The sequence below is a fragment of the Kaistella flava (ex Peng et al. 2021) genome, from assembly GCF_015191005.1.
Lineage (GTDB): Bacteria > Bacteroidota > Bacteroidia > Flavobacteriales > Weeksellaceae > Kaistella > Kaistella flava.
Genome location: NZ_CP040442.1, coordinates 1 through 57,671, shown reverse-complemented (window position 1 = coordinate 57,671; position 57,671 = coordinate 1). Strand labels below are relative to the sequence as shown.

Below are 57,671 nucleotides of genomic sequence, written 5' to 3'. Positions count from 1 at the left end.
ACCGAGAATCTCTACCCAGATTTCTCTAACCGGAAGATTTCTAGTCCTAATTCCGTTTGACAAAAGCGTCTCGATTTCTAAAAAAATCACCAACTCTGAGGAGAAGGAAAGACTTAAAACTTTAATTGAAAGCATTAAGCCTGAAGGTTTTGGTGTGATCATTAGAACGGTAGCTGAAGGAAAAAAAGTGGCTGAACTTCACAATGACATGAATCAACTGATTCAGAAATGGGAAACGGCTTTTAAAAATCTTCAGAAAAATAAAGTTCCAAGCAAAGTATTGAGTGAAGAAGATAAAGCTTCCTCGATCTTACGAGATAACTTTAATGCAGATTTCGTTTCTATTATTTGTGACGATGAGCAAATGGTTGATGACATGCGTAATTATATCGAAGTCATCGCACCGGAAAGAAAAAATATTGTTCAGTTCTACGATAAACCAATTCCTTTGATGGAATATTATAACGTAGAAAAACAGATGAAACAGAGTTTTGGGAAACACGTTAATATCCCAAGTTCGAAAGGTGCCTATTTGGTTATTGAACATACGGAAGCACTTCACGTGGTAGATGTCAACTCCGGGAATAATCTTTCCTCAGGAGCAGGTTCATCTAACAAGGAACATGCGTTGACTGTGAATAAAATGGCTGCTACTGAAATCGCTCGTCAACTCCGTTTGAGAGATATGGGCGGAATTATAGTCGTTGATTTTATTGACATGATCAATGCCGATCACCGACGTGATTTGTATGAACATTTCAAGAACGAAATGAGCAGAGATAAGGCAAGACACAAAATTTTACCTCCAAGTAAATTCGGCTTAATTCAATTGACCCGTCAAAGAACAAAACCGGAAAAAGTAATCAAAACCAAGGAAGACAATCCTAATATCGACGGAGAAATCCTGGCACCAATCGTAGTGGTTGAGCGTATGGAAGAAGTCATCCGTAATTTGATTCAAACCGAAAAAGGAAAATTGTTTTTACATGTACATCCTTTCGTAGAAGCTTATTTAACCAAAGGTTTACTAAGCATCCAAGTGAAATGGTACTTGAAATACAAAAAATGGGTAACGATTATCCCAAGAGATTCTTTTAAATATTTAGAATACAAAATGGTCAATTCCAAGAAAGAAGAATTGATGAGTTATTCAAATTAAGAAAGACAAACAATCGTATTATAACTTACAACTTCCGAATATTTTCGGAAGTTTTTTTGTGTATTGTTGAAACCACAAAAGTCACAAAAGCTATATTCTATGAATTAAGTTTATACGTCTTTATGCTGATTAGAAAGTTCACAAAAAATTCTGCGTGGTAATTTTAAAAGTCAAACTTAATCATTCTTAATTTCTTGGTATTGAAAATAGAATCATGTCATTTTCTGATCTTTCATCTATTTCAAATGGATAAAAGAAAAATTTGTAGTAATATATTCTATTAATAACTCTTTCATATATAATTGATTTTTAAAACCTTACGATTAAACTTTAGAAAATAGTTAGTTTAAATAATAGTACTATATTTGAAATCATAACTTTACTAAACTTCATCTAATGAAAATAAAAATTACGCTTTTAATAGTCCTGATTTCTTCGATCGGCATTTTCGGACAAAACTTCGACAAACTACTTTATTCCAAAAAAGATAAACCAACGGTCCTTATTAATGAAAATATTATTGCCAATTGGGAGGTGGTTAATACACTTCCGAAGGAAGCGATCAAGGAGATGATCGTAATGAAATCTATGCAAAAGGACCAATACGCGGCTACCTTTCCGAATTTAAGTCAATACGGTTTGATTCTTTGCAAAGTAGATTCTGACAATATCGAAACGAAAACTCAGCACGAAATCAAAACATTTTTGGGCGCAGATTTAACAACGAAAATCTACGTCGATGGTTTTTTATTAATGAACGATAACTATCTCATCGCTACAAAAAGCATTAAGGAAATTGAATTTATTAATCCAAACGAGCAAGATTTAAATGAAGATAAGATTATCAACATCTGGACTTTAACTAAAGATACAAGATTGGGTTCTTTGGACCTTCGTAAAACTGAACTGCAAAAGAATAAATAATAAAATTACTTTTCAATCAATGTAAAAATGCGTTATCACTATTTGCTCTTTACCCTATTAACTTTATTACTGAACTCATGTGATAAGGAAAAAACAAGCGAGAAAATAATGATGAAAACAGACAATGAAAAATTAGTAAACCAATATTTTACCCACTTTAATAATCATGAGTGGTCAAAAATGGCAAATATGTATTCGGAAACTGCTGAGTTCAAAGATCCCTCCTTGGGACGTGGAATCTTTAAACAAACCAGACAACAGACCATCGATAAATACACGGAACTCAACAAAACATTTCCCGACTTACATGATAAAGTGATTCAAATTTATCCTTCTGGCGATCAACATATAATAGTTGAATTTGTTTCAAGTGGAACTGCTCCTGATGACACGAAATTCGAACTGGCAATCTGCACCATTTTCACCATTGAAAAAGGATTAATAACTAAAGACTTTACGTATTACGACAACTTTGAGGAGGAGGCTGCTAAATAGTTACTTACTTTTAAAATATTTTTGATAAAACGCATTGTTCATCACCACTGCTTTTGCGATTTCCCAAAATTATTTTTAATAGATTTGATTAAGTAAAAATCTCACTTTCATCCTTCTATTAAAAATAGACAACAATGAAAACCATCTATTCCTATTTCCTGCTGGCACTGTTTCTCATCAGTTGTAAAACCGCCGCTCCACCGCAAGATCAAATTCCAGCACACGAAACTTTAAATATCAATTCGGTAATTCTGGGCGAAACGCGTAATATTAATATTTGGACACCAACAGATTACGCCAAAAATCCTAATTCTTTACCCGTTCTTTATATGCCCGATGGCGGCTTGAAAGAAGATTTTCCTCATATCGCAAACACACTTGCTGAACTCATTGCTGCTAAAAAAATCCCACCTACGATTTTGGTCGGAATTGAAAATACTCAACGCAGAAGAGATTTAACGGGACCAACTCAAGTTGCCAAAGACAAAGAAATCGCACCTGTAGTTGGCGGCTCTGCAAACTTCCGGGAATTTATCAAAACAGAACTGATTCCAGCAATCAATCAAAAATACAGAACGACTTCTGAGAAAGGAATTATCGGCGAATCTCTGGCCGGACTTTTCGTGACCGAAACCTTATTGTTAGAACCGAATTTATTTGATTATTATATCGCCTTCGACCCATCCATCTGGTGGAATGATTCCTATATCGAAAAACATGCTCCAGACTATTTGACGAAATTCCCAACCACTGAAAAACAATTTTGGTTTGCAGGTTCTGCCGATACTTCAAAAGAATCCAGAGCATTTGCAAAAGCATTCGAAGCAGCAAATTTGCTAAATCTGAAATGGTATTTTTCTGATGAGCCAAAGGAAAATCACGGCACAATTTTTCGTGCAAAGAAAGAGAAAGCGCTAATTTGGACAATGAATAAGAGGTAGCTATTGATTAAGTTAAAATGTTTTTCCCACATCAGAAATGGAAGTGATACGACTATTCCAATTTAAAAATTAATTATCAAATGGAAATCACCGTTTTAAATTATATAAAAGTCAATAATCTTCCCAGTGGTTCCGGTATGGCAAAATATGGCGGTGGCTATTATGCTATTGGCGATGATTCCCCGTATTTATTTTTCTTAAACAAAAAATTCCAAGTCATTTCTAAAACGCTTATTTCAAATAATAAAGATTTCAATGGCGAAAGAATTATTAAAGCGGAAAAGGCAGATTTTGAGTCCGTGGAATTGATTAACGGAACTGAAATGGTTACGTTTGGTTCCGGCGGAAAATCGCCGCAAAGAGATGTTCTGGTACGCATCTTATTGCACCAACCGCTGGAAATTGAGAATTATGATATCACTCCATTTTATAATCATTTAAGAAATCTGCCCGAGTTCAAAAATTCTGAACTCAATATTGAAGCAACCGCTTTTTACGACAATCAACTTTATCTTTTTAACCGCAAAAAAAGTTTAATTATAAAATTTAACTACACTCATTATTTAAGTTTTATTAAAGGAGAAGCTGAGCTGCCAACGCTGGAAATAAAGGAATTTTTCTTGCCAAAAATCGATGGTATTGAATCGGGATTTTCCGGTGCCACAATTCTACAAAAGGATTCTAAAATTATTTTCACAGCGTCGGTTGAAGATTCCATTAACGCTTATGAGGACGGCGAAATATTAGGCAGTTTTATTGGAATGATTGACATTTCAAATAATACCATTTCTAAAACTTATCAATATTGCGCAATCCCCAATAATGACGAAAAGTTTAAAGTAGAATCCGTAACCATCGACGAAGAAATCGAAGTTGGAAAAACCAAACTTATTTTGATAACCGATGATGACGAGGGAAGTTCAACGATTATCGATTGTGTGATTTCGTGGTAATTGCAGTTTAATTAAAATGATGTTAACTACTGTAGTTAGTACAAACTTACTTGTACTTAAATAAAGACAAATTACAAACTAAAAATAATTACGCTTCGTAACCTATTTCTATTATACCTTTGTATTCTATTGGAGATGAAGACTCTAATGAAAATTCCCTAAAGAATCTGAAATTTATAAAGCTCAATTTTGAGTTAAAACAATAATATGATTAAATTCTATTTAATTGTCGCACTTCTTTTTCTGGTTCCTAAATTGGGGTTTAGTCAAGACCTGATGGATTATACGACGGTAAAAACAAATTCAGGAGAAGTAACGATTCCCGGAAATTGGACGCAATTAAATACACTTCGCAAATCCGGTCAAACCTATTTAGAAAACGACGAAGGAATTATCATTGCAGTTGCAGAAAACCAAAAGAAGACCTATCCTTTTTATAAAGCAAATCAGTCAGATATTGAAAACTTAAAAGCATTCTATAAATGGGATTCAGATTTCAGGAAAAAAAGCAACTTTCAAACTCAAAAAATTAAAGAGAGTGCAGACTCAGAATTTATCATTTGGAAATATAAAGATAAACTGGATAATGTATTTCTCATCGGTTCCTCAGAAAACAACTTCTTAAGTCTTTTGATTTACACCAATCACTGGACCCAAAGTGAAAAAATACAGTTCCTGGAAAATCTCTATCAGTTAAATAAATAACTGCAAACTGAAAAATAAGAGAAGTTTTCAAGAATGAATTGATGCGCTGACCGTTTTGTTTAAACAAGAAATATCTTCAAACAGAATTGGATCTATAAGCAGGTTGGTAACAACTGTAAAACGACACTGGATTAATTTTAACATCGCGAGATCATGTTAAATCTATTAAATAAAAAAGTGACCTCCCGTTTTGCTTCAGTCGACAGCACTACAGCTAACCAACTCGCAGCAAACCAACTTTTAGAAGCCGCAAAAGCTGATCAGCAAAAACTATATACCCAACTCGAAACCACTGATGAAGGACTCACCAATCAACAGGTCCTAAAAAAACGGTCGGTGTATGGAATCAACGAAATCGCACACGAAAAAGCACCCTCCTGGTACATTCAGTTACTTGGTGCATTTATAAATCCCTTTAACGGAGTTTTATTTTTAATTGGTGCAGTTTCCTTTTTCATGGATGTCATTTATGCCGCTCCCGGCGACAAAGATTACAAAGAAGTGATTGTGGTCGTGCTCATGATTCTGACCAGTGTTTTGTTAAGATTCTCGCAAGAGTTTAGAAGCAACAAAGCGGCAGAACAGTTGAAAAGCATGGTGAAAACGACCGCTTCCGTTCTGCGAAAAGACACCGGTAAAATTGATGTTGATATTAAAGAATTAGTGCCGGGAGATCTCATTTCTGTATCTGCCGGTGATATGATTCCGGCCGATATCAGAATACTTCATTCCAAAGATTTATTCGTAGGACAGTCGATCTTAACCGGTGAAGCCATGCCTGTTGAGAAACATGATACTTCTTTGGCGGACAATTCTGAAAAATCTTCACTCGATTTAGAAAATATTTGTTTCCTCGGCACCAATGTAGTGAGTGGAACTGCTCGTGCGATTGTAGTAACCACAGGAAACCAAACCTACTTCGGCTCAATGTCTAAATCTCTGGTTGGCAAAAGAGCTGAAACAAGTTTTGAAAAAGGTGTCAACAGTGTCAGCTGGTTGCTAATTAAGTTTATGTTTGTGATGGTTCCGCTGGTCTTTTTGATTAATGGAATAATGAAGGGAAACTGGCTCGAAGCGTTCATGTTCGGGATTACCATTGCCGTAGGATTGACGCCCGAAATGTTGCCCATGATTGTTACCACCAATTTAGCGAAAGGCGCTGTAAGCATGAGCAAAAGAAAAGTAGTCGTTAAGAGATTAAATGCTATTCAGAATATCGGCGCAATGGACGTTTTGTGCACCGACAAAACCGGTACTTTGACCCTTGATAAAATAGTCCTGCAAAGACATCTCAATATTCATGGCATTGAAGACGACGAAGTTTTTAAATGGGCTTACCTGAATAGTTTTTATCAAACCGGCTTAAAAAACCTGATGGATTTGGCCGTGCTCGATTATTATCAAAACCACGAACATGTGCACGCTGATTTAAAGCTGGAAGAATTTAAAAAAATAGATGAAATCCCTTTTGATTTTAACCGCAGAAGGATGTCTGTTATTTTGGAAGAAAAAAACGGCAACCATTTTTTGATCTGCAAAGGCGCCGTAGAAGAAATGCTGTCGGTCTGCACTCGGGCGATTGATCCTGGCGCTGATGACCAAAGTCAATTTTTCACCGATGCCATTATTCCTTTAGACGAAAACCTCAAAAACAAAATCATCGAAATCACCGATAAGCTGAATGAAGACGGACTTCGGGTTTTGGTTATTGGCGTAAAAGAAAGTGATGCGCGGCCACTCACCTATTCCATTGCTGATGAATGTGATTTAGTATTAACCGGTTTCATCGGTTTTCTCGATCCTGCAAAACCATCCGCAAGCCAGGCCGTTCTCGAATTGCAAAAATTAGGTATCACCGTAAAAGTGCTCACCGGCGATAACGGAATTGTGACCAAAAAGATTTGCCGCGAAGTTGGTATTCCGGTCACCAATGTGCTGCTCGGCAATGAGTTGGAAAAAATGACCGATGAAGATTTTAACAGTAAAATCGACACCATTTCCATACTCGCAAAATTAAGTCCGCTCCAAAAATCCAGAGTCGTAAAACTGCTACAAACCAAAGGACATACGGTCGGATTTATGGGCGACGGCATCAATGACGCCTCCGCTTTGCGCGACGCAGATGTTGGGATTTCAGTTGATACAGGCGTAGATATCGCTAAAGAAAGTGCCGATATTATCCTGCTCGAAAAAGATCTAATGGTTCTTCAAGATGGCGTTATCTATGGTCGAAGAACGCACGGCAATATCATCAAGTATATAAAAATGACCGCCAGCAGCAACTTCGGAAACATGTTCAGCGTTTTGGGAGCGTCGGCTCTATTACCTTTTTTACCAATGCTTCCAATACAGATCTTGATCAATAATCTTTTGTACGATTTCTCTCAAATATCAATTCCCTGGGACAGAATGGATCCCGATTACATTCAAACTCCACACAAATGGGACGCCAGCGGCATCAGCAAATTTATGATCACCATCGGCCCGATCAGCTCCATTTTCGACTATGCGACTTTCGCTTTGATGTGGTTTATATTCAAAGCCAATTCGCCGGAGCACCAGAGTTTATTCCAGACCGGATGGTTTGTAGAAAGTCTGATCTCCCAAACTTTAATTGTTCACATGATCCGCACACGTAAGATCCCATTTATTCAAAGTTGGGCTTCCGCACCCGTCGTCGCACTCACTTCCGCAATTATGGCCGTCGGCATCCTCATTCCCTTCTCCCCTTTTGCCACCGCTTTCAAAATGGTGCCGCTACCATTCAGTTATTTCCCGTGGTTACTCGCTATTCTTTTCAGCTATTGCCTTTTGACTCAATTCGTAAAAACCTGGTTTATCAAAAAATATGATCAGTGGTTATAAATTAACGAAATCATGATTATGCGGATTTCATGATAGCGCGGATTTCAATTCCGTGCTAATTTTCTCACATTCTCGAAACTGACCAAACTTACTTTAATTTTTATTTGGGCGCCTATTTCCGTCCTCCGTTCCCGCTATTTTTTTTGCCAGCGCTTTTGGCCGTGCAAAAAAATGAGCTCCACTCAGGCCGGGGCGCAGATTATCGCAGAGATTGAGATTTAGATGGAAATTCACAAATAGAAAAGCTATCGTAAAATAATTATTGTTGCGTATATTTGAGAGTTGTCTGCAATTGCAAAAAAAACCATACTTAAATTTAATAAATGAAAAAATTTAATATATTAATAATTCTTTTTTTTATTTCGTTATTTCTAAATTCCTGTGCGCAAACCACAAAACTTACTAATGGAACTAAAGTTCTTTCAAAAAAGTTTAAAAACACCAGTAAATTCGATGCTTCGACATTAAAAAATATTGATATTGACTATTTCTACGAAAAAGTAGATTTTTATATGGCTGATAAAAATTTTAATAAAATCAGAGAAATTGGAAGCGATACAAATCGTAAAATTCAGTTTTACAAAAATGGACGAGTTAGATTTTTTAGTTTAGGAATTGAAGGCGCAAATCCAAAAAATGCGGGACGACGAGGAATTATTTTTACAAGAGATAATTCATTAGTAATTAATTCGCAAACTGCTAATCAAGATGGAAATTTGTCTGTTGGAACATACAAAGTAAAAGTTTTAGGAGAAAAAATTTATTTATTAGATATTTCTTCAACATTATTTTTTAAACCAAGTCAATATATGTGTTATGAATATGTAAAAACTTATAAAATTCCCGAAGATTGGAAAAAATATTCTGCAGACTGGTAAGCAACTGCCGATAACAGCGGTTTTGCAATAGTGCGGAATTTTCGCAAGTTTAAATTCTAAAATGCCACCTGAATGTTTATACGTTAATAATTTTGCACAATATTGTGAAGACAAAAATATTGTTGTGAAACCTTACATAGAAATGACAGTAGAAAATTGTGAGCCAAAAAAAGGGTTGAATTATTACACAAAATTTAATGATGAAAAATTCATTATCAAAGGTGAATTAATATATTACATAAACACAAATAAGAATTGTGCTAACGAACAATTTGAAATTAAAATTCATAGATAAAAGCAATTCTACTAACAAGTATTTCTATTAGCGGATCTGAAGTTCCTATCATCAAGATTTTTGCTAATTGTTCAATTTGTTATATTTACAAAGACTTGTTATAAAAAGTCCCAACCGTTGTATTCACTTTCCGAAAAAACATGCATGAAAAAATATTTGCAAATTTTAACAATTTCAATTTTGTTTATTGTAATATCGTGTGTTTCAAAATCAAAAATTGAACCCGGAAATTATAACGAAAAAATTGACGGAATTTCTATAAATTATACGATTTCAGGTAAGGGCCCAATAATGATCGTTGGACATCCAAATTCTGGAAAAATTGGATATGAATTAACATTAAAACCACTCGAAGATAAGTTTACAATGGTTTATTACGATTCTCGTGGAACCGGTAAATCTGATGCACCCAAAAAAATTGATGATTATAATAATGATAAATTGACAAATGAGATTGATCTATTACGCAGAAAACTTGGCGTCAGTCAAATTTGGCTTTTTGGTCATTCAGACCAAAGTGCAGTAGCATTACAATACGCAGTTGAACATCCTCAAAATGTTTTAGGTTTAATTTTAACAGGTACAAGTTTTATTGGAGATATGGATGAAACAATTAAACGTAGAAAAGATACAGAAAATAAAAGAAAAAATGAATCTGCATGGTTTCTACAAGTTGTCGAAGATTGGGAATACATGTATGTAAATGACACTGACAAAGACAAAAACGGCAGAGATCTATCTGACGCTCCCTTTAAATGGTGGACGTACGATCAAGAAACTTTTGAAAAAGTAAAACCAATAATAAAAAGAATTGCGGAAGAAGGAAGAAGAAAACCGATTGCAGGAAAATCTTATTATGAAACCCAAACACAACGACAAAAGTATTTGGATATTCAGAAAAAATTTAAAACGCTACAAACAAAATCTTTAATTATAAATGGAAAATTTGACACCAATAATCCTCCAAAATTTGCAGAAGAATTACAAAGAAATTTACCAAATTCAAAATTAATACTAATCGATAAAGCTGGTCATTTCCCATGGGTTGAACAACCTGAAAAGACTTTTGAAGAAATTAACAGATGGCTAAATAATTGAAACGAAGAAGAAACAATAGACAACATTTCTATGATTCAAGTTTAACTTTTAACCAAAGAACTTCATACCTCCTTTCATTATTTTCACAAAGATTTCTAACAACTCTAAAAAGCAATTTCAATTATCAGTAAGTTTTAATTTTCTAAAAAGATAATTATGAATTCAAAAATCGATTTAAAATCATATTTCCAACGTATTGGCTATAAAGGGGAACAGACCACAACACTGGAAACTCTTCAGCAATTGCATCGACTTCATACCCAAGCGATTCCTTTTGAAAACATCAATTCTTTCATGGGCATTCCGGTAAAGCTCGATATACAATCGCTGCAGCAAAAATTAATCGGTGAGCGTCGTGGTGGTTATTGTTATGAGCAAAACTTACTATTCAAAGACATATTAGAAACGCTGGGATTTTCTGTTAAAGGACTTGCAGCGCGTGTACTCTGGAATCAACCGGAAGACAAAATCACCCGAAAAAGCCACATGTTATTATTGATCAATTATGACGGAAAAAAATATATTGCCGATGTCGGTTTTGGCGCAATAACCCTCACAGGCGCATTGTTATTGGAAACAGACAAAGTACAAACAACGCCGCATGAATCTTTTCGTCTTACAAAACCTCATCAGGAATACTATTTTCTACAGGTTCAGATCAACAATGAATGGAAGACTTTGTACCGTTTTGATCTGGAGGAACAATTTCTGCCCGACTACGAAATGGCAAACTGGTATCTTTCAAATAATCCCGAATCGCATTTTGTAACCGATTTTATTGCTGCACGTCCCGATATTGGTCGGCGATACACCCTTAGCAACAATGTATTTAAAGAACATTTACTCAACGGAAATACAAAAAGCAATACACTTACCACTTCGGGCCAATTGAAAAACGTACTCGAAAACGAATTAAAATTGACACTTCCCGCCAACTTATCAATCGATGAAATGTTTGAAAAAGCACAAGCTTCGGCTAAAAGACAATAGATCATTCTGCCGTTCGAAAAAGATATAATCAAATGGACAAAATAAATTTAAAAGAAATTCAAAAAATTGTGGAGGATCTATCTAAAAATCTTCCGGAAAAAATACTAATAAATTCATTCGTAACATTTGGAAATCAAGAAGACTTCGCAAAACCAAATATTGAAATTGATGATTCTGAGAATTTTAATTTTATAATTGTGGAGCGAGGACAGGAATTAGAGAAAAGAATTACTCTAAATTTAGACGATATACTTTACTGGATCTTCGAAATAATTACGTTTAATCTGGCTTCGAAATAATTACGTTTAATCTGGCTTCGAATTTTGAACTGAAACACAGAAATGGTGACTTTGATTCCAGACGACTACTATTCAAAAAGCAAGAAGAATTTTTAGGACTCATTTCTGACCAATGGAAAGTGAAAAAAGAAAATGAACATCGCGAAATATTGAGCATTTATCCATTTCGAGATTAAGCTGAAGGTTTTTTTTCATCAAAGTCTCCAGATTTTGATGAAATAGTACTCACCACGCTACCGAACGAATCCTTTCGTGTGGTCATTATTAAATGTAAACATCAGTTCACTTTAGACCACGCTACTGAACGAATCCTTTCATGCGGTCATTATTAAATTTAAACATAAATTCACTTTAGACCTTTCTATATTATAAACCACACGACATATTTGTCTGAAAAAGTGTTTAAAAATAATTCGTAAAAACTACCCGTTTACAAAACCGCAAAACCCTGCCTTTCAATGAAGTAAACATCGTACCTTTGATTGTATATTTCTCTGTTTCATTTAAATACTAAAGTCATGAAACAACAACTTCAAAAAATTAGTGAAAGCCAAAAAGCCTCTTGGAATAAATTTTCACGCGGCTGGAAAAAGTGGGAACAGAAACTGTATGATCATATGCAGCCCACAAGCGACGGAATGATTAACCTGCTGAAACCCGAAGGTTCACAAATTATATTAGACATTGCCGGAGGAACTGGCGAACCGGGTTTAAGTATTGCCCAGATGCTTAACGAAGGAAAAGTAATAATCACCGATTTGTCTGATGAGATGCTTAATATCGCCCGTGAAAATGCCTCAAAAAAAGGAATTACAAATGTTGAGTTTAAGGCTTGCGACGTTAGTGAACTTCCTTTTCCTGATAATACTTTTGATGCCGTTAGTTGCCGTATGGGATTTATGTTTTTCCCTGACATGCTTTTAGCAGCCAAAGAAATACGTCGGGTATTAAAACCCGGTGGAAAATTTGCGACGGCAGTTTGGGGTTCATCTGATAAAAATTTCTGGGGAACTGCAATCGGTAATACAATTAATAAAAACATGAATTTGCCCAATCCATCTCCTGATGCGCCTGGTATTTTTCGCTGTGGTAAAAGTGGCTTAATGATCGATATTTTTAATCAGGCAGGTTTTAATAACAGTTCTGAAACTGAAGTAATCTGTAAATTAAACTGTGAAACTGCTGAAATATACTGGGAACTAATGACTGAAATCGCAGCTCCTATCGTTGCATCAATGGAGAATGCTGACGAAGCCATGAAAGCCAAAATTAAAAAAGAAGTTTGCGAATTGATCAATGAAAAATATCCGGCTGGAAATGTAGTCATTGATGGAATCGCACTTTTAATTTATGGTGAAAAATAACTTTCTAATACTAAATAAATCATTTGTGCAAAGACTTTAGATTTTAGACTTTAAAGAAACTAGAAATCCGACCTCAATTTAATACAATCTCAAACTCTTAACCATATTCCCGAACAAAAAAAACGGCACTTTCAGTGCCGTTTATCAATTATTCAAACAGAAAAGTTTATTTAAAATCGTCTGCTGTCGCTTTGTTTAAGACATAAGATTGTACATCCAACTGCATATCCTGTCCCATTTGATTTACTTTGATGGTGAACGGAAATTTTACGCCGTCAACATCTTTGTAATTGGAATAGTAAGTCGGAACTTCGATTTCCTGACCCTGCATTTTCTGCTTTTTAATCTCCCCTACTTTTAAGCCGGTTTTCACGTCATAGTAGTAAGTCGTATCGGCAGATTTTACAGCGTACGCATCTGCTCCTTCTATTTTCTCGATTCCACCAAGCGTGTAATCTTTAGAAGTTGCAAAAGTTAATTCCGGGAAAAGGTTTTTTTCTTTGTCATAAGCCGCCATCATTTCTGCGGGCATATCCATTTTATTTCCCTGTGCAGTCATTGAACCTTTTTTACCATCATACGTCATTTTCTGAACGGTGTTACCCATCATAGAAACTTCCATATTTACTTTTCCACCGGTTGCCTGCGTATTTTTAATACCCAGTTCCATTCCTTGCATTTTAGTGGTTGAAACAGAAGTGATTGAAGTAATCTTCGAAACTTTATCTTTTCCACCAATCGCTGCAATGTATTTATCTGCCACACTTGCTAAAGTTACATTAGCGTCAACTTTTTTCACTTCAGGTTTCGCAACCGGGTTTCCGTAGGTATCAAAATATTTTACAGGATAACCCAAAGTATCCAGCTGATCCGCAAACTGACTCGTTTTCCCTGCCACAAATATTCTCATATTATTTGGCTTGATGAAAGTATCAGTCGCTTTCTGAACTTGATCAATCGTCAAGGCATCCACCGATTTCAAATAATTAGTATAGAAATCTTTTGGTAAATCCTGAGTAATCAAATTCAACGCAAATCGCGCTACCGTTTCCGGTCTTTCCAGTGACATAATGAAAGTCCCTTTTATTTTTTCTTTCGCATTTTTCAGTTCTTCCGGTTTTATGGTTTTGATGCCTTTAATTTCCGTCATGAATTCTTTGATGGCTTTGTCTGTTACTTCACCACGAACATTCGCCGTTCCTCCAAAATTAGAATTGTATTTCGACGTATCAATTGAAGTATAAGCGCCATAAGTAAATCCGTTTTTCTCACGAAGGTTCATATTCACACGGGTTTCCAAACTTCCACCACCTAAAATATAATTCGCCGTAGTCGCAGCAAAATACTGTGGATCTTTCATTTTTAAATCATGAAGATCTCCTAACTTAATAACCGATTGTGCTGCGGTCGGAACATCCACCACATCGATTTCAGTTTTGGCAACATTGGTGAACTTCGGCAAAGAAGGATATTTGTAATCTGATTTTTTCCAGCCGTCGAAGGCGTTCTCAATCATTTTCTTTACTTCATTGTACTTTACGTCCCCAATTACAACTAAGTAGCCATTATTAGGTGCGTAGGATTTTTTGTAATAATCCTCAACATCAGCTAAAGTGATCGCGTTTAAAGTCTGCTCAGTTTCATACTCACCCATCGCCGTATTTTTGCCATAGGTCAACACATTGTAAACACGACGTCCAATAACCTCAGCACTTAACTCACTCGATTTTAAACCCGCAATTCCTCTCTCTTTTGATTTACTCAACTCCTCATTCGAGAATTTCGCATCCGTAGCTCCGGCCGCAAAGAGAGTTAAAATTTCAGGGTAATATTTTGAAAGTGTACTGGCACTTGCACCATCTCCACCATAATTAATACTAGCTCCCAGGAAATCTACTTTTTTATTAAACTCGTCTTTTGATATTTTCGAAGTTCCGCTGCCCAAAAGGTCAGCCATAATACTACTTACGCCAGCTTTGCTTCCTTCCACCATTGGTGGACGGTCAAATGATAAAGTAGTACTTACTCGTGGTAATTTATGATCTTCTACAACCATCACCGTTAAACCGTTTTTCAGTTTAAAAGTTTGGGGAGTTGCGATATTTACAGTCGGCGTAGGTCCCGGTTTCGGCATTTGGTTAAGGTCGATAACCTGTGCACTCATAAAGCCAGAAACAAAAAATACGGCGGCAATACTATATAATGATTTTTTCATTTTCGATTATTTTTTTTCTGGTAAATAATTAATAATAACTCTTTGGTTGCTGTTCAGATATTTTTTCGCAACGTCGCGGATATCTTCACGCGTAATTTTTCGGTAGATTTCAATTTCTTTATTAATTAAATTGGTATCGCCCTGTAAAACGTGATAAGTAGCCAAAGAACTTGCAATTCCCTGAATATTAGAGTTCGCATTTACAAACTGATTTTCAAACTGGTTTTGAAGTTTTTGGAAATCTTCTTCACTAATTAAAGTCGTCTGTAATTTTTTCACCTCAGCATCGATGTCGGCTCTCAAAGTAGCTTCTGTCGTTGTTCCCAATGGAATCGCAAAGAAGGCAAATACACTGTAATCTTCTTCACCTAAATTAATAGCCTGAACCTGAAGCGCTTTTTTATCCTGATCTACCAGTTTTTTGTAAAGTACAGAAGATTTACCATTACTCAAATAAGAAGAAACCATATCCAACACTTTAGAATCCCGTGTTTTATCACTTGGCGTTCTATACGTATAAAGGTAAGCTGGCAACTGAATATTCGGATCGTAATACGTCATTACCGTTTCTTTGGTAATTGGATCTTCTTTCGGTAAATCTCTCACAACCGGCGCTCCTTTCGGAATACTTGCAAAATACGTATCGATTAATTTTTTCGTTTCAGCTGGTTTAAAATCTCCTGCTACAACCAAAGTTGCATTATTCGGAACGTAATATTTTTTAAAGAAAGCCAAAAACTCATCCAGTTTTGCGGAATCCAAATCTTCCATTTCACCAATTGTGGTATTTTTATACGGATGCTTTTTGAACAAACCCGTTTTAATGGCTTTCATAATATTCCCGTAAGGCTGATTATCAACGCGCAATCTTTTTTCCTCTTTCACCACTTCGTTTTGAGTATCTACACCAATCTGATTGATTACTGGATGTCTCAAACGTTCCGATTCCATCCACAATCCTAACTGTAAATTATTGGACGGGAAAGTTTCGTAGTAATAAGTTCTATCATCGGTAGTGTTGGCATTGTTTGTACCACCATTGGCACCAACAATTTTCATCCATTCACCACGTTTGATATTCGGCGTTCCTTCAAAAAGCAAATGCTCAAAAAAGTGAGCGAAACCAGTTCGGTTAGCGATTTCATCTTTAGCACCAACATGATACATCACCGCAGTCGTAACAACGGGAGCCTTATTGTCTTGATGCAGAATAACATGCATGCCGTTTGGCAAATCATATTCTTCAAATTTAATTTCCTGAGCCTGTGACAAAACTCCCAAAAGCAGGAGGCCAAAAGCTGAAAAAGATTTTTTTATCATAATTTTATATTATTTCTATGGTCAATAAGTAGCTGATTGATTCGAAAAGTTACAATAGTATAAAGATTTAATACTGAGTTTATCAATTTATAATGATTCTAATAAACATTCTTCAAACTTAAGCGCTTATTCTCAAATTATTCATTTCTCGTCCTTAATTATAAACGACTCCGTTTCAACCTTTTTTTGCTCTCATCAACGCAATACAGAAAAAAATTCCACTCATTTCGGACCGCCAATTTCGAGGGTAAGAGATTAATTATTTAACAAAACTCTCCGCGTATAATATTTTTTTGAAAGAATGATCAGACCACAAAGACCGTCTAATTCCCCAATTTTATTATCTTTATCGACAGTAAGTCCAACCTATCATTTTTAAAAGGACTTCATCTAACGATTCTCTATGCACCTATTTTACTACTTATTATCATCGATATGCATCGCAGCCAGCTTGTTACCGTTAATCCCACATCAACACTGGTTCTTCCGAATTTGGGAGTTCGCCCGATTTCAGGTGGTGATTATTCAATTGACCGTTTTGGTGATAGGACTATTTTTCTTCGAGCCTAAGACTGTAATCTTCTGGGGAACTATCCTGATTTCTTTCGGTTTCATTATCAACCATATCGTCATTTTAATTCCGTACACCGTCATTTATAAGAGAAATACTGTAAAAGAAGTTGCGAAAGATTCTGAATTAATTTCCATTATCTCAGTGAATGTTTATCAGTTCAATAACGAATATCAAAGATTGATTGATTTGGTGAACGAAGTAAAACCCGACATTCTATTAACCATGGAATCCAATCAGGCTTGGGAAAATGCCTTAACCAAAATTGAAAATGACTATCCCAATTTTAAAAAAGTTGCTTTAGAAAACACTTATGGAATTCACTTCTATACGCGACTGAAAGTAGAATCCATTAAAGTCAATTATTTTATCGCCGACGATTTACCGAGTATTGAAGCTTCTCTGCTCACAGACAGCGGCGAACGTTTTACCTTTTTCGGAGTTCATCCGCCGCCGCCAAGTCCGACCGAAGAAGAGACCTCAAAAGAGCGTGATGGCGAATTATTATCCATCGCAAAAGAAGCGAGAACGATAAAAGATCCTGTCATTGTGGTCGGTGATTTTAACAATGTCGCCTGGGCAAGAGCTTCCGTTTTATTCCGGAAAACCTCCGAATTAATTGATCCCAGAATCGGACGCGGATTTGTGTCGACCTTTCACGCAAAATATTGGTTACTTCGATTTCCCATCGATTTATTTTTCCATTCCACCGACATTTTCATAGAAGATTTCAAAACACTGCGAAATATTGGCAGCGATCATTTGCCGCTCTACTGCACATTTTTCATCAATAAGAAAGTCGATATTCAGGAAGACGAATTAGAAACTTTGCACGAAGATGATTTGGAAGAAGTCGACGAACTCATTGAAAAAGGCATTGAAGAAGATGGCAATCGCCCGACCGTTGCGGAGGAATAAATCATTGCGTAATCGTACCCTTTTTATTTTTAGGAGCATCCATATTTGGCTTTCTTACAAGACCCGTCCCGCTGTCCATTACAATCTTTTATGCCTTGTCTAAAGCCAAGTCATAAAAGGATTTTCATTTCCATCGGGGCTAAAATTACAGGTTGTTTTTCTTGTCACCGAATAAATTACACTCCTTCGCAAACAACATTATTTATAAATATCTTTGTTAAAAATTAAATATATGCAACTGGTAAAAGTCGGACTTTGCGCCTTTGGAATGAGTGGAAAAGTATTTCACGCACCCTTTTTAAAAGAACATCCCGGATTTTTCATGTCCGCAATTGTGGAAAGGTCCAAACAAGAATCAAAAGCCAAATATCCCGAAACCACTATTTTCAGATCTGTGGAAGAAATGCTTCAAAATGCCGATATTGAACTAGTGGTTGTCAACACACCCGTTCAAACCCATTTCGAATATGTAAAAATGGCTCTGGAAGCGGGGAAAAATGTGATTGTAGAAAAACCTTTTACGGTAGATGTTTCAGAAGCTGAAATTTTAGTGAATTTAGCAAAAGAAAAAAACCTTTTCTTAAGTGTTTATCAAAACCGCAGATTCGACCGTGATTATCTTCAGGTTCAAAATATTTTAGAAGAAGGGAAATTAGGATCTTTAAAAGAAGTCGAAATTCGTTTCGATAGATTTCGTACAGAACCGAGCGCAAAAGAGCATAAAGAAAATCCACAGCTGAAAGGTTCCGGCTCAGTTCATGATTTGGGATCACATCTTATCGATCAGGCAACTCAACTTTTTGGTTTCCCGGAAAAACTCTTTGCCGATGTATTTTCAATGAAAGGTCAAGCTTTTGCAAATGATTATTTTGAAATCCTGCTCTACTATAAAAATGATTTACGCGTTCGTTTAAAATCTTCGGTCTTTAGCAAAGAAGCGCATTACGCTTATATTCTCCACGGCAATAAAGGAAGTTTTTTACAGGAAAGAACCGACGATCAGGAAAATGAATTGGTCGCTGGAGCTATTCCAACTTTCAACGAAGACTGGACAAAACCTTTAAACGAACCGGACGGAATTCTTAACTATCTAAACGAAAATTCCGACACAAAAAGAATCTTAACTTCCAGCGAACCCGGCAATTACATGAATTACTATCAGGAGATTTACGAACATATTGTTTTCGGATATCCATTACCTTCACCTGGTTCAGAAATTATTCAGAATATGAAAATCATTGAAGCCTCTTTGGAAAGCTCAAAGGAAGGACAGGTTGTTGATTTGAGGGATTTCTAAATTACCGTAAGAAGTCATTTCATCATTTTAACCGCAAAAGGTTGATTTTAATAGGGTTTACTCCATAGTTTATAGAAGTAGTATTGATAAAACGATTCCTTTTTCTTTCTTCTGAAGAACTTTTTTACGTTATGATCTTTTGTCCCTTTTTGCTTAAAAGATGAGTGATTTATGTTTATCAACAATTCCTAAATAAATTCTTCACACTTAGGTGATTACGCAGATTCTTTATGATATTGAAAATGCTTTAAATTAATTTTAGATCACAATTATTATCTTTAAAAATTCTCTATTTTTGCGACAAACAAAAAGATATGGCTTCAGGATTTTTTGCGGTATTAGATGATATTGCTGCCTTAATGGACGATGTTGCAGTTGCCTCGAAAGTGGCGACTAAGCAGACAGCAGGAATATTGGGCGACGATTTAGCCGTGAATGCCGAGAAAGCCACCGGTTTTTTATCATCACGAGAAGTCCCAGTTCTTTGGGCGATTATGAAAGGTTCTTTTGTGAATAAGTTGATTATTATTCCAATTGCATTTTTGCTGCAGTTTATATTTCCACCAGCCATTAAGATTATTCTTATTTTGGGCGGACTTTATTTGGCTTATGAAGGCGTGGAGAAAATCATCGAATATTTCTTTCATAAAAAAGATAAACACGAAGAAGTCATCAAAGAAATTGAAGATGGCGAAACTGCGGAAACTGCTGAAAAACTCAAAGTCAAATCAGCGATTACGACGGATTTTATTTTGTCTTTAGAAATTGTGATTATCGCTTTAGGTTCGGTTTTAGAAAAATCTTTACCGATACAAATTATAACCGTTTCTATCGTTGCAATTTTAGCAACAGTTGGAGTTTATGGAATTGTTGCTTTGATTGTAAGAATGGATGACGCAGGTTATAAACTTATTGAAAAATCACACAACAAAGGATTTTTTAATTTGTTGGGTAAATCTTTAGTAAAAGCATTGCCAATCATTATAAAAGCCTTATCGATTATTGGAACGATTGCATTGTTATTGGTTTCAGGTGGAATTTTTGACCATAATATAGAACTGGTTCACCGGTTTTTACCACACGTGACTGAAATGGGGAAACACGCTCTGTACGGAATTGTAGCAGGTCTAGCAATGTTTTTTATCGTAAGTGCTGGAAAGAAAGTTTATTCTTTAATCAAGAAATAATTTTTTTTAAATAATAAAGAAAACGGATTGCATCATTGCAATCCGTTTTTTGTTTTATCTTATTTAAAAGAATGATTACATGCTCGGCAAATCCATCGGAACTTCCATTAATAAAATTTCTGAATCTTCTGTGGCTTCTAAAGTAAACGCTTCAGTTTCCCAAATTCCGAAGCCATCTCTGGTTTCTAAATTTTGTTCGCCAACTTTGGCTGAACCACTTAAAACGAAAATATAAACGCCGTTTTTGGAATCGTGTAACTGATATTCTTTTGCATTTCCTTTTTCGAATTTTGCTAAATTAAACCAGGCGTTTTGGTAAATCCAAACTCCTTCATCATCTGGATTTGGCGAAAGAATCTGCTGGAAATCATTTACCTTCTCACCTTCTTTAATGCTGATTTGATCGTAACGCGGTTCTACATTCATTTTGTTTGGTATGATCCAAATCTGCAAAAACTTAACGAGTTCGTCTTTATTTTTATTGTATTCGCTGTGTTGTACGCCAGTTCCGGCGCTCATGACTTGAATTTCTCCTTTTCTAATAACGGAAGTTGTGCCCATAGAATCTTTGTGTTCTAAATCACCTTCTAACGGAATCGAAATAATTTCCATATCGCGGTGCGGATGATTTCCGAAACCCATTCCTGAAGCGACCTGATCATCATTAAGAACGCGTAAAACTCCGAAGTGCATTCTGTCAGGATTGTGATAATTGGCGAAACTAAAAGTGTGGTGAGATTTTAACCAACCGTGGTCTGCAAAACCTCTCGAATCTGATTTGTGATAAACTGTTTTCATATCTGTTCTGTTTTATTTTATTTTAAAAATATTTATGCTCTAATTATTTAACAAAAGTACCATCTTACCAGTTGAAAAACATTGATTTAAGATAAGAAGAGAATATTCAATTTGAATAAAGTTTGATTTAATTTAAAAAACATAAAAAAAGAGTTCGGCGCAATACCGAACTCTTTCCATAACAATATAAACTATTTTATGAACCATTAAAAATGGCTTTTAAAATATCTCGGTAATTAATAACCGAAGATTTCCTTCAGCGTTAATTTTTTGTAGTCTCCTAATTTTTTCAAATCGGCTTCTGTCAAATTTTTCTCTGAAGCAACAACTGAATAGATATAAGGTTTACCAGCAATATTCTTTTTGAAAAAATCATTAAGGTCAGTGAAATTCACAGCGCCTGCTTGATTATAAATTTCTCTTCTGATGTCGGTATTCATTCCTAAATCTTTTGCTCCTAAATAATCGAAAATAATATCATCTTGCGTGATTCTTTCATTTTCAATATCTTTTTTAGTTTGCGTTTTTGCTAAAGCAAGATTCTCCGGAAATTGCGGTAAATCATTCAATAATTCGTTCATCGCTTTAGTCGCATCTCTAAATTTATCAGATTGCGATCCAACGTAAGAGGTTACGAAATACTTGTCGTCTTTTTTACGTGGCGCAACATACATCGCATAAGTGCTGTAAGCTAAAGCTTTACTTTCACGAATTGTTTGATTTACAATTGTTCCCATTCCGCCTCCGAAATAGTTATTGAAAACCGTTACAAGCGGCTGCAATTTCGGATCAAAGTTTCCGCCAGTTCTTGTCCACTGAGTTTCTGCCTGTACCATTTCATAGTCCGCAAATAAAACTTCATTTTTATCTGTAGGTTTTTGAACAAATACTTTTGGTGCATTTGGCATCGCAAACTTTGCTGGAACTGGGTGAAGTTTTTTCAAGGTTGAAGTCAATTTTTTCAAACTTTCCGGACCGTAATAAATAATAATTTGGTCGTAACTGTTTAATTTTTTAATTGATTCTAATAACTCTTTAGAAGTTACTTTATTCAACGCTTCATCCGAAAAAGTATAATTAAACTTATTGTCTTTTCCATACATCGCATAGTTGATTAATCCTTGACTAATCGCACCTTTATTATTTTTAACATCGTTTCTGGATTTAGAAAGTCTGGCTTTTAAAGAAGTTAATGCTTCTTCATCCGGCTTCGCATTCAAAACTAAATCTTCGTACAATTTCACGGCTTTATCGAAGTTTTCCTGTAAACCTTCGATGGTTACCATGGTAAAATCTTCTGCAGTAAAAATGCTGAAACTACTTGCGATTTCGTAAAACTCTTTAGAAATTGCTTCAGACGATTTTTTATCTGTTCCTAAGAACGACAAATATTTTGCTGCTAAATCTTGTTTTAAATCATTGTTTTTTCCGATTTTATATCGGTAACGAAGTCTGAATAATTGATTGTCTTTATTCGGTACGTAAAGAATTTCTGCTTTACCAATTTTAGAACGCTGAATATCTTTATCATAATCTAAAAAGACTGGACTAACCTTTGTTGAAGGAAGTGCATCAATCATTTTCACAAAACTACTTTGTTGATCAGCATTGGTTTCTACTGGCGTAATAATTGGTTTTTCAATTTTCGCCATTGCGGGACTTTCTCCTTGTTTCTTTAAAACGACAACGTAATTATTGGCAAAATATTTATTGGCAAAATCTACAACTTGCTGTTTCGTGATTTTAGAAATATCTTCAACTCCGGCAACTTGATCTCTCCAATCTGCTTCGTCACTGAACGCTTCCATCAAAGCATCTGCTCGAGTGCTGTAACTTTCGCTTTCCATAATTTCGCTCTTCTTCATGTTATTGACAATTGAAGTCAACAATTCCTGATCAAAATTCCCTGCTTTTAAACGGTCGATTTCCTGGAACAATAAAGTTTTCACTTCGTCTAAAGTTTGCCCGGAAGTTGGTGCTGCAGAAACTACAAACATTCCATAATCAATCAACGGCATTACGCTAACAGAAGCCCAAAGCAATTTCTGTTTCTTCACTAAATTCAAATCTAAAAGTCCGGCTTTACCGTTGCTTAAAATTTGTCCCACTAAACCAGCGATCAAAATATCTTTGCTTTTATTGTTTGGTAATCTATAACCAATCATAATTTTTTCAGCATCCGGACCGGTAACTACTTTTGTAATCGGAGTTGTAATCGGTTGTTCCGGTTGAAAAGTATAAGGAGCAATTTCTTTATTCTTTAAAAATGAAAAATCCTGATCTATTTTTTTAATCACTTCATCCGGATTAAAATCACCAGAAAGTACCAAGCCCATATTATTAGGAACATAGTATTTATTGTAGTATTTTCTAATTTCAACTAAAGAAGGATTTTTTAAATCTTCGATGGTACCAATCGTACTTTGCTTTCCGTAGTTGTGATTTTGGAAAAGGTTGGCCAACATTGTTTCAAAAGCACGCGCTCCGTCATTATCTAAACTTCTGTTTTTCTCTTCGTAAACGGCTTCCAATTCCGTGTGGAAAATTCTGAAAACCGGCGCTCTAAAACGTTCCGCTTGAACTGCTAAATATTTATCTAAAGAATTCCCCGGAATATCATCGGTATAAACGGTTTTTTCGAAACTGGTAAACGCATTTGTTCCTTGCGCTCCCATCGAACTCATCATTTTATCATATTCATTAGCGATGGAATATTTTGACGCTACGCCAGAAATAGAATCGATTTGATGATAAATCGCTTTTCTTTGAACTTCATCTTTCGTTTTATTGTATTTTTCGTAAAGACCGTCAATTTTATCTAATTCAGGTTTTTCTTTTGCCCAATCCAGTGAACCATATTTGTCGGTTCCTTTAAACATCAAATGTTCCAGATAATGCGCTAAACCTGTATTGGTAGAAGGATCTGTTTTGCTTCCGGCTTTGATGGCCATAAAAGCCTGAACTCTTGGTTCTTTTTTTGTCGGACTTAAAATGACGGTTAAGCCATTTTTTAAGGTGTAGAAACGCGCTTGCATTGGATCATTGGTCACATATTTATACGTGTAACCATTTGATGTTTCTGTTTTCCACACATGCTCCTGTGCATTACTGAGAACCGAAGTTCCCAGTGCACACAGTAGAATAAATAAACATTTAATTCTTTTCATTTAACTTTCTATTTATTTTTTATTTTTAGTTTCTTTTTATTACAGCGGATTTTTTTAAACGCAAAGGCGCAAAGACTATCTTTACAAACATGCTGTTTTACGTGCGTTTTTAAGGGCGCAAAGGCATTTCACTTAGCAAATATTGCAAGAGAATTACTTCACGACAATCTCCTATTTTTTATTTTTTTTGAAATAATCTAAACCACATTCCAAGAAGTTTTTGAAATCTGCTTTTGGCATATAACCGGAGACTGGATTGTTAATAATTTTTCCGTCCGGCGTAACCAATACATAATGCGGTTGAGAATTATTATTAAAGTTGACTTGTTGGAACATACTCCACTTATCGCCAATTGTTTTAATTTTTTTCATTTTGCCACCGCCCATATCAATCGTTGTTTGTTGATCTTCTGGCAATGCTTCTTTATCATCAACATATAATGATACAAGGACAAATTCATTTTGAAGCGTTGGTAAAATATCGGGTTCATTCCAAACGAATTCTTCCATTTTACGACAGTTTTCACATCCGTAACCAGTGAAGTCGATCATGATTGGTTTGTTTTCTTTTTTCGCTAATTCTAAAGCAGTAAAGAAATCGAGTTCCGGATGCATTCCATAAATTCCGTCTTCTTCATTGTGGAAATAACTCACGTTTACTGGAGGCAAAATCCCTGAAAGCAATTGTAATCTTGGTCTTTCTGATGGAACTAAACCTTGAATTAAATAGAAAAAGAATGCTAAACCTAATACTCCAAATACTTTTCTAGCATTTGAAATTTTTGCTTTTTTGTCATCGTGAGGAAATTTAATTAAACCAAATAAGTATAAAACCAATCCAAGGGTAATGATGATCCACAATCCGATAAACAATTCTCTTTTTAATAAAAATGTTTTCGTAACCAAATCTGCTTTTGATAAAAACTTTAATGCTAAACCTAATTCGATAAATCCTAAAACTACTTTTACGGTATTCATCCAGCCACCAGATTTTGGTAAACTTTGAAGTGCTTGTGGGAATAACGCTAACAACCCGAAAACGATTGCCCAACTTACGCCGAAACCTGCCAAAGCAAAAGTCAGCAACATTGGAACATTTGCGGATCCTGTAACAGCGCTCCCTAACAAACTTCCTAAAATTGGTCCGGTACAAGAAAATGATACAATAACTAAAGTTAAGGCCATAAAAAACATACCGACAATTCCGCCTGCATCTTCTGCTTTCGAAGATTTATTAGCAATTGAACTTGGTAAAGTGATGTCATAATATCCGAAGAAACTTCCGGCAAAGAACAAGAAAATCACGAAGAACGCAACGTTCAGCCAAACTGAAGTTGAGATTTCATTAAAGATATTTCCTGCAATTCCATCAATAACATGAAAAGGAATACTTAATAAAACGAAAATCAACAGGATGAAAAATCCGTAAATAAACGCGTCTCTTTTTCCTTTTGCTTTGTCTTTCGAACCTTTTGTAAAGTACGAAACGGTTAATGGAATCATTGGGAAAACGCAAGGAGTTAACAACGCGATTAATCCGCCGATAAAACCTAACAATAAATAAGACCAGTAATTTTCAGAAGGTGTTTCAGCAGCAATTCCACAATCGGTAAGTGGATTTTGTAATTCCAAACTTGCGACTTTGATGTTATCACCTTGATTTCCGGCTGCATTTTGCAAGTCAGTTTTTGCTTCTTCTAAAACTTTTCCGTTTTCGATTGATTTTTCGAAACTTAAAGTATTTGGTGCGAGACAGATTTTGTCGTCGCAGGTTTGGTAATAAATTTCAGCATCTACTTTTGCTAATTTTGAAGGATCTTTAACCTTAAATTTTTGTTTGAAATCAGCGGAACCAGAATAATAAATAATTCTTGCTTTAAAAGCTTTCGAATATTCATCATGCTTTTCACCTACTTCTTCTACGCTACCGATTAATTCGACATCCTCACCGGAAATTGTAATTTCAGTGGGAATCCCGGAGTTGGGAGGTAAATCTTTAGAATAAATATGCCAATTTTGGTCGATCGTCGTGTGAAAAACTGCTTCAAAAATATTATCTCCTAACGGATTAATTTTGAAGTCAACCTTAACGGGATCCTTAACCTGTGCTGTAAATAAAAGACTGAACAGTCCTATAAATAGGAAAAAAAACTTTTTCATAAAAGGAAGGAACTTGATTTTAGAAAAAACTGCTGGCTGCGAAATGGTCATGAAAAATTTGATATGAAGAAACCAGATCTTTGTACAACCAGCAGTTTTTAAGGGATAATTTTATTTGATGAATTTAGAAAGTGTACGATCTAAATCGAACTCACGAAGATCGTAGTTTGAAGCAACGATTTTTCCGTTTTGGTCAATTAAATAACTGGCAGGAATTCCTGTAATTCCGTAATTCACAACTTGTGGATTTTGGAATTCGCCTTCAATATTAATATTAGGCCAAACCGTTTTTTCATCATCCAAAGCTTTAATCCAAGCTGCGTTTTTAGAATCTAATGAAACCGAAAGTATTTCCAGTCCTTTACCATGGTATTTAGCATACGCTTTTTTCAAATTCGGGATTTCACCACGACATGGACCACACCAACTTGCCCAGAATTCCAGGATGGTATATTTGTTTTTCGCAACTAAATCTGATAATTTAATTTCTTCGCCATTTCTAGTTTTACCCATAACGTCTTTGAAATCACTTCCAACGGTAACCGTTTTAGCATTGTCTTCCATGGTTTTAAACTCATTCATCATTTTTTCGTAATACGTGATGTAATCGCTTTTTCCAATTTCTTTCTTGTATTTATCAAGTCTAGCAAGAATTTTTTCTGCAGTGTAATCTCTATCACTAATCATGGTAGAGGCAATCGCTTTCGCCATTGGTGGATTATCATCTGCAACAACTTTTTTCAAGTAATCGTTTTTGATTTTATAAACCTGATCACCTACTTTGTTTACGATTTTTCGAGCTTCTTCTACTTTCGGCTCATCGGTCATATCAAGATTCGTAAACTGTTCTTTTGAAACTTTTCTACGTTCAAGATTTAATTTCTCGTAATTAGGATCTTTTTCATAACCATAAACGATGCTCTGGATTTCGCCACCTTTAATATCAGTGTTCATATCCGTGTCTTTAACATCAATTGAGATATCTGCATTTTCCAAAATAAATGGAATATAAAGATGTAGTTTCTCGTTAGAGATTCCAGCAGGGGCAGCTTCAGTAGTTTTCCCTACGAATACAAATTTTCCCTCTTTATCAGCTGCAACGCCGCCGATTTTATCTCCTTTGTAATCTAAAAGATAAAGAGAATCTGCTTTAATATTAGCAGGAAGTGTGGCAGTTAAATGATACTCGGATTTTCCTTTGTTACAAGAAATTGCAAATAGCGCAATGACTCCTGGTAAAATAAAGCTTCTTGTGAATTTTTTCATTCTATAATTTTTCATAAATAATTAAATTATTGGTTTTGAGGCATTCCTGGATTAAATTTTAATACTTGAGCTGGAATAGGAATTACCAATTGATTGGTATTCGGTGCTGCTGTAAAACTTAATGGGTTTTTACCTTCGATTTTGTGCAAAGTTGTTTTTGCAAAAGCTGGTTCTAAATTCTGACGTTTTAAATCGAAAAGACGGGTATTTGAATAAATCATTTCTCTACGTCTTTCGTCTAAACAAAATTTAATTAAATCATTAGGGCTATCGAAATCTGCTTCAGAAAGATCTTCGTTTCCATCAATTCTTTTATTTCTCAAGTTGTTAAGCAATTCAATTGCTTTACCAGGATTACCAAGTCTTGCTTCAGCTTCCGCTAACGTGATCATCATTTCTGGTACAGAAACAGAAGTTGTTCCTTTGAAATTGTAATCATAAGTTCCCATTATATATTGGAAGCCGACGAATTCGCCATCTTGCATAACCGGGATTTCAAAAAACTGTTCGGTTAACCTTTTATCGTCACCTGTTTCCTGCGGGAACAATGTCATCGCATCTTCACTTAAATAACCGTTCCCAGGTTGCAACATAAAATGAGTTGCGTACTGCTCGTTATTTTTAATTGCTAAATCAAAGTTGGAGAAATCGGGTTGCGTATAATCTACGATGTTCGATTTTTTTGCAAGAGCCAATTCTGCATATTTCTTAGCATTGGCATAATCATTTTGATAAAGATAAGTTCTAGACATCAAGGCATAACCTGCACCGATATTTGGTAAAAGAAGAATCTTCGCCTTGGCTGGTAAATGAGGTAAAGCCAATTCTAAATCACTTATAATTTGGGCATAAACTCCTGCAACAGTTCCGCGTGAAGGTAAAGTTTGGGTAACATCTGCCAATAAAACCAATGGTACTCCGTAATCTGTACTTGCCGTAGCTTTGTTATATTGTTTAGAGAAGGTATTCACCAAAAATAAGTATTCATAAGCTCTACCATAATAGGCTTGTGCTTTAACTTGCTTTCTTGCTTCTTCGGTATCTCCAACTTCTAAAGTAGCATTATCAATTTCATTAATAATTTTATTATAAGTGTAGATATTTCTGTAAGCACTGTTCCAGGCTGTGTTAGAAACAGTTGGATCAGAGAATCTATAATTACTCCAAGAATAAAGAGCAAAGTTGGTATTCAAGTTATTATTAACATTCCCTACTTCACTTGTAGAAAGATAGAAATTATCATTGGTTAAATGCAACACATCTTCGTTGCTTGTAAAGTTGGGACCGTTGTCTCCACCGATTAATAACAATTCATAATCGGTAACAGAGGTAGGAATTACATATCCTAAAGGAACAACATCCAAATAATCTCTACACGAAAATAGAAGCAGCGAACTCGCCAGTAGTACTATATATTTTTTCATTTTTTAAATAATTTATTTTGATTAAAAACTAACGTTAAGACCTAAACTAATTGTTTTTGGAATTTTATAATATCTTAAACCTAAACCTTGAGATTCCGGATCTATTCCTTCTTTATTCTTAGTCCATAAAAATAAATTGTTCCCTCTTACATTTACAGTGAATTCAGAGAAACCAAAGCTTTTACTCATTGCCGTTGGAATGGTATAACTTACAACTACATCACGAAGTCTAATGAAATCTCCAGCAACAATATTCTTGGTAGAATAAGCAACATAAGAATAAGGGAATGTGCTGTTGATTCTTGGGATATTGGTAGTCAATTCATCACCAGGTTGAGTCCAAGCGTGTGCTGCATCAGCATTAACTAAAGAAACTTCATCCATTAAAGCTTCTCCATTATAACTGTCTTTCAACATAGAGAATCCTCCTTGGTATACAAACATGAATGATAATCCAAATCCTTTGTAAAAGAAATTATTATTAATTGAAGATGTATATTTTGGTAAAGTTGTTCCACCAGAAACTAAATCAGCTTTAGAGAATTTCTCACCAAATGAATTATTAGTTACCTGAACCAATGAACCATCTTGCGTTCTAATTAAACCGTAACCTTGATCATCAACTCCGGCGTAATCAAGTACCATGATAGAATTCGGTTCGAAACCTTGAATGTTCTGAATTTTTCCTAGAACTGATCTTACACCTGATTGATCGGTGTAAGCTTCAGTCACTCTTCCTTTATTATATCTAAAGTTAAGTTGGGTGTCCCAACGGAAATCATCACCAGTAATATTTCTAGAAGTCAATGAAGCCTCGTAACCGTCATTAACAATTGATGCGGTATTTTTGATAATTGGTGAAGCACCTAGAGTAGGATCGGCATCGATGATTGAAAGTAAATCATGAGAATCCTTTTTGTAATAATCAAGTGCTAAATTCAAACGTTTGTTAAAGAAAGAAAGATCTGCACCTAAATTTAAAATATTGGTACGCTCCCATCTTAAATCATTTACTTTATAATTTTCGATATTAAGTCCTGCGGTGTAATCGGTAATATACCCCTGAACAATTCGGCCTACATCATAAGGTCCGTATTTATTAGCGATATTTCCATTCACCCCGTAAGAGGCTCTAAGGTCTACTGTACGTTCGCCACCGCCCATAAATTCTTCTTGACCAGCACGCCATTTACCAGCAACTGACCAGAAAGGTTTGTAACGGTATTTAGGATCTGTACCAAAGAAATTCGATTGATCGATTCTGGCACTTCCAGTTAAAATATATTTATTTTTGAATGAATAGTTCGCATTAGCATACATCGAAACAAATCGGTCATTGCTATCAATCAATTCATCGAATAAATGCACACCATCAATATAACCACCAGGATTATAAGTATCAAAAATAATCGAGTTCAAGAACATTTTATCTGCCTGAACGAAAGTATTACTTGTTCTGCTGTACCCAAATAAATCACTTACTGTACCTACGGTATGATTACTTTGTAATTCGGCACCTGCAATTACATTAATATAATGATCACCAAATTTTTTGTCGTAATCAGCTTGAGCTCTTAATAAATAATTAGTAATATTCGTTTGGCCTTCAATTTTTCTACCACCAACTGGAAGATACATTTTCTTCACGCCTCCTGTATATTCCAAAAGTGCTGTGGTATTATTTAACAATGATGCCATTTCATTAGAATCTCCATCAGCAATCCTTTGATTATTGATGCTGTTTCTCATGTACTGACCGCCAAATTTCAAATGCAAATCGGAGGTGATTTTATAATTGAACATTCCCTGTACCCTTGACGTCCAGCTTTCTGTATTGTTCGAATATTTATTAAAATCATTTACCGGAGAGAAAGTTTCATCATAAAGACCTAATTCTCTTAATCTTTGAATTTCAAAAGGTTCTTTTCCACCAGGACCATTGGTCGGGTCATAATTAATTGGTTTGTAAACCGATAATGCTTCACCGTTTGCACCATAAAAATTCTGATATGAACTGATTTTGAAAATACTGCTTAAATCACTAGGATTATTGCTGTAAAAATCAACTGGTTTAGCTTTTTCCTGACCCAAAGTGATGTTCGTACTTAAATCAAGCGTTAATCTCGGGCTCAAATTAATCTGACTTACGAAATCGAAAATTCCTCTATTGTTTTGAGAACCTTGAATGTTACCGTATTCCTTAGTATAATTCAAAGAAGATCGGTATTTAAAATTATCACCACCGCCAGATGCAGAAATATTATGCTGAGTAACCATTGGGGTTTGTAGATAAAGTCTCGCAATGTCATTGGTATTATCACGGCCACGCAATATGTTCAATCTTGCATCTAACTGTTCTTGGGTAATTCTGCCTTGTTGCAAATCAGCATATAATAAATAAACCTCGTTTTTTGAACCAGAATAAGTATTCCCTAAATAATTATAAGGATCTGCAGAATCACTTTCATAATCATATAAATAACCTCCAGCATTAATTTCTCCTTTAGGATAAACGCTTTGTGCATCTACCAACTGAGAAGAATTCACACGGTTCATCACATACCCCAAATCAACTTTATCACTGATTGAATAATTGGTCGTATAATTGAAAACAGTTTTCCCTTTGTTTCCTTTTTTCGTAGTAATTACAATAACACCATTACTTGATTTTGCACCATAAATAGAAGCAGAAGCAGCATCTTTTAATAATGTAATACTTTCAACTTCGTAAGGATTTATGCTATTGATATCACCATCATACTGAAATCCATCAACTACGATAAGCGGTTTTGTATTCCCAGAAAGTGTCGCAACACCTCTTAAATTAAATAGTTTAGAACCAGGATTTGAAGGATCAGAATAAACCGTTAAAGCTGGCGTTAAACCTTCTAATGAACTAATGATATCTGCATTTCCTCTTCTTTGGAAATTTTGCATATTCACAGTCGTGTAAGAAGCGGCTGCTTTATTAGGATCAATTCTCTGATATCCAGTGATTAATATCCCTTCTAATGCAGTTTCATTTTCCGATTCAGTTAAAAGTGGTTCAAGGACAAAATCCAAAGTGTTGGATTGCACCGTTACTTTCTCAGAAAGAGCTCCTTTAGAAATTTGAAGGATATCACCTAATTTAGCGGATATCGAAAAATTTCCGTAGTCATCTGTTACAGTTGAGGATGAACGGCTAAGATTCTTAACAGCAGCATTTACAGCGATCTGCCCGTTTGGTTCAGTAATTTTTCCCGAAACTTTCATTTCAGAAATTTCGTTAACAATAATCTGTTTACCTACGGTGGTAAATTTTAATCCTGTTTTTTTAGTTAGCTCGGCTAAATAATTTTGAATATTGTCATCTTGATTTTCAAGATTAATTTTGGTATTGGCATTCAGTAATTCTTTTTTATAGAAAATACTGTAACCTGTTTTTAGTTCGATTGTTTTGAATGCGTTTTCAATCGTTACCGGTTCACCCTGCCCAGAAATCTGAGCACTTGAAAGACCGAACAATAAAAAACTGGCGGCGATACCTAAGCGGACATTGGGAAATGTCTTCTTGCCATGATTAACTTTCTTCATTTTACTGGTTTGTTTGTTTTAATTTTTTGAAATTAGGATGAGTTTAGATCCATCTTTTTGAATTTTGCAATTCAATAAAATTTCTAAACTATTAATAATTTGATCTAAGTTTTCGATCTTAAAAGTTCCCGAGAAGTGGAAATTTTCAACTTCAACACGGTTGCGAATAATTTGAAGCCCATAAACTCTTTCGATTTTATTTAAAACTTCATCGGTTGAACTGTTTTCAAAAGAAATTTCTTTGTTCAACCAATCCATATCCTGTTGTGGTTTCGCTAATTCTACCGCAGACATTTTATCAGAAGGATTAAAAGAAATTTTCTGACCGGGAGCTAATATTTTTTTGGTGGCAATTTTTTTACCGTTAACTTCAATTCTTCCTTCAACAAGATTCACGAAAGTTTCGCGTTGATTTTTATAAGACGAAATATTGAATTTTGTTCCTAAAACTTTAGTGGTAAACTGATCTGTCATCACATAGAAAGGATGCGCAGGATCTTTAGCAACTTCAAAAAAAGCCTCACCAACTAAAGTCACTTTTCTGGAATCACTTTTTATAAAATCACTTTGCAATGAAATCTGAGTTCCAGCATTTAATAAAACTTCAGAACCATCAGACAAAATTACTTTCAGGTTTTTACCATTCGGAACATGAATGATTAAATTAGACTTTGATTTATTCTCCGTCAAACGAAGCGTTCCGTTTTCTAAACTTGCTAACTGAACTTTATTCTTGTCTATCAGAATATTATTTTCAGTCGTATTTTCAAAATTTTGATATACACCGTTGATAGCAACACTTATAAATTCGGGACTTGGTGAGGATGCATTATTAGTATTTACTTTCCAATAAATTCCGACTGCGGCGATTAATAAAAATACTGCTGCATATCTCATCATCTTTCTGGCGAATACATTTGATCTGGCAGGTAATTTTAAAATCTTGTAATTAGGCTCGGCGGTATAGAGGTAATTCACTTTTGCATACTCTTTAAAAACCTTTTTATTTTCAGGAGTTTTTAACCATTCATCTAAAATCTGTCGATCAGATTCCGAAATTTCATTAGAGAAATAATCGGTAATAATTTTAAAAATTTCGGGATTTTGATTCATAAGAAGTACATTTGCTTATTGGTATGATGCATCGTTTTTCATAATCCCCTACTTATTTTTTATTTTTTTTAATTATATCTTAAAAATTTCTCACATTGTTTGGCATTGTAGACGACAAAAGGCTATTTGACGCTATTAAAGACAATTCGGAAACTGCCTTTAAAGTAGTTTACGAGGAATATTTTGCCAAACTCACCCAATTCATCACCAGAATGTCGCGCGATGAGAATTTAGCAGAAGAACTTGTACAGCGTACGATGATAAAAGTTTGGGAACAGCGGGATAAAATCATTTTAACAATCTCTTTGAAATCCTATTTATATAAAGTTTCCTACAATGAATATTTAATGTATTTGCGAAAAAAAAGTAAATTTCCGAATATAGAAGATTCCGTCATCGAAGCCATTGACGAATTAGAAGAAGAGCAAGACAATCAAATTCTTTTAGATAAAATAAGAAAGGAAATCGATAAATTACCACCGAAATGCCGCGAAGTTTTTATCCTCAGCAAAGTACGGGGAATGAAATATAAAGAGATCGCGGAGCAACTCAACATTTCTACCAAAACCATAGAAAACCATATGACCAAAGCGTTGCGGCAAATTAGAGAAGCGTTTAATAATGAATAAAATCAGAAAATTGTTTTGGGAATTTGAGTAAAAGGTTAATGCGATTTTTTATTTTAAAAATTTTTTGCGCTCTAATTATTTAACAAAAGTACCATCTTACATATTGAAAAACATTGATTTACGATAAGAAACTTTCAATTTAACTGAAAGTCTATTTTTTGTTAATTACGTTTTTTTTAAATATACCACCCAGGAAATTGTAGTTGTTCTGATTGTTCTGCTGAATGCAAAAAAGAATCTACAGTTATGGAGGAAGAAGGATAGTAAGAATATTAAATCAACGATAAAGCAGTCGTTTTTTGTCCGCTTTTATTATCTATAATTTAATTACAGTAAAGCATTTATGTTTTAATGAATCATAAAAAATATACTACCTTAAAAAACATTGACACTACTCAAAATAATTGTTAAATTTCAATTCATTTTCAAAAAAATATTAAAACTTAATAAAAAAAAACATCAATTTTGTCTAATTTGACAATCATAAACGTTTTTTTATACATTTACTATAATAACCAAATAAATTATTTATTATGAAAACACTATTTAATTTCTCATCTATTTTATTATTGGTAATAATATTATTTTCTTGTGAAGCAAGAGAGGCATTTAAAACGATTGATACTGTAAATCCTCTTTCAAATCGATTTACTACAAAGTCCGATTTAAATAGAGACATTTCGAGCAATAAGATAATTGATAGAATAAGCAGAGATGCTGGACTTGAAAAAAATCAAAAACTATCTGATATTAAGTTAAGAAAACTAACTCAATCCGAAAAGGATGAAAAAGACGCTAATAAGCCTATTTATGTATTGCAAGCAAAATCAACAAATGGAATAAGTATAGCACATATATTCTCTACGAACGGTGATGAAACAGCATTGATTAGTGAAGGAAAAACTTGTAAATGCACATCAACTCAATGTGCACACGGATGCAATGCCGAAATATTTGGAGGGAATTGCAGTTGCTCTCATTGTTCTGCGGAATGCAAAAAAGAATCTACAGTTACGGAGGAAGAAGAAGGATAGTAAGAATATTAAATCTACAATAAAGCGGGCATTTTTTTGTTCGCTTTTTTTATTTAATCGTTTTATGAAATTAAATATTGAAATTTCAAAGGTTACATTCGAAGATTTAAAGTTCAAAGAGTTAGAAAATAAATCATTTTCATTAATTTTAATAAAATTTATAAAGATGAAAATTTTAGAAAAAAGAATCTACGATAAACCTGAACAGGAAGATGGTTTCAGAATTCTTGCCGACCGACTTTGGCCACGAGGAATGAAAAAGGAAGATGCGCATATTGATTTATGGGCAAAGGAAATTGCACCTTCCACAGAACTGCGTAAATCGTATCACGGACAAGAGATCGATTTTGCAGAATTCAGCAAAAAATATTTAAAGGAACTAAAGTAAAACTCTGAACTTGAAGATTTTTTAAATCAGATTAAAACCCAGGAAACAATCACGCTGATGACCTCTGTAAAAGACATCTCCATAAGTGAAACTCCTGTTTTAAAATTTTTTCTAAAGAAACATTTTCATTAAATAGAGAGAAATCAATAATAAAAAAACGAGCAGAAATCTGCCCGTTTTATATGTGATTAAAAAAGATTTCATCCTAAAGTTTTCTTTAATTTTAAAATTACAATCTCGAATTTACTTGAGAATTACTAAGATCTATTTCAATATCATCTGGATTTTCTTTCCCTTCTCCTTTAATCAAAAACATGGTGACCGCTGAAGCAATCAACATACAAACTCCGCCGACTACCACATAATCCATCGCCATATTTCCAAATAAACTTTTCACAATTGGTCCACCGAAAATACCGTTGATAATTTGTGGCATTACAATAAAGAAATTGAAAATCCCCATGTAAACGCCCATTTTTCTTTGCGGGATTGCATCGATTAACATGGCATAAGGCATTGCAAGAATACTCGCCCAGGCAAATCCTAATCCGACCATTGATATCCAAAGCATATTGGTATCTTTAATAAAGAACATCGAAATTAATCCTAAACCTCCACAAAACAAAGCCAAGGCATGCGTTTGTTTTTTACCGATCGCTTTTGCAATTGGTGTTAAAAGAAAGGCAAACGGAATCGCAAATAAATTATACAATCCAAATAAATGTCCGGTCAAATCTCCGGCTTGATTATATTCTAACGATTTTGTATCCTGCGGAGAAAGACCGAAATGATGCGTTGCTAAAGCACTTGTTGTAAAAACCCACATCGTAAATAAAGCAAACCAGGAGAAGAATTGTACGGCCCCTAATTTTTTCATCAATGGTGGAATCTTCGCAAAATCTTTGAAAATATCTGATAATTTTGACTGTTCTGTACTTGGCTCATCACTAGAGAATTCTGAAAATTCTTGAGGCGAATATTCTTTTGTTGTAAGGATGGTGTAAAGTATAGAAATAATCAGCACTGCAGCGCCAACGTAAAATGCGTAAATAACATTATTCGCTACATAACCGTCCGCTGCAACATTTGACACGCCCATTTTCGTTAGCCAGTTTGGCATTTCAGAACCAATCACTGCTCCAACTCCAATGAGAATAGTCTGCACCCCAAATCCTAAAGTTCCCTGATGTTTTGGTAACATATCCCCAACCAAAGCACGGAAAGGTTCCATAGCAACATTAATGGAAGCATCCATCATGGCTAGAAAAATCACAGCTAAGAGCAAAACACTTGCACCCATCATGGCTGTTACAGAGGCAGCATTCGGCAAGAATACGAGACCAACAGCACATAAGACCGCACCGATGAGAAAATAAGGTTTCCTTCTTCCCCACTTCTCAGACCAGGTATTATCGCCCATATGACCAATAATTGGCTGTACGAGTAAGCCCGTAATTGGCGCGACCAACCAGAACCAAGAAAGTTCATGAACATCTGCACCGAAGTTGGCGAGGATTCTACTGGCGTTTCCGTTTTGTAATCCAAATGCCATTTGAATTCCGAGAAAACCCATGCTCATGTTGATGATTTGAGCGATGGAAAGATTTGGTTTTATTTTTTTAGCCATGTTTTTTAGGTGTTGGGTGGTAGATGTCGGATGCTAAATGTTGAGTGTAAAAAAAACGGAATTACTATTTCTTTAAATCAGAAATTATAGCGTCTTCAATCGGTGTTTTTATTTTGATAATTTCTTTGTTGACCTCATTTGGAATCGTCATGGATAAAACATATTGTCTGATTTTCCATTGGTTTCCGATTTTTTCGAGAACGCCACTTCCACGACATAGTTTCATTTGAGTATCGAGTAATTCATCGAACCAGGCGTATTTTCCATCTGCGCTAAACGTGATGTTTCTTTTTAAAGAAGTAAAAGTCCAGGCTTTTCCTTTATCAAAATGTGGTTTGGAATAAGCCATGAATTCTTTTTTATTCCAAACTTCATTCGCATCAGTTCCTATGAACGTTGATTCTTCAGCGTAAAGATTGAAATAATTTTTAAAGTCGGCGGTTGAAGCATATAAATTCAAATCATCTAAAACTTTGCTCACATTTTTTTTCTGAACGTTTTCATAAAAACCTTTTTTCTGCGCGAAAAGTGAATTAGAGAAAACCAATAGAAATGCGATGAAGGTAAATGCTATATTCTTTTTCATTATTAAAAATTATAATTATTGAAGGTCTAAAATTAATGAAGATTTTCCTGAAATTCTGATTTTATTTTGTGGTGAAATAGAAAATTCTTTTCCGGAAATAACATCTTTACCTTTTGAAACGCCATTTAAAGATTCAGCGAATCGATCCAGATTAAAGGTTTGCTCTTTTTCATTGTTGTTAATAATGACCATTACTTTGTCATTGTCATTATATCTAAAGTAAACATAAACCTTTTCCTTTGGCATATAATGTTTGGTTTTTCCAGTGTGAATGACTTCTTTTCCTTTTCGCCAGTTTAATAGTTTTTGGGTATAATCGTGAAATTCTTTTTGTTCTAAAGTTTGAGTTTCAGGATTGAAAGCATTTTGAGAATCACCTTTCCAACCACCGGGAAAATCTCTACGAATATCTGCGTCGCCACCTTTATTCTTATCACCTTGCATTCCGATTTCGGAGCCGTAATAAATTTGTGGAATTCCGCGAACGGTAGCGATTAAAGACATCGCCATTTTGTAATAACGAACATCACCTTTAAAAATCTCGTTAAATCTTTCTGTATCATGGTTTTCAAAGAATACCAAAATATTATTGATATCTGGATAAAGGAAATCGTTACCAAAAGAATTGTAGATTTTGATCATTCCTTTGTCCCAACTTTCTTCTTCTTTCAACGCATTTGGTAAGTCTGAAAACAAAGTGAAATCCATGACAGATGGAAGGTAAGAATTATAATTTTCGATGGCTGAAATCTTCGAGTCTTTTTGCCAGTAAGAAATATGAGCCGGATTATACATCCACGCTTCACCGACAATATTGAACTTTGGGTATTCATCTGTAATTGCTTTTGCCCATTTTGCCATCGCAACTTTATCATTGTACGGATAAGTATCGACGCGCAAACCACCGAGTTCGGCATATTCAATCCACCAGATTGCATTTTGGGTCAGGTATTTTAAAACCAAAGGATTACTTTGATTGAGATCCGGCATCGTGGTATCGAACCAACCGTTCAAGGCTTCCTGTTTATCGATTTCCGAAACGTTGGTATCGAACTGAGAAGTTGTTCTGTAGTTGGATCTTTTGAAACCGTATTTTCCTTCGCCGTCTTTGAATTGGTGAATCCAGTCTTTGGTCGGTAGATCCTGAATGAGCCAGTGCGAAATTCCCCAGTGATTGGTGACATAATCTTGAATTAACATCATTCCACGTTTTTGAAGATCGCGGGAAAGCTCTAAATATTCTTCGTTGGTTCCATAACGGCCGTCGATTTTGTATAAATCAGTTTGAGCGTAACCGTGATAAGAAGTATTTTTTTCGTTGTCTTCATTTGCGGGCGTGAGCCAAAGTGCTGTAACTCCTAAATTCTGTAAATAATCTAAATTATTAATGATTCCGCGCAAATCACCGCCATGTCTTCCACTTGGTAAATTACGGTTTGCTTTTTCGGTGAGATTTGGTTGTGAATCGTTGGAAGGATCGCCATTTGCAAATCGGTCAGGCATTATTAAATACATAACGTCTTTTGAAGAAAATGAATTTCTGTCCGCAGAACCAGGTTTTCTATTCTTGAGTTCGTAAGTGTAAGAATCGACTGTTTTTTTTCCGTTTTTAAAATTGATTTTAAAAGACGATTTCTGAACCTCATCAGTATTTACCGTGATGAAAACGTAGTTTGGATTCTCGGTTTTTGTGAGATCTTTTATTTTGATATTATCGGAAAGTTCGACCTGATATTTTGAAATATCTTTTCCGTAAACTAAAATCTGGAGGTCAGGATTTTTCATTCCGTGCCACCAAAAGGCGGGTTCTACTTTCTGGATTTGAGCGAAGGAAATCGCCACCAATAATAGAAAGAGAAACGTAAAATGTTTTTTCATAGGTTACTTTTAAAATAACCTTGTCAAGGTTTTGAACCTTGACAAGGTTGATAACAACATATCTGTTATTTATAAAACTTTGTTAAAGATTTTAAACTTTGGCTACGCCGAATCTTCGATTTGACAAAGTGTGATTTTGATTATCCGAATCTACGCCCCGACCTGAGTGGAGCTCTTTTTTGTGTAGCAAAGCGGAACAAAAAAAGCGGGAACGGAGGGCGGAAAAAGGCGCCCAACTCAATTGCATTCTTAACCACCCCGTCAAAATTCTTCGAATTTTGCCACCCCTCCAAAGGAGGGGAATTTTCACTCTTCTTTATTTAATTTACGTAAAGTGATTTTTACTTCGTGGGTTTTACGGAGATTGCATAACCACCGCTTCTTGCTAACTTCATTGGAAGTTTTGATTTGTTGGTAACGGTTTTCTTGTAGATTTTATATGATTGCGGATTCTTGATGTAATCAGCATCGTCGCCATCTGCGTAAATTGTCGCTTCGTATTTTTTACCTTTTGGAAGGAATGAGAAATCTACGGTAAAGTTTCTGGAGTTTTCATCGGTGATTCCACCAACATACCATTCGTCTTTTCCTTTGGCTTTTCTCGCAGTGTGAATATAATCGCCCGGCTCTGCCGACAAAATTTTGGTATCGTCCCAATCTACCGCAACGTCTTTAATGAATTGAAAAGCATCCATGTGTTTGGCGTAATTTTCTGGTAAATCGGCCGCCATTTGAAGCGGAGAATACATGACCACATATAAGGCCAGCTGTTTCACCAAAGTGGTTTTCACGAATCTGGTATCGCCAGGAAAATAATAATCGAGTTTGGTCTGGAAAATTCCTGGTGTGTAATCCATCGGTCCACCGATAAAACGGGTGAACGGCAAAATGGTTTGATGATCAGGATTGTTTCCACCGAATGCTTCGAACTCTGTTCCACGTGCTGCTTCTGCGGCAACCCAATTTGGATAAGTTCGGCTTAAACCGGTCGGACGAACAGATTCGTGAGAATTGATCATGATTTTATAATCGTTGGCTTTCTCTGCAATTCTTAAATAATGGTTGATGGTCCACTGCGAATAATGATGTTCGCCACGCGGAATAATATTTCCGACATAGCCGGTTTTCGCTGATTCGTAACCGTATTTATTCATTAATTTAAAGGCGTAATCTGCCCATCTTTCGTAGTTGGTTGCGGATCCGGAAGTTTCGTGGTGCATCATCAATTTGATATTTTTTGAATGGGCATAATCATTCAACATTTTGATATCGAAATCCGGATACGGCGTGATGAAATCGAAAACGAATTCTTTGCTGTGACCGAACCAATCTTCCCAACCGGTATTCCAACCTTCGACCAATAAAGCGTCGAAACCGTTTGCTGAAGCGAAGTCGATGTATTCTTTTACTTTGATATTGTTGGCGGCGTGTTTTCCGTTGGGCGTTAATTTGGAAAAATCTGTAATTCCGATGTGAACATTGTTTGCTGTAGAATATGCCCACTGTGATTTTCCGATAATCATTTCCCACCAAACGCCCATGTATTTTGTCGGTTTGATGTAAGAAGTGTCTTTGTATTGAGTGGGTTCATTCAAATTAAAAATCATTTTTGAAGCCAGAACTTCTTCCGCTTTTGGCGAGGCGATAATTGTTCTCCAAGGAGAAACTGCTGGTGTTTGAATATATCCTTTGGCACCTTGTCCGTCGGGAGTTAAGTGCGTTTTAAATTTAAAGTTGGTTGCATCCAATTCCAGATTTGCGGCTGCATAATTGATTACTGCTGCTTCTGAAATATTTATATACATCTGATCTTTGCCTTCTTTCTTTAACATTAAAGGCATTTGCACCGCATTCTTGATTAAAGTCTGCGAGGCATTTCCATCATAAGAAGTTGGCCATTTTGCGGGAACTTCGGACAGATTGGAAGTTTGCGTTTGGTATTCCTGGGTGTCGTAATCTCCGGCGAGCCACCAAGCTTTCATATCGGTCGGTAAATCGATTTCGGAATCCTCTTCTTTAATAATGAAATAATTCAAATTCTTCTGCTCCGGAAATTCATATCTGAAACCTAAACCATCATTAAATAAACGGAATTTTACGATAATATGACGGTCGTTTGAAGCTTGATCTAATGTTACCGCTAATTCATTATAGTGATTGATATAAGATTTTTTTTCTCCCATGATCGGATCCCAAGTTTCATTTTTGGAATCGTATTTTTCTGCAGTTTTAGTAAAACCATTATCTAAATCTTTTCCTTTTCCGGCTAAGGTTTCAATTTCCGAAGCGAATTTAATATCTCCATCTTTTAATAATCTTAATCCTAATTTGGAATCTTCGACTATCGTTTTACCTTGATATTTAAGATCATAATAAGGAACTCCCGCTTTTAACTGGAAATTCATTTCGAACTTTCCGTCGGGAGATTTTAAAGATTGTGCGTTGAGAATGCAACTTCCCATCACAAGAAAAAGTGCGGATATTGTAAAATTTTTCATAAGTAGATATTTATTTTCTCAAAATCATATGGAATCACCAACCTTCATTATTGCGTGATTGCAAAGTTTATTTATGGAGATTTCATCACGGTTTTTTCGAATCAATAAATTTAGAGAAATTGCGACTAACAAACAATTATTTCAGGTATCTTTATCTTTAAAAACAAAGAAACTGCTGCTAAAAAGCAACAGTTTCTTTATTTGAATTTGGTTCTGATTAAAGTGGTGTCACTTTATAAGTTCCCATTTTGATATTGGCTGTAATTTTATACATTGCACCGCCACCATTGTATTTAATATTATCGTTATCTCCTTTTGGACCGACATAACCGGAATTTCCACCTCCATGGATATTTCCCCAGTCTAAATCTCCCCACGATTGCTGACCAATAAATTTGAATTCAGCACCATCTGAGATCGCGATGTCATATTCAAAGATACCATCACCAACCTGAGTCATTGAAATTGCATTGGTTGCATCCCAACCCTGAATTGAACCAACTAAGTAAATATTAGATGGCAAAGTAGGAATTGGAGAAGGAGTTACTACGATAGATTTTGTATTCTGATCGATGGTGATTTTATACATTCCAGAATTTCCTGTAAACTTGATGTTTTCAGCTCCAGACACTTCCAAGTTAGTTGACCAAGTAGCAAAATATTTATAATCATCCTTAATACCATCAGCATTCAAACTGTAGTTGATTGGATTCCAATCTTGTTGTCCCAAGAATCTGAACTCTCCGTTGTTTTCTAAATAAGTATAGATTTCTGAGATGTTTTGATTTTGATACAAAAGTTGTGCTTTCGATGCATCCCAACCAACTGCTGTACCACCACCTACAAGGTAAAGTGCTTTAAAGTCTGGCTGGTAAGCTGTTAATTTAAATGTTACGACAGCTGAAGATTTGGTAATCGTCCCTCCAGTAGATTCTGAAGTTGCAGTTACACGAAGATCCACATTTGAAGCTACATTAACTGGCAAAGATAATTTTGAAGCCACCTCATTCAAATCAAAGTTTGAAACTGCCAATTCTTTATCATTTTGCGTATTTCCAACAAGCATAAAAGCAGTTGTTCCTGTTACAGCCATTTCTACTTTATAGCTCACATTAACACCGTAAGTATAATCAGCCCACTTGAAAGTAGTTGCAGTAACAGTTGGATTTGAACCATCTAAAACTAAACTTGACCCAGCGGTAGGATTGGTAATTACCGGTCCAGCAGTTGGATAAACGGTAACAGCAAAAGAGATTGTATTAGAAACCTCCGTTCCTCTTTCAATTCTTAGGTATGCCGTTTGTGAAGAATATGGACTTAATCCCGCTTGTAACATTGCAGTATTCAAAGCACCAATCGTTGTTTTCAAAGTATTGGTTCCTGACTTCGCCAATTCTACTTTACTTTTAAAGTCAGAAGTTGAAGAAATCATAATCGAATAACCTCCCGATCCACTCACTGCATTATCCCAGTTCAAAATAAATGGATTATTTTCCATAGTAGGATAAAGTACATTAGCTCCCAGTGTCGTATCGTAAAGTTTGAAAGAAGGCTCTGGAGAAGTCCAGTCTCGATCTGCGTCGTCTCTACACGCATTTACTAAAAGCAATGGCAACAAAAATACCATCAATAATTTTAAAATATTTTTCATTTTGTTTTAATTAATAATTAAAAAAAGTTTAGGATTAAAAAATTATAATTTGATAATCGTATAAATTCCAGCTTTTAGATTTACTGTGATTTTGTATGAACTTCCATCACCTGCAAATTTGATATTTCCGTTATCTCCTTTTGGACCAACGAAACCAGTATTTCCATCTTCTGAGATATTTCCCCAATCTAAGCTACCCCAAGATTTTTGTCCTATAATTTTGAATTCAGTATCACCAGCAAGTGTTGATGTAAATTCGTAAACTCCATCTCCAACAGTAGTCATGGCTACTCCATTCTCTGGACTCCATCCATTACCTGCAATATTTCCTACCAAATAAATTTCTGGGAAATCATAAGTTGGAATTACTGATGGTTTTGCTTCAATGGTTTGAACACCTAATGTTGCATTGATTGTGATTTTATAAACTCCTGTTGCACCTATGAATTTAATATTTTCATCATCACCATCTGGCTTGGTGAAAACATCACTCCATTGATTGAAATATTGATTACTTGCTTTCGTACCAGCAGTATTTAAAGCGTAGTTTTTACCATCCCAAGCTAATTGGCCTAAGAATCTAAAGTTTTCACCACTTTGTAAATTAGTGTAGATATAAGAAAGGTTATCTTTTTTATATAAAATTTGTGCTTTCTCCGGAGTCCATCCAACATAAGAAGCTGATCCAACGATATAGAAACTAGGATAAGTTAAAACATAAGGAGTAATCATTAATGAAGTAACATTAGAGGTCTCTGCTAAAGATTGACCAGATCCCAAATAAGAGATTACTCTGATAAACATTTTAGTTGATACATTTGGTGCTAAACCGATTGCCGCCGCTGCATCATTCATTTGTAAATTGGTAAAAGCAGCAGCTCTTTCTGAACCTGTAACGGTAGCTAAAGTATATGGTTCTTTAAAAGTATTCTCATTAGCTATTTCAATTCTATAAGAAATCTCTGTAGGTACAGAGTACACTGCAGACTGCCACGTTACTGTAAGCGCAGGATTCCCCGGAAAGTTTTTGTCTAAAACTAAACTACTGGAAGAGAGATCCATCACGATTGGCGATGATACATTATCTATGGTTACGATTTCGCGATCATCACACGATGCCAAACCTAAGATAAGGGTAACAGCCAAAAATAGATGTTTAAATATATTATTTTTCATTGTTTCTTTATTAAAAATTAATAACCAGGATTTTGGACAAGATTCTTATTTACAACTAAATCATTGTTTGGAATTGGGAATAAATTACGGTACTCGGCAACAGCAATACCATCTTTTGCATTTCCTTTCCAAGGCCATAAATAGGTAGCTGAAGTGAATTTACCAAAACGAATTAAATCGGTTCTTCTGGTATTTTCCCAAGATAATTCTCTTGATCTTTCGTCTAAGATAAAGTTGAGATCGATGAATGTAACTGGAGACGCATTTGCTCTTGTTCTCAAAGCATTGATGTATCCAACTGCTGTACTCATGCTACCACCGCCTCCTCTAAGAACTGCTTCAGCATACATTAAATAAGTATCTGCTAAACGGTAAACAGGCATATCTGTCTCAACCCAGTTATCATGCGCTCCGGCAGCCCCAGTACTTGTTATATTTTTATATTTAATAAAAGCATATCCATCATTAAAGTTTCCTAGATCATTGATATCTAAAGTTTGTCCGCTTGTATAAAAACGTCCTCTTACGTCAGAAGGTTCAAATTTATTTACGAAAGCTTTGGTCGTTCTAAGACCACCCCAACCACCATTCACACCAAAAGCTGCTGGATCCATCGTTCCACCGATTGCGGCGTGAACCATAAATGTAGTACCACCATTGGTTTGTGTTTTTAATCCATCATAAACGATCGAAAAGATATTTTCCGGATTATTAAGGTTGTTGTCTGCCAAGAATAAATTCTCATACGTTGGGTTTAATGTATAACCTGCGCTAATTACTTTTTCGGTATTCGCGATAACATCTGCATTTCTATCAGTACCTGTATATACTTTCGCATTCAAATATAATCTGGCAAGAAGTGACCATGCAGCTGCTTTATCTACTCTTCCGTATTCGTTAGCTTTCGGCGCTTTTAATTCACTTTCAGCCGCCTTTAATTGATTTTCAACATAGGTGAAAAGTTCAGCTCTTGAAATTTGTTTTGGCAACGTACCAAATGTAGTTTCATCTACAAAAGGAACATTTCCATAAAGATCCAGTAAGTGATAGTAAGCTTGTGCTCTAATAAATCTCACTTCAGCTCTCATCACTTTTGCCTCGTCAGCATTCGTTCCCGAAATACCGTTGGAACTCAACATCTCATCAGTTGTATTTTTAATAAACTCATTACAAAAAGCGATTTCTGTATAGATTCTATAATACATTGCGTTATTGAATTCGTTGGTCGGAGTCCAAGTCATTTTGTGGAATTCTGGTAGTGTACCATCATTCCAACCGATTACTGCTTCATCAGTAGTAATTTCTTGCAGGGTGTAAAGCAAACGCATATAGTTAGAGAAACCACCATCGATATCAGCGATATCACCGTTTCCATCTCCACCAGTTTGCCCACCAACTGCTAATCCACCATATACTTTAGCCAGTAGATTTTTGTAATTTCCAAAATCTTTATAAAGACTTGCAGCGGTAACTTCTGTGATAGGTTCTTGTCTTAAATCATTAATACAAGAGGTCATCGTAAGAGAAGCTCCAAAAATGGCTACTGCTATAGAAATATTTTTTATTCTGAAATTTTTCATTGTTCTTAATTATTAAAATTGAAAGTTTAATCCTAGTGAATATACTTTTGGTCTTTGATAAAATCCGTTATCAATATTTCCAAAAATTTCTGGATCTACGCCTGAATAATCAGTAACTACAAATACATTCTGCGCCATTCCATAAACTCTAAGATTACTTCCTTTATTAAAGACATCTCCGAAGTCATATCCTAAAGTTAAATTATCCATTCTCAAAAATGAAGCATTTTCTACGAACGCGTCGCTCCAATATTGAGGAGTCGCAAATCCGTAATTAGCAGTCGTACTTGAAATATTCTGCAAATATTCATTGGTTGCAATACTTTGAACATTTGATTGAGAAGCGAAGTTATTATACACATAATTCCCTACAACCGCTCTCAATGAAGTTGACAAGTCCCAATTTTTCAACTTAAATTTCGTTGAGAAACCAAAGGTTGCATCTGGTGTGGTAGATTTATAGAAATATTTATCGCCATCTGCACTAATTTTACCATCGCCATTTCTGTCGACATAAACTCCATCTAATGGTTTTCCATTAGAATCATAGACTTGCTGGTAAACGTAGAAACTAAACGGTGTATATCCAACCGCGTGAGCTTGTACTGTATTCCCAACTCCACCAGAAATCCCTCCCTGTTGAATTACGTAACCATCGGCTACATCATCAAAATGAGTTACTTTAGGATTGTAATGAGCTACATTAAAACTGAAGTCCCAAGTGAAATCTTGTGTTTTTACCGGATTCACATTAATCAAAAACTCAAGCCCGTCGGTGGTCATTTTTCCAACATTTTTAATGTTTGTGTTGCTAAATTCCCCTGCAGGAACCTGAACTCTTGCCTGTAAATCTCTTGTGTTTTTCTTAAACCAATCAAATGATCCTGTAATTCTGTTTCTCCAGAATCCGAAATCTAATCCAACGTTAGTCGTTGCAGTAGTTTCCCAAGTTAAGTTAGGGTTATACTGAGTCGGACGGTACATTAAATAAAACTGATCTCCGAAACCATATTGCGCCGTAGGATCTGAAACATTATAAGATGCAAAAGAGTTATAGTAACCTCCTACTTCTTGCTGTCCTGTTTCTCCCCAACCTGCTCTTAATTTTAAATCAGAGAATATGCTTGAATCTTTAAGGAAACTTTCATTTTTAATTTTCCAGGCTCCTGAAGCTGCGTAGAATGTTCCCCAGTTATTTTTCAAATCAGTTCCGTTATAGAAACGAGATGTTGCGTCTCTTCTTACTGATCCAGTTAAGATATATTTATTCGCAATAGAGAAAATACCTCTACCGTAAAAGCCTAATAAAGTTAGCTTTCCTTCATAACGGTTGGTTGGTGTAGCAACTCTTGTTGGATTACCATAATACGTAGTCGCAGAAGGTGTTGTATCATGAAACTGCTGGTAAGAATATCCAGCCATTAAATCTATTTTCGTATCAATTGCAGTAATTGTTTTTACGTAGTTTAAATAAGTTTCTAATAATTTATTGGTTTTTTCTTGGCTGTAATCTCTTCTTGTACTTACGTCTCCAGAAGCCAACATACCTGCATATCCCGGGTATTGAGTGATTGCACCATTTCCTTTTTGATAATCATATCCACCAATTACATTCAAATGCAAGTCTGGAAGAAAGTGAAATTTATAATCTAATTGTAAGTTTCCTATTCCACGGAATACGGTAGAAACATCTCTTCTTCCATATAAAGAAGCAAGTGGATTTCGAGTAGCATTCACGTTAATATTATCAGGATTCAAAAACCACTCCCAGTAATTATTTACCTGATCTCCCTGTGCAGAATAATCATAGACATCTTGTGTTGGATCAAAAAACTGTGCAGCTCCGATTACTCCAGCTGGAAAACGGTTTTCAGTCATGGAACCTTTTACGTTAGCAGTAACACTCAAATGATCATCAAAAAACTTAGGTGTTAAATTTAATCCTACTGAAGTTCTTTTAAATTCATTGGTTTTTACAATACCATTTTGCTCGGTATAACCTAAAGACAAACGGTACGGTAAATTTTTAATTCCACCACTAATCGCAACATTATTGTCGGTTCCCCAAGCGGTTTGATAAATTAAATCTTGCCAGTTCGTATTCGCTGTTCCTAATTTATCAATATAATGTTGTGAAGCGTTTGCTTTAACAAAATCTCTAAATTCATCAGCAGTTAGTACGCTCTGATTTCCCATTTTTGTGGATACAGAACCCATTGTAGAGAAATTAATCCTCACTTTTCCGGAAGAACCTTTTTTAGTAGTAATTAAAATCACCCCATTCGAAGCTCTGTTACCATATATGGCCGCAGAAGAAGCATCTTTTAAAACAGTAAAACTTTCAATATCATTTGGGTTAATCAACGCCAAAGCATTTGATGCTCCTGCAATACCGCCAAAATCCATTGGTATTCCATCAATCACAATTAAAGGATCATTACTTGCTGTTAAAGAAGCTCCACCTCTAATACGAATGGTTGATCCAGAACCAGGATTCCCACCGTTTCCGGTTACGGTAACACCAGGCGCTTTCCCTTGAATCAATTGATCTGCAGAAGTAGAGCCAGGGTTAAAGTCTTTGGAAGTAATAGAAGCAATCGATCCCGTAAGATCTTCTTTCTTCTGTTTTCCATAACCAATCAGAACAACCTGCTCAATATCGGCAGTCTTAACTGAATCTTTGGTTTGTGCGTGTAACATTGTCCCGGCCAATAAAAAAGCTGGAGCAATTTTTAATACTTTAGTATAGTTTCTCACAAAAATAAAATTTAAGGATTAATATTCAATAAATCGATGCTCAAAATTAAAGGAGCGATGCAATTTAACCAATTTTTCACTTATCATAATTTATTTTACTGAAATGTTAATTATTCGTGATAAGAATCATCATTAAAATCCTCTGACACAATCTAAAACATTCACTTTCAATATTTTATTACCAATACCTATTTCAAATGTATTTTGTTAAATTAACAATAATACAAACAAATGTTTAGCGAAAAAACACTGTATTTTAACATAAAATATTTAAAAGGAAAACACCATATCATTTTTAGGAATTAGCATCTAAATTTTCAATTCCATTCGATATCACTTATATTTGCAGAAAATTAGACAAAATATATGTCAGATAGAAAGATGATTACGGCCGCCTTGCCGTACGCAAACGGACCAGTTCATATTGGCCATTTGGCTGGAGTTTACATTCCCGCAGATGTTTATGCGAGGTTTCAAAGAAGATTAGGAAAAGACGTTGCTTTTATTTGTGGCTCCGATGAACACGGAATCCCAATTACGATTCGTGCCAAAAAAGAAGGCGTTACTCCACAAGATATCGTTGATAAATACCACGGAATCATCAAAAAATCTTTCGAAGATTTAGGAATTTCTTTCGATGAATATTCCAGAACTACGTCAAAAAGACATCACGATGTTAGTCAGGATTTTTTCAAGACCTTATATAATAAAGGAAAGTTTATTGAAGAAGTTTCAGAACAATACTTTGATGAACAAGCCAATGAATTTCTTGCAGACCGCTATATCGTAGGAACTTGCCCGAATTGTGGCAATGAAAACGCTTACGGTGATCAGTGTGAAAAATGTGGTTCTACCCTTTCGCCTTCAGAATTGATTAATCCAAAATCTATGTTGAGCGGAAATGTTCCGATTTTAAAGGAAACGAAAAACTGGTATCTTCCTTTAAATGAATATGAAGATTTCTTGAACGAATGGATTATAGAAGGACATAAAGACGACTGGAAACCGAATGTTTATGGACAAGTAAAATCATGGTTAACTGATGGTTTGAAACCAAGAGCAATGACCCGTGATTTGAATTGGGGCGTTCCGGTTCCACTTCCTAATGCAGAAGGAAAGGTGCTTTATGTTTGGTTTGATGCGCCAATTGGTTATATTTCTTTCACTCAGGAATGGGCAGAAAAAAATGGAAAAGATTGGAAAGATTACTGGCAGAATGAAAGCACAGATTTAGTACATTTTATCGGAAAAGACAATATCGTTTTCCACTGTATTATTTTCCCGGCGATGATGAAAGCACATGGTGATTATATTATGCCGACCAATGTTCCTGCTTTTGAATTTTTAAATTTAGAAAACGATAAGATCTCAACATCCAGAAATTGGGCAGTTTGGGCTCATGAATATGTACAGGAATTCCCAGGACAGCAAGATGTTTTACGTTACTCGCTTCTTTCTTCCGCGCCAGAAACTAAGGACAATAACTTTACCTGGAAAGATTTCCAAACCAAAAACAATTCTGAATTGGTTGGAATTTTCGGGAACTTTATCAATAGAGTTGCAGTTCTTATTCATAAATATTACGACGGAGTTGTTCCAGCCGGAAATGAAAATGCAGAAGAATTAAACGAGATTACCAAAGCCGCTACCGAAGTTGAAAATTTCTTAGAACATTACGAATTCAGAAATGCTTTAACTGCAATGATGAATTTAGCACGTTTTGGAAATCAATATCTTCAAATTGAAGAACCTTGGAAAACGATTAAAGACAATCCAGAAAAAGCAGCTCAATCACTTTTCGTTGCAGCTCAAATCGCAGTTGGATTAGCACAAATTTGTGAACCATTCCTTCCTTTCAGTGCTGAAAAATTACAGAAAATGTTTAATGTTTCTCAATTAACTTGGGGAGACATTAAAAACGAAAAAGTATTAATTAAAACCGGACATCAAATTAATCCAGCAGAATTATTATTCTCAAAAATTGAAGATGAAACGATTGAATTCCAAATTCAAAAATTAGAGAACACCAAAGAATCCAATAAAAAAACCAATCCTAAAGCCAACCCGATGAAAGAAGAAATTCAATTTGACGATTTTACAAAAATCGATTTAAGAACTGCGACAATTTTGACTGCTGAAAAAGTAGAAAAAGCAGACAAACTATTGAAATTCTCTGTGGATACAGGCGTTGACGTAAGAACAGTTGTTTCTGGTGTTGCAGAAAGTTTCACACCAGAAGAATGTGTGGGGAAACAGGTGATGATTTTATTAAATCTTGCTCCAAGAAAAATCAGAGGAATCGAATCTCAAGGAATGTTGCTTTTAACAAACAACGCAGAAGGAAAATTAGTATTTGTAACTCCTACTGAAACTGTTGAAAACGGTGTAGAAATCGGATAAAAATTCGTTCAAACACTTTATATAAAAAGAAAGACCTGAAATTAATTCAGGTCTTTTTTCGTTAATCTTGCTAAAAAAGAATCTTCTTCTTGAAGTATTTTTTCAATCTTAAATCCGTTATTTTCTACAGCTCTCGTCAAAGTTACAAAATCTAAATAAAGCCATTTAATCGGTTTTTCTGTGTCGAGCTTATAGTGAACAAAATAATCAACTTCACCATAGTAATGTTCGGTTGGAACAAGAACTCCGCCATCATCAGAAAGATCGTACATGTACAGAATATCAGTACTGTCAATTAAAATTTGTCCGTTTTCATTTAATAATGAATATAATTTTTCTAAGTATAAATCGATTTTATCTAAAGTTTGAAAAATCCCTGTTCCATTCATTAATAATAAAATGGTATCGTAAGTTTCACCAGAAAATTCAAGAATATCTGAACAGACCGTATTTTTAACACCACGCAACTGACAAACCTCAATTGATTTAGGAGAAAAATCTAAGGCTAAAACATCCAATCCTTTTTCGTCTTGAAGATATAAACTGTGTGAACCGGCTCCTGCACCAATATCTAAAACTTTACCTTTCGATAATTCAAGTGCTTTTTGTTCCACCAAATTCATTTCATCAAAATCTCTAAAAAGATAGTCGACTGGCAAATCATCCATTTCAGAAATAGAGGTTTCTGTCAATAAATTCTCCGGACTGTTATCATGGTAAAAATCCCAAATCGCCTGTCCCATTAAATCTTTCATTCCAATTAATTTTTGCCAAAAATAAGGAAATATTGAGAAGCAGTCAATTCTTGAAATACATTATTAAAAAATAAGAGCTCTTTACTAAAAGAATCATTAATTTAGTAAGCGTAAAACTTTAAACTAATGAGAAAAATTGACCAATTCTTCGCTGAATACGGTGAAAGCCATAAGAATCATACCAACAAATTAATTCACTGGATTTGTGTTCCTTTAATTTTTTGGACGATTTTGGGCTTTATTTCATTAATTCCTGCGCCTCATTTTTGCTTCCCTTATTTCGGATGTATAAGTATTGCGAGTATTATTGCTCTTCTGTTAGTATCCATATTTTATTTCAGACTGTCTTGGCGAACAGGGTTAATTATGATTTTCATAATGTTGATCATGGAACATCTGGTCTACTTTATCAATGTTAAATTTGAACATCAATCATGGATTTTCTTTTTCGTAGTTTTTGTTATTTCCTGGATTGGTCAATTTTACGGCCATAAAATAGAAGGTAAAAAACCGAGTTTCCTAAAAGATGTACAGTTTCTTTTAATTGGACCGATTTGGTTGCTTCATTTTATTTTGAAAAAACTACATCTTAAATACTAAAATGACTTCTCTCATATTTCGAATTTTTCGCTACCTAAAAAGCAATAAACATTCGTTAAAATCCTAAATTTGTAGAACAATTATTCTTAAAAATTTAGAAAATGACAAAAAAATTAATATTACTTACGGCGTTTCTATTCCTCGTTTTTTCATGCGGAACGAGAGAAGACGAAACAGACAATGAACAATACATTGGCGTTTGGAACTGGGTTTCCACTAGTGGAGGAATTTCTAACACTCAGCAAACTCCAGCAAATACTGGGATTAACAAAACGATGACTTTAACAGCAGAATCTGTTTATTCCATTAAAGAAAATTCAGTAGTTGTAAGCGAAGGAACTTATTACTTAGGAAGAGGAGTAACGAATACTGATCATGCAGAAAAGCTATTTCTTCATTTCAGTAATAGTCCTGATTTAATTGTCGAAACAATAAACGGAACAGATTTGTATTTAGCCGAAGATAAAAACGATGGTCTTAGATACCATTATTCAAAATAAAAAAAGGTCAGAGATTTCTGACCTTTTGCTTTATAAAATTCACCTATTCTCAAAGTGTTTTTTTACCGTCTCTAAAACTTGTTCTTCGTCCAAGTGCTGCGCAGTATCCAAAGTAATTTTTAGATTTTTAAACTGTGCTGTTTCGTGCAGATAGTTCCGAAACTCTTCTTGAATTTGACCTGGACCTGTAATGTACAACTCTTCCGTATTTTCCAGAAGATGATCGATTTCTTTAAAGAATTTACGCCGATTCGTCTGATCAGCGTGATTGGTAGTACTCACAGTAGATAGCCCGTGATGGACCTCTGCTACTACGGGATTGCAGACAAAAAATTTGAATGCATTTTGGGCGTCATGATTTTTTACAACAATAGCTTTTTGTTTATCAATCCAAATGCCAGCTAATTTTTTTTCAGTCATGATATTATATTTTCATATTCGAAAACAACATTAGTGCTAAAGCATAGTTAATGGAGTGTTAAAATACTATATTCGTAAGTAAATTCGCAAAAATGGATGAAAACGAAATTTCTTTTATTGTAAGAAAATGCATTTTTAATGTCTATAACAAATTAGGTCCAGGTTTACTTGGATCGGTGTATCAACGAATTTTAATCTACGAACTGGAAGAAAACGGGCTTACTATTAAGTCTGAATTAATTTCTTTTTTTCAGCATTAAAAAAAATCTGCTAAATCTGCAAAATCTGCGAGAGAACATTTTATTTCTCCCGCGGATTTTGCAGATGACGCAGATCTTAAATGGGGATTCAATTATGTAACAGCATAAAAATCTGCTTAATCTGTAAAATCTGCGAGAGACTTTTTTTTAAAGATTCAACAGATTATCTTCCCAATACAAAAACCGCCGGAATTTTATGTAGTTCAGGTTTGTTTTTCTGCCAATCTTTAATCGTTAAAGTCTTAATAAACTCCTCCTTTGGATCATTAATATTCGCAGCAATACAAAGCTTTTGCGTCGGCGCCAAAAACTTACACAAATCCTCAAAAAGTGGATTATTACGGTAAGGAGTCTCCATAAAAATCTGAGAATATCCAGTAGTTTGAACTTGATTTTCCAGCCATTTAATTTTCGCTTTCTTATCTGTTTTATCAATCGGTAAATAACCATGAAACGTAAATTCCTGACCATTAAAACCACTTGAAATTAAAGCCATAATAATCGAAGACGGTCCATTTATTGGAATCACTTTTACACCATTTTCGTGACACCATCCAACCATTACATTTCCAGGATCAGCAATACAAGGCAAACCAGCTTCTGAAAGCAAACCGAAATCCTGACCTTTTTTCATCAGCATTTGCGCTTCCTGTAAATCCTTTCTTTCCGTGTTTTTATTAAGCAGAAATAATTTCAAATCTGATTGTTTTTTTTCAGGAGCAAAAAATTTGATCACTTTTCTGGCGGTCTTTTCATTTTCTACAAAGAAATAATCGGTCTTTAAAATATATTCTTTTACCGCCGGAGCGAAATAATCGATTGGTGTATTTTCAGATAAATAAGCAGGAATTAGGAATAACATATTGGAGGGACGGGTTTATGAGTGTTTGAATATTTGAGTAATTTCAGACTTTAAAAACAAATAAATATCATTTTTTAAACGTGGCTCTTTTTACTTTTTACTTGGCTCTTTCAGTTGGCTCTTTAATTCGATAGCGATTCTTTCGCAAGCTTGATCTAAAAGTTGATAAACATGATCGAAATCGTTCATTCCACCCCAATAAGGATCTGGAACTTCTTCATTATTTTCAAGAATTAAAGAAACTTTATTTCGTTGAGTATCGTTTTTTGCTAAGGATAAAACATCTTTCAAATTATTTTGATCCATACAATAAATATGGTCAAACTCTTCGAAATCCTGCGCAGTAAAATGTCTTGATTTTTGTTTAGAAATATCAACGTTGTACTGTTGTCCGGTTTTAATAGAACGGTGATCCGGGTTTTTGCCTTCATGCATATCAATCGTTCCGGCAGAATCTACGATAAAATTGTCCGGAAGTTTAGATTGTAAAATACCTTCTGCCAAAGGACTTCTGCATATATTGCCGAGGCAAACCATTAAAATTTTCATGTCTAACTTTTATTAAAGTTGCAAAATACAAAAAATAAAAAAAGGAATTTTTAAAAAAACTCCTTTTGTATAATGATCGTATTAAAATTTACTGTTTGATTTTCTCAGTTAATTCTTTTACGTATTTCTTAATTTCTTTGTCGATTTTTGAAACATCTTTAATGGTGTCGCAAGCGTACATTACGGTTGAATGGTCTTTTCCGCCCATTTCCTCACCGATTTTATTGAACGTAGCATTAGTGAACTCTTTCGCAAAATACATCGCTAATTGTCTTGGTAAAGCGATTTCTCTCTTACGTGTTTTTGATAATAATTGCTCTCTTTCAATTCCAAAATATTCGCAAACAACTTCCTGAATATAAGGAATATTGATCACTTTTTTCTGATTGGCAGCTATCTTGCTGATGGTTTCTTTCAGTAGTTCCAACGACAAATCTGACTTATAAATGGTCGAATATGCAATCACTGAATTAATAACCCCGATCAGTTCCCGAACGTTGGTTTTCACTTCTGAGGCTAAGTAATCCAACATATCTTCTGTCAGAACGATTCCGTCACGACTTAATTTATCAACGATAATTTTACGTCTGGTATCAAAATCCGGAGATTTAATTTCCGCCGAAAGTCCCCATTTAAATCGGGAAACAATACGATCCTGAATATCTAAAATATCAACAGGCGCTTTATCTGAAGTTAAGATAATCTGTTTTCCATTTTGGTGCAGATAATCGAAAATGTGGAAGAAACTGTCTTGCGTTGATTTTTTTCCTGATAAAAACTGAATATCATCAATGATCAAAACATCAACCATTTGATAGAAATTCGCAAATTCTGTTTGCTTGTGCGCTTTCGCTGCAGAGACAAATTGCTGAATAAATTTCTCAGATGATAAATAAAGAACAACTTTCTCTGGATAAGCATTTTTAACTTCCAAACCAACAGCGTGTCCTAAGTGCGTTTTACCAACACCATAACCTCCGTACAAAAACAAAGGGTTGAAAGCAGTTGCACCAGGTCTTTTTGCAATTGATTTTGCTACCGTAGAAGCAAATTTATTGCTTTCCCCTTCTACATAATTGTCAAATGAAAAATCAGCTTTAAGATTAGAATCAATATTAATTTTCTTCATTCCCGGAACGACAAATGGATTGATGACGTTCGCTGAAAATGATGGTGGCAAAGTTTCCTGCATTTTTGGCGTAGGAACACTTTTACCTTTCATGTTCATGGTAATTGGTTTTTCCTGTCCGGTTGGTTTATTTTCCATGACCGAATACCAAAGTTTCACTCCTTTACCAATGTTTTTTTTCAGAGCTGCAGAGAGTAGTGATAGATAATTATCTTCTATATATTCTTTGTAGAAATCACTCGGAACTAATAAGGTCAAATTATTGCTGATTAATGACACAGGTTGCACATTATCAAACAATAAATCAAAAGAATTCTCGAGTTTTTTTAGGTCAGTATTGTCTTCAGCCGCGTTAAGGTTATCCCTCATAAACGTAAGACATTTTTCCCAAATTATAGTTAAATTTTCATCCAT

At 35.0% G+C, this 57,671-nt stretch carries 44 protein-coding genes (1 of these 44 running past the window's edge); 22 read left to right on the top strand and 22 right to left on the bottom strand.

From position 1 onward, the window contains the following. The 12 genes from Q73A0000_RS00220 to Q73A0000_RS00165 form a co-directional block, all read left to right on the top strand. Window positions 1-1,159, top strand: the 3' portion of a protein-coding gene (locus Q73A0000_RS00220) for a ribonuclease E/G (protein WP_193812093.1). The gene continues 404 nt to the left of window position 1, outside the view; the window shows 1,159 of its 1,563 coding nt (coding positions 405-1,563); the start codon falls outside the window, past its left edge; its stop codon occupies window positions 1,157-1,159. A 396-nt stretch (window positions 1,160-1,555) separates the two neighbouring features. Next, window positions 1,556-2,083: a hypothetical protein gene (locus tag Q73A0000_RS00215; RefSeq protein ID WP_193812092.1), complete on the top strand. Its 528-nt coding sequence runs from the start codon at window positions 1,556-1,558 to the stop codon at window positions 2,081-2,083. A 108-nt stretch (window positions 2,084-2,191) separates the two neighbouring features. Continuing rightward, window positions 2,192-2,578 carry a nuclear transport factor 2 family protein gene (locus tag Q73A0000_RS00210; protein ID WP_193812091.1) on the top strand — a complete coding sequence of 129 codons (387 nt, stop codon included), beginning with the start codon at window positions 2,192-2,194 and terminating at the stop codon, window positions 2,576-2,578. A gap of 134 nt (window positions 2,579-2,712) precedes the next feature. Then, complete coding sequence (locus tag Q73A0000_RS00205) at window positions 2,713-3,519, top strand: alpha/beta hydrolase (RefSeq protein WP_193812090.1); 807 nt, start codon at window positions 2,713-2,715, stop codon at window positions 3,517-3,519. Between the two features lie 80 nt (window positions 3,520-3,599). Beyond that, window positions 3,600-4,472, top strand: coding sequence for a DUF6929 family protein (locus Q73A0000_RS00200; RefSeq protein WP_193812089.1), 873 nt, complete (start codon window positions 3,600-3,602; stop codon window positions 4,470-4,472). Window positions 4,473-4,679: 207 nt separating this feature from the next. Then, window positions 4,680-5,177, top strand: a complete 498-nt coding sequence (locus tag Q73A0000_RS00195) for a hypothetical protein (RefSeq protein WP_193812088.1) — start codon at window positions 4,680-4,682, stop codon at window positions 5,175-5,177. A gap of 153 nt (window positions 5,178-5,330) precedes the next feature. Further along, window positions 5,331-8,042 carry a magnesium-translocating P-type ATPase gene (gene mgtA, locus Q73A0000_RS00190; protein ID WP_193812087.1) on the top strand — a complete coding sequence of 904 codons (2,712 nt, stop codon included), beginning with the start codon at window positions 5,331-5,333 and terminating at the stop codon, window positions 8,040-8,042. Window positions 8,043-8,365: 323 nt separating this feature from the next. Beyond that, window positions 8,366-8,920, top strand: coding sequence for a hypothetical protein (locus Q73A0000_RS00185; RefSeq protein ID WP_193812086.1), 555 nt, complete (start codon window positions 8,366-8,368; stop codon window positions 8,918-8,920). Between the two features lie 439 nt (window positions 8,921-9,359). Then, a complete protein-coding gene (locus tag Q73A0000_RS00180; RefSeq protein ID WP_193812085.1) occupies window positions 9,360-10,313 on the top strand; it encodes an alpha/beta fold hydrolase in 954 nt (317 codons plus the stop codon). Between the two features lie 156 nt (window positions 10,314-10,469). After that, a complete protein-coding gene (locus Q73A0000_RS00175; RefSeq protein WP_193812084.1) occupies window positions 10,470-11,303 on the top strand; it encodes an arylamine N-acetyltransferase family protein in 834 nt (277 codons plus the stop codon). Between the two features lie 32 nt (window positions 11,304-11,335). Continuing rightward, entirely contained in the window at window positions 11,336-11,602 is a 267-nt protein-coding gene (locus tag Q73A0000_RS00170; RefSeq protein WP_193812083.1) for an Imm63 family immunity protein, read from the top strand. A 518-nt stretch (window positions 11,603-12,120) separates the two neighbouring features. After that, a complete protein-coding gene (locus tag Q73A0000_RS00165) occupies window positions 12,121-12,966 on the top strand; it encodes a class I SAM-dependent methyltransferase (RefSeq protein WP_193812082.1) in 846 nt (281 codons plus the stop codon). A 166-nt stretch (window positions 12,967-13,132) separates the two neighbouring features. Here the strand turns inward: Q73A0000_RS00165 and Q73A0000_RS00160 are convergent, their stop codons facing one another. Beyond that, window positions 13,133-15,181 (bottom strand): M16 family metallopeptidase, encoded by a 2,049-nt coding sequence (locus tag Q73A0000_RS00160; protein ID WP_193812081.1) that lies wholly within the window; start codon window positions 15,179-15,181, stop codon window positions 13,133-13,135. Between the two features lie 6 nt (window positions 15,182-15,187). Beyond that, a complete protein-coding gene (locus tag Q73A0000_RS00155; protein ID WP_193812080.1) occupies window positions 15,188-16,501 on the bottom strand; it encodes a M16 family metallopeptidase in 1,314 nt (437 codons plus the stop codon). A 451-nt stretch (window positions 16,502-16,952) separates the two neighbouring features. On the opposite strand from Q73A0000_RS00155, the gene Q73A0000_RS00150 reads away from it, so the two are divergent. The 3 genes from Q73A0000_RS00150 (at window position 16,953) to Q73A0000_RS00140 (ending at window position 20,474) form a co-directional block, all read left to right on the top strand. After that, on the top strand, window positions 16,953-17,990 hold the full coding sequence (locus Q73A0000_RS00150) for an endonuclease/exonuclease/phosphatase family protein (protein ID WP_244140768.1): 1,038 nt from the start codon (window positions 16,953-16,955) through the stop codon (window positions 17,988-17,990). 232 nt (window positions 17,991-18,222) lie between these two features. After that, window positions 18,223-19,287 carry a Gfo/Idh/MocA family oxidoreductase gene (locus Q73A0000_RS00145; protein WP_193812078.1) on the top strand — a complete coding sequence of 355 codons (1,065 nt, stop codon included), beginning with the start codon at window positions 18,223-18,225 and terminating at the stop codon, window positions 19,285-19,287. A gap of 314 nt (window positions 19,288-19,601) precedes the next feature. Next, entirely contained in the window at window positions 19,602-20,474 is an 873-nt protein-coding gene (locus Q73A0000_RS00140) for a DUF808 domain-containing protein (protein ID WP_193812077.1), read from the top strand. Between the two features lie 75 nt (window positions 20,475-20,549). Here Q73A0000_RS00140 and Q73A0000_RS00135 read toward each other — a convergent pair whose 3' ends face one another. The 7 genes from Q73A0000_RS00135 to Q73A0000_RS00105 all read right to left on the bottom strand — a co-directional run bounded on the left by Q73A0000_RS00135 (window position 20,550) and on the right by Q73A0000_RS00105 (window position 33,978). Continuing rightward, window positions 20,550-21,272 (bottom strand): pirin family protein, encoded by a 723-nt coding sequence (locus Q73A0000_RS00135; RefSeq protein ID WP_193812076.1) that lies wholly within the window; start codon window positions 21,270-21,272, stop codon window positions 20,550-20,552. Between the two features lie 236 nt (window positions 21,273-21,508). Further along, complete coding sequence (locus Q73A0000_RS00130) at window positions 21,509-24,439, bottom strand: M16 family metallopeptidase (protein ID WP_193812075.1); 2,931 nt, start codon at window positions 24,437-24,439, stop codon at window positions 21,509-21,511. Between the two features lie 171 nt (window positions 24,440-24,610). Beyond that, window positions 24,611-26,599, bottom strand: a complete 1,989-nt coding sequence (locus Q73A0000_RS00125; RefSeq protein WP_193812074.1) for a protein-disulfide reductase DsbD family protein — start codon at window positions 26,597-26,599, stop codon at window positions 24,611-24,613. Window positions 26,600-26,710: 111 nt separating this feature from the next. Beyond that, window positions 26,711-27,865 (bottom strand): TlpA disulfide reductase family protein, encoded by a 1,155-nt coding sequence (locus Q73A0000_RS00120; protein WP_208458793.1) that lies wholly within the window; start codon window positions 27,863-27,865, stop codon window positions 26,711-26,713. A 26-nt stretch (window positions 27,866-27,891) separates the two neighbouring features. Beyond that, window positions 27,892-29,289: a RagB/SusD family nutrient uptake outer membrane protein gene (locus Q73A0000_RS00115; protein ID WP_193812072.1), complete on the bottom strand. Its 1,398-nt coding sequence runs from the start codon at window positions 29,287-29,289 to the stop codon at window positions 27,892-27,894. A 21-nt stretch (window positions 29,290-29,310) separates the two neighbouring features. Then, entirely contained in the window at window positions 29,311-32,865 is a 3,555-nt protein-coding gene (locus tag Q73A0000_RS00110) for a SusC/RagA family TonB-linked outer membrane protein (protein WP_193812071.1), read from the bottom strand. 18 nt (window positions 32,866-32,883) lie between these two features. Next, complete coding sequence (locus tag Q73A0000_RS00105) at window positions 32,884-33,978, bottom strand: FecR family protein (protein ID WP_193812070.1); 1,095 nt, start codon at window positions 33,976-33,978, stop codon at window positions 32,884-32,886. 95 nt (window positions 33,979-34,073) lie between these two features. On the opposite strand from Q73A0000_RS00105, the gene Q73A0000_RS00100 reads away from it, so the two are divergent. The 3 genes from Q73A0000_RS00100 to Q73A0000_RS17125 all read left to right on the top strand — a co-directional run bounded on the left by Q73A0000_RS00100 (window position 34,074) and on the right by Q73A0000_RS17125 (window position 36,029). After that, window positions 34,074-34,607: an RNA polymerase sigma factor gene (locus Q73A0000_RS00100; RefSeq protein WP_193812069.1), complete on the top strand. Its 534-nt coding sequence runs from the start codon at window positions 34,074-34,076 to the stop codon at window positions 34,605-34,607. Between the two features lie 533 nt (window positions 34,608-35,140). After that, window positions 35,141-35,641 carry a hypothetical protein gene (locus tag Q73A0000_RS00095; protein ID WP_193812068.1) on the top strand — a complete coding sequence of 167 codons (501 nt, stop codon included), beginning with the start codon at window positions 35,141-35,143 and terminating at the stop codon, window positions 35,639-35,641. A gap of 166 nt (window positions 35,642-35,807) precedes the next feature. Then, complete coding sequence (locus Q73A0000_RS17125) at window positions 35,808-36,029, top strand: DUF488 domain-containing protein (RefSeq protein ID WP_193812067.1); 222 nt, start codon at window positions 35,808-35,810, stop codon at window positions 36,027-36,029. Between the two features lie 229 nt (window positions 36,030-36,258). Here the strand turns inward: Q73A0000_RS17125 and Q73A0000_RS00085 are convergent, their stop codons facing one another. The 8 genes from Q73A0000_RS00085 to Q73A0000_RS00050 form a co-directional block, all read right to left on the bottom strand. Beyond that, window positions 36,259-37,656, bottom strand: coding sequence for an MFS transporter (locus tag Q73A0000_RS00085; protein WP_193812066.1), 1,398 nt, complete (start codon window positions 37,654-37,656; stop codon window positions 36,259-36,261). A 64-nt stretch (window positions 37,657-37,720) separates the two neighbouring features. Beyond that, entirely contained in the window at window positions 37,721-38,242 is a 522-nt protein-coding gene (locus tag Q73A0000_RS00080) for a nuclear transport factor 2 family protein (RefSeq protein WP_193812065.1), read from the bottom strand. A 15-nt stretch (window positions 38,243-38,257) separates the two neighbouring features. Then, complete coding sequence (locus Q73A0000_RS00075; RefSeq protein WP_193812064.1) at window positions 38,258-40,120, bottom strand: glycoside hydrolase family 13 protein; 1,863 nt, start codon at window positions 40,118-40,120, stop codon at window positions 38,258-38,260. A gap of 341 nt (window positions 40,121-40,461) precedes the next feature. Continuing rightward, window positions 40,462-42,618 carry a glycoside hydrolase family 97 protein gene (locus Q73A0000_RS00070; RefSeq protein ID WP_193812063.1) on the bottom strand — a complete coding sequence of 719 codons (2,157 nt, stop codon included), beginning with the start codon at window positions 42,616-42,618 and terminating at the stop codon, window positions 40,462-40,464. 217 nt (window positions 42,619-42,835) lie between these two features. Further along, window positions 42,836-44,269: a SusE domain-containing protein gene (locus Q73A0000_RS00065; protein ID WP_193812062.1), complete on the bottom strand. Its 1,434-nt coding sequence runs from the start codon at window positions 44,267-44,269 to the stop codon at window positions 42,836-42,838. Window positions 44,270-44,311: 42 nt separating this feature from the next. Beyond that, complete coding sequence (locus Q73A0000_RS00060; protein ID WP_193812061.1) at window positions 44,312-45,445, bottom strand: SusE domain-containing protein; 1,134 nt, start codon at window positions 45,443-45,445, stop codon at window positions 44,312-44,314. A 17-nt stretch (window positions 45,446-45,462) separates the two neighbouring features. After that, window positions 45,463-47,025, bottom strand: a complete 1,563-nt coding sequence (locus tag Q73A0000_RS00055; protein WP_193812060.1) for a RagB/SusD family nutrient uptake outer membrane protein — start codon at window positions 47,023-47,025, stop codon at window positions 45,463-45,465. A 12-nt stretch (window positions 47,026-47,037) separates the two neighbouring features. Then, entirely contained in the window at window positions 47,038-49,782 is a 2,745-nt protein-coding gene (locus tag Q73A0000_RS00050; RefSeq protein ID WP_193812059.1) for a SusC/RagA family TonB-linked outer membrane protein, read from the bottom strand. A gap of 366 nt (window positions 49,783-50,148) precedes the next feature. Here Q73A0000_RS00050 and metG point away from each other — a divergent pair, with 366 nt between their 5' ends. Continuing rightward, window positions 50,149-52,182, top strand: coding sequence for a methionine--tRNA ligase (gene metG, locus Q73A0000_RS00045; protein ID WP_193812058.1), 2,034 nt, complete (start codon window positions 50,149-50,151; stop codon window positions 52,180-52,182). Window positions 52,183-52,223: 41 nt separating this feature from the next. Here the strand turns inward: metG and Q73A0000_RS00040 are convergent, their stop codons facing one another. Then, window positions 52,224-52,937, bottom strand: a complete 714-nt coding sequence (locus Q73A0000_RS00040) for a class I SAM-dependent methyltransferase (RefSeq protein WP_193812057.1) — start codon at window positions 52,935-52,937, stop codon at window positions 52,224-52,226. Between the two features lie 126 nt (window positions 52,938-53,063). Here Q73A0000_RS00040 and Q73A0000_RS00035 point away from each other — a divergent pair, with 126 nt between their 5' ends. Both Q73A0000_RS00035 and Q73A0000_RS00030 read left to right on the top strand, forming a co-directional pair. Then, the gene (locus tag Q73A0000_RS00035) at window positions 53,064-53,537 is read left to right on the top strand and encodes a DUF962 domain-containing protein (RefSeq protein WP_193812056.1); all 474 of its coding nucleotides are present in this window, start codon (window positions 53,064-53,066) and stop codon (window positions 53,535-53,537) included. Between the two features lie 101 nt (window positions 53,538-53,638). Further along, a complete protein-coding gene (locus Q73A0000_RS00030; protein ID WP_193812055.1) occupies window positions 53,639-54,037 on the top strand; it encodes a hypothetical protein in 399 nt (132 codons plus the stop codon). 39 nt (window positions 54,038-54,076) lie between these two features. Here Q73A0000_RS00030 and Q73A0000_RS00025 read toward each other — a convergent pair whose 3' ends face one another. Then, entirely contained in the window at window positions 54,077-54,457 is a 381-nt protein-coding gene (locus tag Q73A0000_RS00025) for a hypothetical protein (protein WP_193812054.1), read from the bottom strand. A gap of 92 nt (window positions 54,458-54,549) precedes the next feature. On the opposite strand from Q73A0000_RS00025, the gene Q73A0000_RS00020 reads away from it, so the two are divergent. Next, the gene (locus Q73A0000_RS00020) at window positions 54,550-54,717 is read left to right on the top strand and encodes a GxxExxY protein (RefSeq protein WP_244140767.1); all 168 of its coding nucleotides are present in this window, start codon (window positions 54,550-54,552) and stop codon (window positions 54,715-54,717) included. A 163-nt stretch (window positions 54,718-54,880) separates the two neighbouring features. Here the strand turns inward: Q73A0000_RS00020 and Q73A0000_RS00015 are convergent, their stop codons facing one another. The 3 genes from Q73A0000_RS00015 to dnaA all read right to left on the bottom strand — a co-directional run bounded on the left by Q73A0000_RS00015 (window position 54,881) and on the right by dnaA (window position 57,626). Beyond that, on the bottom strand, window positions 54,881-55,579 hold the full coding sequence (locus Q73A0000_RS00015) for an SAM-dependent methyltransferase (RefSeq protein ID WP_193812053.1): 699 nt from the start codon (window positions 55,577-55,579) through the stop codon (window positions 54,881-54,883). Between the two features lie 90 nt (window positions 55,580-55,669). Next, window positions 55,670-56,128 (bottom strand): low molecular weight protein-tyrosine-phosphatase, encoded by a 459-nt coding sequence (locus tag Q73A0000_RS00010; RefSeq protein ID WP_193812052.1) that lies wholly within the window; start codon window positions 56,126-56,128, stop codon window positions 55,670-55,672. Window positions 56,129-56,216: 88 nt separating this feature from the next. Continuing rightward, window positions 56,217-57,626 (bottom strand): chromosomal replication initiator protein DnaA, encoded by a 1,410-nt coding sequence (gene dnaA, locus Q73A0000_RS00005; RefSeq protein ID WP_410504119.1) that lies wholly within the window; start codon window positions 57,624-57,626, stop codon window positions 56,217-56,219. Window positions 57,627-57,671 lie beyond the last annotated feature (45 nt).

Bases quoted from the DNA above. Each gene is read 5' to 3' on its own strand.
- Q73A0000_RS00215 (WP_193812092.1), top strand. From the start codon at position 1,556: ATGAAAATAAAAATTACGCTTTTAATAGTCCTGATTTCTTCGATCGGC.
- Q73A0000_RS00210 (WP_193812091.1), top strand. From the start codon at position 2,192: ATGATGAAAACAGACAATGAAAAATTAGTAAACCAATATTTTACCCAC.
- Q73A0000_RS00205 (WP_193812090.1), top strand. From the start codon at position 2,713: ATGAAAACCATCTATTCCTATTTCCTGCTGGCACTGTTTCTCATCAGT.
- Q73A0000_RS00200 (WP_193812089.1), top strand. From the start codon at position 3,600: ATGGAAATCACCGTTTTAAATTATATAAAAGTCAATAATCTTCCCAGT.
- Q73A0000_RS00195 (WP_193812088.1), top strand. From the start codon at position 4,680: ATGATTAAATTCTATTTAATTGTCGCACTTCTTTTTCTGGTTCCTAAA.
- mgtA (WP_193812087.1), top strand. From the start codon at position 5,331: ATGTTAAATCTATTAAATAAAAAAGTGACCTCCCGTTTTGCTTCAGTC.
- Q73A0000_RS00185 (WP_193812086.1), top strand. From the start codon at position 8,366: ATGAAAAAATTTAATATATTAATAATTCTTTTTTTTATTTCGTTATTT.
- Q73A0000_RS00180 (WP_193812085.1), top strand. From the start codon at position 9,360: ATGAAAAAATATTTGCAAATTTTAACAATTTCAATTTTGTTTATTGTA.
- Q73A0000_RS00175 (WP_193812084.1), top strand. From the start codon at position 10,470: ATGAATTCAAAAATCGATTTAAAATCATATTTCCAACGTATTGGCTAT.
- Q73A0000_RS00170 (WP_193812083.1), top strand. From the start codon at position 11,336: ATGGACAAAATAAATTTAAAAGAAATTCAAAAAATTGTGGAGGATCTA.
- Q73A0000_RS00165 (WP_193812082.1), top strand. From the start codon at position 12,121: ATGAAACAACAACTTCAAAAAATTAGTGAAAGCCAAAAAGCCTCTTGG.
- Q73A0000_RS00160 (WP_193812081.1), bottom strand. From the start codon at position 15,181: ATGAAAAAATCATTATATAGTATTGCCGCCGTATTTTTTGTTTCTGGC.
- Q73A0000_RS00155 (WP_193812080.1), bottom strand. From the start codon at position 16,501: ATGATAAAAAAATCTTTTTCAGCTTTTGGCCTCCTGCTTTTGGGAGTT.
- Q73A0000_RS00145 (WP_193812078.1), top strand. From the start codon at position 18,223: ATGCAACTGGTAAAAGTCGGACTTTGCGCCTTTGGAATGAGTGGAAAA.
- Q73A0000_RS00140 (WP_193812077.1), top strand. From the start codon at position 19,602: ATGGCTTCAGGATTTTTTGCGGTATTAGATGATATTGCTGCCTTAATG.
- Q73A0000_RS00135 (WP_193812076.1), bottom strand. From the start codon at position 21,272: ATGAAAACAGTTTATCACAAATCAGATTCGAGAGGTTTTGCAGACCAC.
- Q73A0000_RS00130 (WP_193812075.1), bottom strand. From the start codon at position 24,439: ATGAAAAGAATTAAATGTTTATTTATTCTACTGTGTGCACTGGGAACT.
- Q73A0000_RS00125 (WP_193812074.1), bottom strand. From the start codon at position 26,599: ATGAAAAAGTTTTTTTTCCTATTTATAGGACTGTTCAGTCTTTTATTT.
- Q73A0000_RS00120 (WP_208458793.1), bottom strand. From the start codon at position 27,865: ATGAAAAAATTCACAAGAAGCTTTATTTTACCAGGAGTCATTGCGCTA.
- Q73A0000_RS00115 (WP_193812072.1), bottom strand. From the start codon at position 29,289: ATGAAAAAATATATAGTACTACTGGCGAGTTCGCTGCTTCTATTTTCG.
- Q73A0000_RS00110 (WP_193812071.1), bottom strand. From the start codon at position 32,865: ATGAAGAAAGTTAATCATGGCAAGAAGACATTTCCCAATGTCCGCTTA.
- Q73A0000_RS00105 (WP_193812070.1), bottom strand. From the start codon at position 33,978: ATGAATCAAAATCCCGAAATTTTTAAAATTATTACCGATTATTTCTCT.
- Q73A0000_RS00095 (WP_193812068.1), top strand. From the start codon at position 35,141: ATGAAAACACTATTTAATTTCTCATCTATTTTATTATTGGTAATAATA.
- Q73A0000_RS17125 (WP_193812067.1), top strand. From the start codon at position 35,808: ATGAAAATTTTAGAAAAAAGAATCTACGATAAACCTGAACAGGAAGAT.
- Q73A0000_RS00085 (WP_193812066.1), bottom strand. From the start codon at position 37,656: ATGGCTAAAAAAATAAAACCAAATCTTTCCATCGCTCAAATCATCAAC.
- Q73A0000_RS00080 (WP_193812065.1), bottom strand. From the start codon at position 38,242: ATGAAAAAGAATATAGCATTTACCTTCATCGCATTTCTATTGGTTTTC.
- Q73A0000_RS00075 (WP_193812064.1), bottom strand. From the start codon at position 40,120: ATGAAAAAACATTTTACGTTTCTCTTTCTATTATTGGTGGCGATTTCC.
- Q73A0000_RS00070 (WP_193812063.1), bottom strand. From the start codon at position 42,618: ATGAAAAATTTTACAATATCCGCACTTTTTCTTGTGATGGGAAGTTGC.
- Q73A0000_RS00065 (WP_193812062.1), bottom strand. From the start codon at position 44,269: ATGAAAAATATTTTAAAATTATTGATGGTATTTTTGTTGCCATTGCTT.
- Q73A0000_RS00060 (WP_193812061.1), bottom strand. From the start codon at position 45,445: ATGAAAAATAATATATTTAAACATCTATTTTTGGCTGTTACCCTTATC.
- Q73A0000_RS00055 (WP_193812060.1), bottom strand. From the start codon at position 47,025: ATGAAAAATTTCAGAATAAAAAATATTTCTATAGCAGTAGCCATTTTT.
- metG (WP_193812058.1), top strand. From the start codon at position 50,149: ATGTCAGATAGAAAGATGATTACGGCCGCCTTGCCGTACGCAAACGGA.
- Q73A0000_RS00040 (WP_193812057.1), bottom strand. From the start codon at position 52,937: ATGAAAGATTTAATGGGACAGGCGATTTGGGATTTTTACCATGATAAC.
- Q73A0000_RS00035 (WP_193812056.1), top strand. From the start codon at position 53,064: ATGAGAAAAATTGACCAATTCTTCGCTGAATACGGTGAAAGCCATAAG.
- Q73A0000_RS00030 (WP_193812055.1), top strand. From the start codon at position 53,639: ATGACAAAAAAATTAATATTACTTACGGCGTTTCTATTCCTCGTTTTT.
- Q73A0000_RS00025 (WP_193812054.1), bottom strand. From the start codon at position 54,457: ATGACTGAAAAAAAATTAGCTGGCATTTGGATTGATAAACAAAAAGCT.
- Q73A0000_RS00020 (WP_244140767.1), top strand. From the start codon at position 54,550: ATGGATGAAAACGAAATTTCTTTTATTGTAAGAAAATGCATTTTTAAT.
- Q73A0000_RS00015 (WP_193812053.1), bottom strand. From the start codon at position 55,579: ATGTTATTCCTAATTCCTGCTTATTTATCTGAAAATACACCAATCGAT.
- Q73A0000_RS00010 (WP_193812052.1), bottom strand. From the start codon at position 56,128: ATGAAAATTTTAATGGTTTGCCTCGGCAATATATGCAGAAGTCCTTTG.
- dnaA (WP_410504119.1), bottom strand. From the start codon at position 57,626: ATGAGGGATAACCTTAACGCGGCTGAAGACAATACTGACCTAAAAAAA.